Genomic DNA, 40386 nt, shown 5'->3' on the forward strand with positions numbered 1-40386 from the left:
CGCCCACCACGACCACCACCCCGCCGCCGACGACAACGACGCAACCGCCGACGACGACGCAGCCGCCCACCACCACGCAGCCGCCGCCGACCACGACGAAGCCGCCGACGACGCAGCCCAGCACGCAGACACCCACGGCTGCGCCGACCCAGGAGCCCAGTACGCCGACGGTCCAGCCCACCAAGACGGCATCAGCCGTATCGGCGTCAGCGCCCGCAGCATCGGCGCCCGCAGCGTCGGCGCCGGTAACTTCTGTCCCCGCGGCGTCGACCAGCTGATGACCGCAGCAGCCGGCACGTCGCTGGTGCTCGGCGGAATCGGCAGCGGCAAGACCACCGCGCTGGAAGCGGTGCGAAAGACGTTGCGGGCCAACGGCACGACGATGCTCGCTCGGGTACCGAAGTCCGGTGAAGCACCGGACGCGGCCATCGTCATCGACGACGCCCAGCTGCTCTCCCCGGCAGAACTGGATGTCCTGACCGAGCTGGCCGGCGATCCGGGCCGCACCGTGGTGGTCAGCGCCGAGCCGCTCGCGCATGAGCGCGCGCTCAACGCCCTCACCACCACTCTGAGCCGGCAGCATCCGCCGATTCAGCTGGCGCCGATGACGCCCCGCGACATCAACGAGGCGCTGGCCCGCGCCGGCGTCTCCGGCGCCCAGGTGCCCGGGCTGATCGCCGGCACCGGCGGCATCCCGCTGCTGGTGTATTCGGCGCTGTCGGCCCTGGCCGCGGGCGGCGATCCGGTGCGAGCCGCGTCCGTCGCGTTGAGCGAGCGGTTGCGAAGGCTGGACGAGCACCTGCTGGACACGTTGTTGTTGTGTTCGCTCAGCCCCGAACTGGGGCCTGACGACATCGCCGCTGCGCTGCAACTGCCCGGCGACGCGGCAGCGGTGCTGATGGACCGGGCCCGTGCCACTGGCCTGCTGTCCGCGGCGCTGCACCCGCGGTTCACCGACACGCTGCACCGGTGCCTCACCCGCCTGGTCGGCGCTGCGCGGCATCGCGAGACCGAGTCCCGGCTGCTGCGCTCGCAGATCGAATCATCCACGCTGTCCACCGAATTGGCACTCAAGTTGGCGGAGCACGGCACGGTCGACGACCTGCTGGCGGCCGACCTGATCCACCGCGCCGCGACCGCCGAGCCCCGGCAGGCAGCTCGCCTGTACCGCGCCGCGGCCCGCGCCGGCACCGCCCCGGCGGACGTCCACCTCGCCGATGCGCTGGCCGTCACCGGCGACTGCACCACCGCAGGCACCTTGGCCGACGAGCTGCTCACCGCGACAGATGCGGGCGTCCGCGCCCAGGCAGTGCGCATCGCGGCCAGCGTCGCCATGCACGACGGTGCCGCCGCGCATGCCGCGGACCTGTTCCGGTGGCTCGGCCCTGATGCCGACCCGTTCGTCGCTGCCGCGGGTGCCGTGGTCGGTGTCGCCACGGCCGACGCGGAGCTGGCCCGGGTTTGTCTGCAGGCCGAAAACTCCATGCCACCAACATCTTCCGCGCGTGCGGCGCGGGGCATGGCGGAGGGCCTGCTGCTGACGCTCGACCAGCCGTTCGCCGTGGCGATGGCGCGCCTCACGCAGGCCGTCGGATCCACCAACGGTGTCCACGCCGTCGCGCCCGACAGCCCCGCCGCGCTGCTGAGCCTCGTCGCGCTGCACGGCGGCGACGCCGTCCGCGCGCGCAGCGTCATCGGCCGGGCGGTCCGGACCGGCACCGACCAGGGCTTCTCCGGTCTTCGCCACCGACTGCTGCTCGGCTGGATCCGGATGCTCGACGGCCAACTCGATTCCGCGGTCCCGGCATTGGGCACAGCCGAGATTGCCGACCTGCACCGCCGCGACGCCTTGTGGTTCAGCGCGCTGCAGACTGCCGTCGCACGGCGCAGCGGCGACACCGGCGCTTTGCAGAAACACTGGTACGCGGCCATGGAGGTGCTGGCCGAATACTCGCTGGACATGTTCGCGCTACTGCCGCTGGGCGAGTTGTGGGTGGCCGCGGCCCGGCTGCAGCAGGTCGATCAGCTGCGCCAGCCCCTGGCCGAGGCGTTCGGGCTGCTGCGGGCCGCCGGCAATCCGGCGCTGTGGTCGGTTCCGCTGCACTGGGCGGGCGTGCACGCCGGCATCCTGGCCAACGCGCCCGAGGCCGTCGCCCCGCACGGGCAGGCGCTGGCCGCGGCCAGCCGGGCAGAGGGTGCGCATGGCGCGTACGCCACCGCGTTGGCCGGCGCCGGTCGCGCCTGGCTGCGGGTGCTGGCCGACGGCGTCGACGCCGCGGAGGTGACGACGGCCGCCCGCGGGCTGGCGCGCTTCGGGTTGACGTGGGATGCCACGCGCCTGGCCAGTCAGGCGGCGTTGCATTCGGCGGACGGCCGGATCTCGGGAGCCATGCTGCAGCTGGCGCGCGACCTCAAGCAGGACGCAGCCCTAGAGGCCGCAGCCGACCCCGTCGAGCCTGCGGCCCCGGCTATTCCGCGTCCGAGCCCAGATGTGCGCAACACCACACCACCTCCTGCCTCGGGCGACGCTCGGGCCACATCCGCCGCAACACCGGCCTGGACCCGGCTGTCCGACCGTGAACGCGAAGTCGCCGAGCTGGTGCTGCAGGGCATGCCCTACCGCGACATCGGGGCTCGTCTACTGATCTCAGCGAAGACCGTCGAACACCATGTCGCCCGCATTCGCCGCAGGTTGGGGGCCGAATCACGGTCGGAGATGTTGTCGATGCTGCGCGCGCTGCTCGTCGAAAAGGCCTGACGCCGGGCCTTATATATAGGGCCGCGAAGCACGCGCCCGGCGAACGCCGGATCACGGCAAAAAGCCGGCCCGAACCCGCAGCTCAAGTTAGGACAGCCTTGCTAGCGTCCGTTCTACCCAGGATGCGACTATGAGCAGGCATCTAGCTTAAGTTACCGATCAGTAACCTCAACAAGTTACCGGTTGGTAGCTACATATTTGGGAGAGGCGCGGTGGAGAATCTCGAACACACGCTCGACGTGGCCAGACTGGTCATCGGGCTGTTGGCAACGGTCATCGTCCTGGGGTTCGCCGCCAAGCGCGTCCTGTGGCTGACCAAGCTGATCAGCTCCGGGCAGAAGCTCGGCGACGAACGTGGCCGCAAGGACGATCTCGTCCGCCGGTTCCTCAACCAGAACAAGGAAGTCTTCGCCCAGTCGAAGCTCCTGAAATGGTCGATCCCCGGCATCGCGCACTTCTTCACCATGTGGGGCTTCTTCGTCCTGGCATCGGTCTACCTGGAAGCCTATGGCGTCCTGTTCGATCCGAAGTTCGCCATCCCATTCGTCGGACACTGGGCCGTCCTGGGCTTCCTGCAGGACTTCTTCGCCTTGGCCGTGCTGGCCGGCATCATCGTCTTCGCCATCATCCGGTTGACCAAGAACCCCGACAACATCGGTCGTGAGTCGCGGTTCTACGGATCGCACAACGGTGGCGCGTGGGAGATCCTCATCATGATCTTCCTGGTCATCCTGACCTACGCGATCTTCCGCGGTGCCGCCGTCAACGTCCTCGGCGAGCACTTCCCGTACCAGAACGGCGCCTTCTTCTCCGACGGCATGGCCGCCCTGCTCGCCCCGCTGGGCCACACCGCCAACGTCTGGATCGAGACCATCGCACTGATGGGCCACATCGGCGTCATGCTGGTGTTCCTGCTGATCGTGCTGCACTCCAAGCACCTGCACATCGGTCTGGCCCCGATCAACGTCACCTTCAAGCGCCTGCCCGACGGCCTCGGCCCGCTGCTGCCCATGGAATACCAGGGCGAGAACATCGACTTCGACGATCCCGCCGAGGACGCGGTGTTCGGCCGCGGCAAGATCGAGGACTTCACCTGGAAGGGCAACCTCGACTTCTCCACCTGTACCGAGTGCGGTCGTTGCCAGTCGCAGTGCCCGGCGTGGAACACCGGAAAGCCGCTGTCTCCCAAGCTCGTCATCATGAACCTGCGCGACCACCTGTTCGCCAAGGCGCCGTACATCATCGAGGGCAAGCAGATTCCCGAAGAGGGCTCTGTCGACTTCGCCGCGCTGGGCGACAGCCTGCACGGCCACGGCGTCCCCGAGGACGGCTTCGCCCGCATCGAAGGTTCGGGCCCCGAGCAGGCGCTGCGCCCGCTGGTCGGCACTGCTGAGCAGGGCGGCGTCATCGACCCCGACGTGCTGTGGTCCTGCACCAACTGTGGCGCCTGCGTCGAGCAGTGCCCGGTGGACATCGAGCACATCGACCACATCGTCGACATGCGCCGCTACCAGGTCATGGTCGAGTCCGAGTTCCCCGGCGAGCTGGGTGTGCTGTTCAAGAACCTGGAGCTCAAGGGCAACCCCTGGGGCCAGAACGCCAAGGAACGCACCACCTGGATCGACGAGCTGGACTTCGACATCCCGGTCTACGGCCAGGACGTGGAGAGCTTCGACGGCTTCGAGTACCTCTTCTGGGTCGGCTGCGCCGGCGCCTACGAGGACCGCGCCAAGAAGACCACCAAGGCCGTCGCCGAACTGCTCGCCACCGCGGGCGTGAAGTTCCTGGTGCTGGGCACCGGCGAGACGTGTACCGGTGACTCGGCCCGCCGCGCCGGTAACGAGTTCCTGTTCCAGCAGCTCGCCGCGCAGAACGTCGAGACCATCAACGAGCTGTTCGAGGGCGTCGACCCGGCCAAGCGCAAGATCGTCGTCACCTGCCCGCACTGCTTCAACACCATCGGTCGCGAGTACCCGCAGCTGGGCGCCAACTACACCGTCGTGCACCACACGCAGCTGCTGAACCGCCTGGTGCGGGACAAGAAGCTGATCCCGGTGTCGTCGACCAGCCAAGAGGTCACCTACCACGACCCCTGCTTCCTCGGTCGCCACAACAAGGAGTACGAGGCCCCGCGTGAGCTGGTCGGTGCTGCCGGCGCGAAGCTCACCGAAATGCCTCGCCACGCCGACCGCGGCCTCTGCTGTGGTGCCGGTGGTGCCCGCATGTGGATGGAAGAGCACATCGGCAAGCGCATCAACACCGAGCGCGCCGAAGAGGCCGTCGACACCGGCGCCTCGGCGATCGCGACCGGCTGCCCGTTCTGCCGCGTGATGATGAGCGACGGCGTCGACGACGTCGCCGCGACCCGCAGCATCGAAAAGACCGAGGTGCTCGACGTCGCTCAGCTGCTGCTGAACTCGCTGGACACCAGCAAGGTGACGCTGCCCGAGAAGGGCACGGCGGCAAAGGCTTCCGCTGCACTGGCCGAGAAGAAGGCCAAGGAAGCCCCGAAGCCGGCTCCGGCTCCGGAGCCGGTCGCTGAAGCCGCACCCGCACCCGCGGCCGAGGCACCTGCCGCCCCGGCCGCCGGTGGCGCGGCCGCCAAGCCGGTGACCGGTCTCGGCATGGCCGCCAAGCGTCCGGGCGCGAAGAAGGCTGCGGCTCCGGCTGCGTCGGCTGCTCCGGCTGCTGAAGCTCCGGCCGCGGCCGCCGCTCCGGCTGCCGGTCTGGGTCTGGCTGCCGGCGCCAAGCGTCCGGGTGCCAAGAAGGCTGCCGCTCCGGCTGCAGCTGCTGCCCCGGCTGCTGAGGCCGCTCCCGCTGCCGAGGCTCCCGCCGCACCGGCCGCTCCTGCGGCTCCGGTGAAGGGTCTGGGTCTGGCTGCCGGCGCCAAGCGTCCGGGTGCCAAGAAGGCCGCTGCTCCAGCAGCCGCTCCGGCTGCCCCGGCTGCTCCCGCGGCTGCTGAGCCGGCATCGACCGCCACCGAGCCTGCCTCGACTGCGGTCGAACCGGCCCCGGCGGCCGAGGCCAAGCCGGAACCGCCGGTCGTCGGACTGGGCATGAAGCCGGGCGCACGGCGCCCCGGTAAGCGGTAACGCGAAGTACACCGCAATGGCCAGCTACGACCCGCCTCCAGGAGCGTCGTAGCTGGCCATTGGCATATGTGGCCCAGATCGCAGATGGGCAAAAGAATTCGACACCGATGAGAGCATGGAAACCGTGACCACCCACCAGGTACCCGCTGACCGCACATGGCATAGCGGCCACCCTCGTAACCAGCGGACGTTTGCGCAGTCGACCAAGCTGCAGGACGTCCTCTACGAGATCCGTGGCCCGGTACACGAGCAGGCCTCCCGGCTCGAGGCCGAGGGCCACCGGATCCTCAAGCTCAACATCGGTAACCCGGCGCCGTTCGGCTTCGAGGCGCCCGACGTGATCATGCGCGACATGATCGCCGCCCTCCCGTACGCCCAGGGCTACTCCGACTCCAAGGGCATCGTGTCCGCGCGCCGCGCGGTGGTCACGCGCTACGAACTGGTCGAGGGCTTCCCCCGCTTCGACGTCGACGACGTCTTCCTCGGCAACGGCGTCTCCGAGCTCATCACCATGACGCTGCAGGCGCTGCTCGACAACGGCGACCAGGTGCTGATCCCGGCCCCGGACTACCCGCTGTGGACCGCGTCGACAGCGCTGGCCGGCGGCACCCCGGTGCACTACCTGTGCGACGAGACGCAGGGCTGGAACCCCGACATCGCCGACCTGGAATCGAAGATCACCGACCGCACCAAGGCGATCGTCGTGATCAACCCGAACAACCCCACCGGCGCGGTGTACAGCCGCGAGACGCTGGAGTCGATCGCGAACCTGGCCCGCAAGCACCAGCTGCTGCTGCTGGCCGACGAGATCTACGACAAGATCCTCTACGACGAGGCCAAGCACATCCCGATGGCGTCGGTGGCGCCGGACATGCTGTGTCTGACGTTCAACGGCCTGTCCAAGGCGTACCGCGTGGCGGGCTACCGCTCCGGCTGGCTGGCCATCACCGGCCCCAAGGAACACGCGTCCAGCTTCCTCGAGGGCATCAGCCTGCTGTCGAACATGCGGCTGTGCCCGAATGTGCCTGCGCAGCATGCCATTCAGGTGGCCCTGGGCGGACACCAGAGCATCGAGGACCTGATCCTGCCCGGCGGCCGACTGCTCGAGCAGCGCGACGTCGCCTGGACCAAGCTGAACGAGATTCCCGGCGTCTCCTGCGTCAAGCCCGAAGGCGCGCTGTACGCGTTCCCCCGGCTGGACCCCGAGGTACACGAGATCCGGGACGACGAGCAGCTGGTCCTCGACCTACTGCTGCAGGAGAAGATCCTGCTCACCCAGGGCACCGGATTCAATTGGCCCACACCGGATCACCTGCGCATCGTGACGCTGCCGTGGGCCCGGGACCTGTCCAACGCCATCGAGCGGCTGGGCAACTTCCTGGCGAGCTACCGCCAATAATCTCGCGCGATTTCGGCGTGATTCGTAGCGGTTAGCGTTACGGATCACGCCGAAATCACTGTTGCAAGCCGGCGATGAAGGTCCGGAGCAGCGCGGCGAGGGTGTTTTCGAGTTCGGTGCCGGGTTCGGGCTGCTTATCGGAATCGATTGCGGCCCAACCCCATACCGAGCCGACGAAGGCATGGATCGCGGCCGTGAGCAGCACCAGGCGCTGCCGGTCCAACGACAGCCGGGGCTCGAGGGCCTCGCGTAGCCGGTCTTCGATGTCGCGCGCCTGACCGCGCACCGCCTCGGCCGCCTCGGGCGTCAGCCGGTTCATCAGCACCGGGGTGGCACTGATCAGGTCACACAGCACCGGGCGCCGGGCCAGCGTGTGCGCCAAAGCCTTTGCCAGAGTGCGTCGTTCGTCTTGTAGCTGGATGTGCAGGTCCTCCAGCCAACCCAGGTGCTCGCGGTACATCACCAAGAGCAGCAAGGCTTCCCGCGAACCCGCGTAACGCAGTACGCCCGACTTCGCCAAGCCGGCCGCGGCCGCGATCTCACCGAGAGTCAGCTCGCTGGCCCGCGTGTCGTCCAGCAGGTCGCGGGTCACCTGGGTCAGATGGCGCACGCGATCCTCGCGCTGCTGCGGGCTGCGGGCCCGCGCAAAAGGCAGCGCCACTGCGGAATCCGGCGAATCCATTGCTTAATAGAACACTGTTCCGTTAACTTGGTCAACATGACACACCGCTACGAAGTCCTGGTCACCCGGCATACACAGGCCACGCCGAGCACGCTGTTCGACGTGGTGGCGGACGGATCCCGCTGGTCCGAGTGGGCTCGACCGCTGATCAACTACTCCATCTGGGAGACCCGCGGACCTGCCGATGACGGCGGCGTCGGAGCCATCCGCGCCGTCGGGACGCCGCGTTTTCCCGCCCGGGAGCAGACGACCATCCACGAGCCGGGACATCGGCACGGGTACACCATCATCTCGAAAACCCCGGTGCGGAACTACCAGGCGCAGGTCACTTTCACCCCAGAGCAGGACGGCACCCGCATCGACTGGCACGGCACGTTCGAAAGCCGTTGGCGGGTCGTCGGTCTGGGCTACCGCGCCGTCGTGAAGTACGTGCTGACGACGCTGGCCACCAAGTTGACGATCGAAGCCGAGCGACGGGAAGCTCTCAGGCCGACCCCCTAGGCTGGCTCGGGTGGCGCACTCCCATTCCCACTCGCACAGTTCCGGCCCTGCGCCGTTGAGTCCCCTGGCGGCGAAGATCGTCGTCGGGCTGCTGGCGGTGATCGGACTGGCCACCGTGATCGGCGCTGTGCTCCTGTGGCCGCACGGCAAGGCCGTCGACATCCCGCTGCCGTTCCAGAACGCCCACGGCGGCGCCGTCAGCACCGAGGCCGGGCACGTCGCGTCGACGGGGATGAACAACTGCGGCAGCCCGTCGGTCGGCGCGGTCCTGACCTCGGGCCCGGTCACCGCACCTCCCGGCGCAGGCAGCTGCGTGCAGTCGTTGATCGGCATCGACTCCGGGCCGAACTCCGGCGCCAATACGCTGCTCGAGTTCAGCAACGGCCCCGGTCAGCCGCATCTCGCCGCCGGTGACCACATCCGGGTGACCCGTCAGGTCGACGACTCCGGCACCACCACCTACGCCTTCTTCGACTTCGAGCGCACCTGGCCGCTGACCGCCTTGGCTGCCGTCTTCGCCGTGGTCGTCGTCGCGGTGGCCCGCTGGCGCGGGTTGCGGGCCCTGGTCGGTATCGCCGTCGCGTTCGTCGTGCTGACGGTGTTCCTGCTACCGGCGCTGCGCGACGGCGGCCCGGCCATCCCGGTCGCCCTGGTCGCGTCGTCGGTGATCCTGTACGCGGTGATCTATCTGGCGCACGGAGTCAGCCTGCGCACCAGTGCGGCGCTGCTCGGCACGTTGAGCGCTCTGCTACTGTCCGCGGTGTTGTCCTGGGGAGCAATCGAATTGGCGCACCTCACCGGGTTGTCCGAGGATCAGAACAACGAGATCGCGGCCTACATGGGGTCGGTGTCGATCACCGGACTGCTGCTCGCCGGGTTCATCATCGGCTCGCTGGGTGTGCTCAACGACGTCACCGTCACACAGGCGTCGACGGCCTTCGAACTGGCCGAGCACGGCGCGTCGCGGCGGGCCATCTTCACCGGCGCCATGCGCGTGGGCCGCGACCACATCGCCAGCACCGTCTACACGCTGGTGCTGGCGTACGCCGGCAGCGCGCTCCCGCTGCTGCTGTTGTTCAGTGTGGCCAACCGGTCGCTCGGCGACGTGCTGACCAGCGAGAGCGTGGCCATCGAGATCGCGCGATCAGCGGTCGGCGGCATCGCGCTGGCGTTGTCGGTTCCGCTGACCACCGCGATCGCCGCGGTGCTGGCTACACCGCGTCCGATTCAATGAGCTCCGTTGCGGCCAGCGCCGACGCCAGGTCGTCGTGCCGGAATGCCGACGTGACGTGGTCGTGGACCACGCGGAATGCTGTGGCGGCCTGACGGTCGGCGCCGGCACCGGTGATGGTCTGCTCGGCCACCACGACACCGTCGTGCACGAACAGCCGGCCGACCGTCGACTTCTCGTCGAGGTCAGTTGCCCAGGCCCGCAACGCATTCCGGCCCTGGGTCGCCCCACTGGGGTCACCGATCTCGATGTCGCCGCTGGACAGCTTGTCCAGGGTGTCCAAGTCCCGGTCATTGAGGGCGTCGATCCAGGCGAGGACCGTTGCGATCTCGGAAGTCGTCATGGCTGAAACGCTACTCCCGCAATCAGAAAGCGGAGTGATCAACCCAGCGCTGCCACACGGCCGCGTCACCGATCACTTCCAGGCCGGCTTCCTCGACCGTCTGCCTGCGGTTGACCGCCAGCAGCAGCCCGGACGCCGGACCACGCACTGCCGCATCACCTTTGGCGTGCTGGTGCGACCAGCCCAAACCGTCTTCGTCGTTGACCACCAGCCACTCGCCGGTCGGGCCCAGCTCGGACTCCGCGGCATGCAGATGCAGCGACCGGCCCCGCTCCAGCGGCGGATCGGCAGCGGGGGCCATCAACGCCACCCGCTCCAGCGTCTCGGTCACCCCGTCGGCCGCGAGCTCCGGATCGAGTACGAACGGAAGACCCAGCGCCAGAACAGCATCGGCGCGGTGCACGGTCTGCTCGTGCAGCCGCCGCCGGATCCACCACCCCGCGGGCTTCTGCCCGATGAACGTCCACACCTTGGCGTCCGACCCGACGTGCTCGACGGCGTCGATCAGGGCCTGCGCCCCGGCGTTCAGCCAGTCGATGGCGCCGTCGAGATCCTCGGGCGGCTTCCCGTCGCGCACGTCGCGGGGATCGAGTGGCTCCTTCATGTGATCGGCGACGATCTGGGCACACCAGCGGTTGCCGCGTCCGACGTGCTTGAACAACTGCTTGAGCGTCCACCCCGGACAGCTGGGTACCTCAGTGGTGAGATCGGCAGTGCGAATGATCTCGCCGAAGGCGGCAGTTTCCTCGATCAGGGCTGTGCGGAAGGCCATTTCACGACGGTACCGCTGCGCGCGCCTGCCCGAGTGCGATCGGCAATGCCGCCCAACCGCGGAGCACCCGGGTGTCGCGCCGGGTACCGGGACCCGCGAGTTGCGCTTCGGGGAACCGCTCGAAGAACGTCCGCAGGCCCACTTCGCCCTCGGACCGGGCCAGCGCCGCACCGAGGCAGAAGTGCCGTCCGCCGGAGAACGAATGGTGCTTGCCCGCGTTGTCGCGGGTGACGTCGAAGCGGTGCGGATCGGGAAAGACCGCCGGGTCGCGGTTGGCGCCGGCGAGATAGATGACGACGGGCTCGCCGGCCTGCACCTGGTACCCGGCGATGTCGACATCGACCTTGGCGATCCGGGCCGACAGCTGGACCGGCGAGTCCAGCCGCAGGATCTCCTCGACCGCAGTGGGCCACAGGTCGGGCTGCGCCAGCAGCAGCGCCAACTGAGCCGGGTGCTGCAGCAGCAGCCGAATGCCGTTGCCCAGCAAGTTCACCGTGGTCTCGAACCCGGCTGCCAGCACGAGCCCAGCGGTGGCCCGCAGCTCCTCGTCGTTGAGCCGAGCGCCGCCATCGCTCGCGGCGATGAGCTGGCTCATGAGGTTGTCGCCGGGGTTGGCCCGCAGCGCGCGGAGGTGGTCGCCGAGCCAGGTGTTGAACCCGTCCAAACCGTCTTCCACGCTGAGGTACTGCTGCCAGGTCAGCCCGATGTCCAGGCTGGGTGCGGCCAGCTCGCCGAATTCGAGGATGCGCGGCCGGTCGTGCTCGGGCACCCCGAGGATGTCCGCGATCACCGTGACCGGCAGCTGCGAGCAGTAGCTCTGCACGACGTCGACGGTGGCACCCGCGGTCAGCTCGTCGATCAGCACGGTCGCGGCCTGCTGCACACGTTCCCGCAGCGCCGCGACGGCGCGCGTGGTGAACACCGCCGAGACGGTCTTGCGGTAGCGCGTGTGCTGTTCCCCGTCGACCGACAGCAGCGACGGCGGCAGCAGCGGATGCAACCGGCCCTTGACGGTGGTCTTGCCCTCCAGCCAGCCGAGCGCGCCCGGCAGGGTGCCGCCGATCTGCGTGACGGTGAAGTCGTCCGAACGCAGAATCTGGTGCACCAGAGCATGATCCGCGGTGATCCAGGCGGCGCGGCCACGGTACATCCGGCCGCGGCTGCGCAGCTCGTCGGCGAACGCGCCTGGGTCGGCCCGCACCGCGGGGTCAGCGATGAGCCGTCCCTGCAGGTCTCCGTGCCGCGCGCCGTAGCCCGCGAGCTGACGGATGACGGCGTGTAGCGCGAACCAGTTGAGCCGTTGCCTCAGCGTCATGACGCCGAGCTTAGGCACGCCCACCGGGGTCGGGCTACATACTGCAGTCGGATATCAGGCCGACAGATTGCGGCCCAGCGCGTATACCCGCCAGCCAGCGGCCTGCCATTTCGCGACGTCCAGGCAATTGCGGCCGTCGACAATCACTTTCGCGCGGACCGTGCCGGCCAGCTGCTCGGGGTCCAGGTCCAGGAACTCCTGCCACTCGGTCAGGACCAGCACGGCGTCGGCGCGGTCGCAAGCCTCGAGGACGGAGGTGGAGTAGTTCAGCGTCGGGAAGACCCGGCGCGAGTTGTCCATCGCCTTGGGGTCGTAGACGTTGACGGCGGCGCCGTTGAGCTGCAGCATCCCGGCCACGTTGAGAGCGGGCGAGTCGCGCACGTCGTCGGACTCGGGCTTGAACGCCGCGCCCAGCACCGCGATGTTGGCGCCGAGCAGCGTGCCGCGGCACGCCTTGGTGGTCAACTCGACCATGCGGGTGCGCCGGCGCATGTTGATGCTGTCGACTTCGCGCAGGAAGGTCAGCGCGGGGTCGGCACCGAGTTCACCGGCCCGGGCCATGAAGGCGCGGATGTCCTTGGGCAGGCAGCCACCGCCAAAACCCAAGCCGGCGTTGAGGAATCGCCGCCCGATGCGGGGGTCGTGGCCCAGCGCGTCGGCCAGCACGGTGACGTCGGCGTTGGTCGCTTCGCACACCTCGGCGATGGCGTTGATGAACGAAATCTTGGTGGCCAGAAATGCATTCGCCGAGACTTTGACCAGCTCCGCGGTCTGCAGGTCGGTGAGCAGGAACGGCACGCCCCGTTCCAGGATGCGCGCATACAGTTCACGGACCGCCGCTTCGGCGCGTTGTGAATCCGCTTGCACGCCAAGCACGATGCGGTCCGGGTGCAGGGTGTCCTTGACGGCGAAGCCTTCGCGCAGGAACTCCGGATTCCACGCCACCTCGACGTCGACGCCCACCGGCGCCAGCTGGCGGGCGCGGGCCACGAGTTCGGCGGCGGTGCCGACCGGAACCGTGGACTTGCCGACGATCACCGCGGACCGGCGCAGCCGCGGCACCAGGGTGTCGATGACGGAGTGCACGTGCCGCAGGTCGGCGCCGTACTCCCCCTTCTTCTGCGGGGTGCCCACGCCGAGGAAATGCACATCGCCGAACTCGGCGGCTTCGTCGTAGTCGGTGGTGAACTGCAGGCGCCCGGCTTCGATGTTGTCGCGCAGCATCTTTCGCAGCCCGGGTTCGTAGAACGGGATGTCACCGGCGGCCAGCTTCGCGATCTTGCCGGGGTCGATGTCGATACCCAGGACCTCATGACCCAGCTCCGCCATGCCTGCGGCGTGCGTCGCGCCCAGATAGCCAGTACCGAACACGGTGCATCTCATACTGCCTTGATAGGCAGCCCCGATGAGCGCGTCGCTACGCGACACTGAGCGTCAGGCCAACGGCAGGTGACGAACTGCTGCTACGTCAGTTCGGGGCGCAGAAAATCAGGAAGCAGGTCTGCTTGGGCTGCTTCTGCTTCTTGCCGCCGTTGCCGTTGCCATTGCCATTGCCATTGCCGTTGTTACCGGGGTAATCGCCGGGGTAGCCGTTCGAGCCACCGGGGTACTGCCCGGGGTACTGGTTTCCGGGATAGCCATTGCCTGGGTAATTGCCCGGGTAGCCGTCGTCGTCATGGCCACGGCCGCCGCGACTCGGGTAGTCCGGGTAGTTGTTGCCCGGATCGCTCGGCACCCACTGGGGCTGGCGCTGGCGCGGGGCCCACGGGTTCCAGGCGGGTGGCTGCGGACCGGGGATCGCGATGACCGGAGGCGGCAACACCACGGGAGCCGGGGCGGGAACCACCGCGGGCGGCTCGACGGGAGCGGCCGGGACGTCAGGCATCGACACCGGCACGGGGGCCGGAGCCGGAGCTTCGGGCGCCGGCACATGGACCTGAGGCGCGGATTCCTTGACCACCTGCGGCGCTTCGACGTGGCGCGGCGCCGGGGCGACAGCTTCGGGTGCCGGTTCGGGGACTGCAGCGGGTGCGGGCGGCGGGACGGCCGCCGGCGGCGGCACGGGTGCGACGACCGGAGCGCTGGGCACGATGGCGGCCTGGGCAGGTGCCGGCCGTTGATCGACCGTCGGGCGGATGCTCACCGCAAGCGAGATGGCAAGGGCCACAACGCCGACCACGAAGATCGAGGTGAGCGCGCTACCGACCAGCAGGAACGGTTTGCGGCCCTGGTCAGCGACCACCGGGGCGTCGCCCAGCTCGTCGAAACCGAACTCGTCGGCGGTCAGTAGCGGAGTCGCGAGCGGAGCTGCGGCAACGGCGCCACCCGGCGCGGCCGAGTAGGCCAGGCCCGCGGTGGCAGCGTCGAACATCGGCGCGTTGGCCGAGGCGAGGGCGGCCCCGCGAGCCAGCGCCAGGTCGGCGTCGCCGGGGGCATTCACGGGGATGTCGAGCAGTTCGGCCAGGTGGGCCTGCACGGCGGTGACATCGACGCCTGCGCCGACGACGAACATGCCCTGCGGCGACGAGTCCGCACTCGCGACGGCGGCGGCCATATCGCCCAGTACGGCCATGGCGTCGGTGCTGTGCAGGCTGCGGCTCAGCACCTTGGAGATCGAACCGTCGGGATCGACGACGGACATGGTGGCGGTGTCGCGGTCGACGAACAGCAGACCGGTGCTCGAGTAGCCGACCGCCTGCCCCGCGGCCTGCGCCAGAGAGCCGGCCGCATGCAGCTCGGAAACCATCATGACGTCCTTGACGCCGGCGGCGTCCAACGCGTCGCGCAACCGCGCGGCGGCGTCGTGGTCACTCCAGGCGACACCCACCGACTTGAGGTGGTGACCACCCTCCGCGGCGCTCTCCCGGGTGCCCAGGATGGCGCTGACAACCTGCTCGACGGGCGTTGCTGAACCGTCCGCCATCTGTGTTTCGAAAATATCGTGGTCGACGATTTCACCGTCGGCCTTATCGCCCTCAACCAGCGCCATACGCACCGTGGTTGGCGTCATAGACACACCCAAAACGATGTCCACTGACCCTCCAATAGTGTTCGCTACGCTATCTAGGCCGACACCGAGAAACCCCTGACGCGCAGGCCACAACTAGAAACTTCATCGTGGCGGGCGGCGGAGGCGTTACCGATTACCCCAGCTCAATGGGCCCGATGCAGTTCTGGCCGCGGCGCTGGCTGACAGAGTCCCGCCAATGCCGGTGGTTCAACCCTACCCGCGTTTGGCGTAGATGACCTAAGCAGTTTTAGGCGTCTTCGGCGTCCGGGCGGGGTTGCTTCAGCAGATCGGTGAGCGAGCTGGAACCGGATGGCCGGCGGGTGCCCAGGTGGCCGTGCACGCCCTCGGCGTAGGCGGTTTCGGCGTGCTGCGTGAAGTCGACGCCGGCGGTTTCGTCTTCTGCGCTGACCCGGAAACCCATCACCTTGTCGATGATCTTGCCGAGCACGAAGGTCGCCGTGAAGGCGTATGCCGCGACGACGGCCATGGCCAGCAGCTGCTTACCGAGCTGCGCGAAGCCGCCGCCGTAGAAGAGGCCGCGGGCGCCGCCGGTCATGACGTCGGTGGCCAGCAGACCGATCAGCACGACGCCGACGACACCGCCGACGAAGTGCACGCCGACGACGTCGAGCGAGTCGTCATAGTTGAGCTTGAACTTCAGGCCGACCGCGAATGAGCAGACCACGCCGGCCAGCAGCCCGACGATGAGCGCGCCGAGGGTGTTGACCGTGCCGCACGACGGGGTGATCGCGACCAGGCCGGCGACCACGCCGGACGCGGCGCCGAACGTCGTCGGCTTGCCGTCGCGCACCTGCTCGACGGTGAGCCACCCGAGCATGCCGAGACAGCCCGCGACCAGGGTGTTGAGGAAGATCGCGGCGGCGGTGCCGTTGGCGGCCAGCGCCGAGCCGGCGTTGAAACCGAACCAGCCGAACCACAGCAGACCGACGCCGAGCAGAACGAACGGCAGGTTGTGCGGACGCATGGAGTCCTGCTTGAAGCCGATGCGCGGGCCCAGCACGATGGCGAGCGCCAGGGCCGAGGCACCCGACGCGATCTCGACGACCAGGCCGCCCGCGTAGTCCAAAGCGCCCATCTTGGCGAGCCAGCCGTCCGGACCCCAGACCCAGTGCGCGATGACGCTGTAGACGACGATCGCCCAGACCGGGACGAAGACCATCCACGCCGAGAACTTGGCGCGGTCGGCGATGGCGCCGCTGATCAGGGCGGCGGTGATGATCGCGAACGTCAGCTGGAAGGTGGCGAACAACAGCTCCGGGACGGCGCCGTGGTTCGTGCTCGGGCCGATGCCGAGCATGCCGAAGTGTTCGAGGCTGCCGAGGAAACCGTCACCCTCCGAGAAGGCCAGCGTGTATCCCAGCAGCAGCCACGCGACCGTGACCAGCGGAATCGAGATGAAGCTCATCATGATCATGTTGAGCACGCCGGTCGTACGGACCATGCCGCCGTAGAAGATGGCCAGGCCCGGGGTCATCAGCAGGACCAGGGCGGTGCTGGCGAGCAGCCAGGCGGTGGCGGCGGGATCGATGCCTTGCACGTGGGTCTCCTTCGACAATCTTGACGAGAATGTCTGCGTGGCGTTTCCGGCACGCGGCGACTGCGTTTCCGACGTGTTACACCAGCCTCACATCGGGCTTTCGAGTGGCGCCTCGGTGGTGGTTGTAGTAGTTCGGGCTTCGTTTCGCGTGAAACATCGTGCGGTTAGACAGTGGCCGTTCGGGGTATTCGGCTGGGATGTTGAATCGCGCAACTGCCGCTGCTGCCCTGCTCACCGCGCCGGTCTTTGTGCTGGCGGGCTGCACTTCCAACCAGATGTCGAAGCCGTCGACGTCTGCGCCGCCCACCACCTGGACTCAGGCGAATCCGTCAGCGCTGAACGTCGTGCTGAAGACGTCCGACGGCAGACCCGTCGCCAACGCCGCCATCGACTTTTCTGATGGCTACGCCACGGTGACCGCGGAGACCACCGGCGGCGGCATCCTGGCCCCCGGCAGCCACGGCATGCACATCCATTCCGTGGGCAAGTGCGAAGGAGACTTCGCGTCCGCCGGCGGTCATCTGCAGGTCGCCGGACATACCGGCCATCCGTCGAGCGGCGATCTGACGCCGCTGAACATCCGCGGCGACGGCACCGGGAAGGTCGTTGCGACGACCGACGCGTTCACCGAGTCAGCCCTGAAAGGGCCGCAGGGCAGTGCGCTGATCATCCATCAGGGTCCGGACAACTTCGCCAACATCCCGCCGCGGTACACGCACGACGGTGTTTCAGGTCCAGACGCCGAGACACTGGCCACCGGCGACGCCGGCGGGCGTGTGGCGTGTGCGGTGCTGGCTCCGGCTGGTTCTTCTTCGGCCTCGACTTCTACGTCGACGGCGACCGCGACTGTTACCGAGACCACGGGCGTTCCGGTGGCGCCGCCTGCTACTCAAACGACGACCACTACTTCACCGACGACAACTACTACTTCGTCTTCGGCGAGCACCACCACTACTTCGACCACAGCGCCGACTACGTCGACCACCACGGTGCCCACCAGCCCGGTCGGGCCGACGAGCCCGGCCCCGAGCGGCTAGTTTCCGTTGACTCTCACGTGAGGGCGCAAAAGTGCGAGTAATGAACGCCCTGGTTACCGGATCAACTGCAGAAGCTCGTCCGTGGCCGTTGACCCTGAATCTATGGCTGGAAAGGCCGAGTGGTTGACGCCGCCAGAGCAGACCCAGCCCCAGCAGGCGTTGACTGCGAATCTACGCAGTTCCCTACTTGCAAAAGTTGTGCGTCAGTTCGCGGTCAACGCAGGTCAGGGCTTGGAGAAGTTGAGGTACGACCGCGAGGGTGTCGGGCCGCGCTGGCCCTGGTACTTGGAGCCGACCTTGTCGCTGCCGTAGGGGTGTTCGGCCGGACTAGTCAGGCGGAGCAGGCACAGCTGGCCGATCTTCATGCCGGGCCAGAGGGTGATCGGCAGGTTGGCGACGTTCGACAGCTCCAGCGTGATGTGGCCCGAGAAGCCCGGGTCGATGAAGCCCGCGGTCGAGTGCGTCAGCAGCCCGAGCCGACCCAGCGACGACTTGCCTTCCAGCCGGCCCGCCAGATCGTCTGGGAGCGTGCAGGTTTCGAGTGTCGAGCCCAGCACGAACTCGCCCGGGTGCAGGACGAAGGGTTCACCTTCGTCGGGCTCGACCAGAGTGGTCAGCTCGTCCTGCTGCTGTGCGGGGTCGATGTGCGTGTAGCGGGTGTTGTTGAAAACCCGGAACAGGCTGTCCAGCCGGACGTCGACGCTGGAGGGCTGGACCATGGCGTCGTCGAACGGATCGATGCCGAGACGCCCAGCAGCGATTTCGGCCCGGAGATCGCGGTCGGAGAGGAGCACCCGACGAGACTAACGGCCAGCTTGATATCCTGCGTCAGCACCACCGTGCCGATGTAGTTCAATGGCAGAACATCAGCTTCCCAAGCTGAATACGCGGGTTCGATTCCCGTCATCGGCTCCACGAAAGCCTGCGGCACGATCTCGCCGCGACAGATACGTTGGCCCCATGGACGTCCGCGCGATCGGCAAGGGCCTGGGCACTCTGGACCGTGAGGTCTTCGAGGCGGTCGCCGAATCCCCCAGCCCATTCCTGGACACCGTGATGCCCCGGCTGACCAGGGCCGCAGACCATTCCAAGCTGTGGTTCGCCATCGCGGCCGGGCTGGGCGCGCTCGGCACCACGTCGGTGAAGCGCGGGGCCGCGCGCGGCGTCGTCAGCCTCGCAGTGACCAGCCTGGTGACCAACCAGCTGGCGAAACGGATCTGGCGGCGTCCCCGGCCGGACCATAGCCGCATCCCGGTGGTGCGCCGGGCCAGAAGAATGCCGACGTCACACTCGTTGCCGTCCGGCCACTCCGCGAGCGCCGCGGCCTTCGCGGTCGCCGTCGGGCTGGAATCCCCGTTGGCCGGCCTGCCGCTGGCACTACTCGCCGGCCTGGTCGGACTGTCGCGGGTCGCCACCGGTGCGCACTATCCAGGCGACGTGTTCGCCGGATTCGGCATCGGCGCCGCGATCGCGGTTGTCGGCGCCCGCATCGTCCCCACCATCCCTGCGGCCACACTGCCGACTTCTGATCCGCTGCGATTCCACACCGAGCCGCGACCGGACGGCACAGGCGTCGCACTCGTCATCAACCCGGCCTCCGGTGACGGGACGGGCAAACGGATCATCGACGAAGCCCGAAAAGCCTTGCCGGGCATGGAGATCGTCGAACTCGACAAAGACGACGACATCGAAGCGGTGCTGCGCGAAACAGCCAAACGCGTCGAGGTGCTCGCCATCGGTGGCGGCGACGGAACGGTGGCGTGCGCGGCGGGCATCGCCGTCGAGCAGGGTGTCCCGCTCGCGGTGTTCCCCGGTGGGACGTTCAACCACTTCGCCAAGGACATCGGCTGCGATTCGGTGGCCCGGACCGTCGAAGCGATCACCGAAGGCACCGCGGCCTACGTCGACCTGGTGTGCCTCAACGACGAACGCATGGTGATCAACACCGCCAGCATCGGCGCCTACCCGAAGTACGTGCGGACCCGCGAGAAGCTCGAGCGCCGGATGGGCAAGCCGCTGGCCGGGCTGTGCGCGCTCTATCTGACGCTGCGCCGGGAAGCTCCGGTGCGAATCAGCTACGACGACAAGACACTTGAGACCGAACTCTTCTTCCTCGGCAATTCGAAGTACTTCCCATCCGGATTCGCCCCGTCGCAGCGACCACGTCTCGACGACGGGCTGATCGACGTACGGATCCTCGAGACCGGGCGGCGGTTCGGCCGGCTGCGTATTGCGACGTCCGTGGCGTTGGGCCGACTGGAACGCAGCCCGCTCTATCACGAGCTGCAGGTGCCAGAGTTCCGCTTCGTCTCTGTCGACGGACCGACGACCGTTGCCCACGACGGTGAGGTCGGCGAGGCGTTGAGCGAGGCCACCTTCAGCGTGCGCTACCGGGCGCTGCCGGTGTTTCGTCCCCTGACCTAGGGCCGCATCTCGTAGGCACCGTCGTAGGCGGCCACCTGCGCCCAGACCCGATCGAAGCGCGCCGTATCGGCGACGGGCTTACGGATCGCGGCCAAAGCCCACTCCTGTTGCGCCGCAGTCGAGCTCGGCTTTCCATGCAGCGCAACCGCATACGACGAGAAGTCGCGGATCTGGAAGTCGAAGATCTGATCCAACAGGTCACGGTCGAGCCCGGTCAGTTCGGCCTGCTCGAGGATCAGCTGCCCGTAGACCACCAGGGTGAACAAGTGGCCGACAACGAGCACGAAGTCGAGGTCGCATTGTTGGTCGGCATCGGGCGCCGCTGTGGCCAGTAGGTCCTTGAACGCCAACACTTGTTCGTAGAAACGCTCCACATTCGGAACCGAGAGGTTCCGCTCGTATACCGGCGCCCAGTCCGCGAACTGCACCTTCGACGCGCCACGCGCCGGCCCCTGCGCCCAGAAGAACACGTCGTCGGCCGTGTCGTCGCGGGTGCCGATCTGCGGGTAGCTGCCCGGGTTGAACATGTAGTTGGGCATGAACTTCAGGATCTGTGCGACGTTCACATGCACGGTGCCCTCCAGTCGGGGCAGGGCACCGATCAACCGGTTCACCTCGTTGAAATAGGTGTTCTTCTCAAACCCCTTGGCGGCCAGCACATCCCATAGCAGAGTGATGACGCGCTCGCCCTCGGAGGTGACCTTGGACTTGGTGACGGGATTGAACAGCAGGTAGCGGCGGTCGTCGAGGCCGGCACTGCGGAAGTAGTCGATGGCGCGATCGCTGAACAACTTCATCGCGATCAACCGGGAGTAGACGTCGACGAATGACGCACGCACGTGCGGGAAGTCGGTGACCGGGTTGCCGTAGAGGATCCGATTGTTCGCGTGCGTGATCGCCTCGTAGAAGGCGTGCTCACACATCCCGATCGAGCCGCTGCACAGATTGAACTTGCCAACGTTGACGGTGTTCAGCGCCGCCGAGAAGGCCTCCGGCCCCGTGCACAGGATGTCCTCCTCATGCACCGGATAGTCGTTGAGCCGGAAGGTGCTGACGTACATCTGGCCGTGCACCACGTTGTCGATCAGCTCGTAGTTCTCATGGCCGCTGTCCGCGACGAACCAGACATAGCCATCCGGTCCGTCGACGTCGGTGCGGCGCGAGAACACCGACACCATGCCGGCCACGTTGCCGTTGCCGATGTAGTACTTCTCCCCCGAAGCCCGGAACACCACGCCCTCGTCGGTCGTCGGCGTCAGCAGCAGGTCGGTGTTGTAGATGTCGGCGCCGTGCTCGCGCTCGGACAGCGCGAACGCCATGACGCCGCCCGCCTCGAGCTGCGCGGCGGCCCGCTCCTTGGCCTTGATGTTGTCGCTCTGCCAAATCGGGCCGAGGCCGAGGATGGTGACCTGTTCGGCGTACCAATACGCCAGCCCGTAGAAGCCGAGGATCTCGCTCAGCACGGCATTGCGCGAGGTGTCCCAGCGCTTGTTCGGATCACCGTCGGCGAACTCCGACGGCGTCAGGAACGTCGCGAAAACCTTCTCCCGCTTGATGAATTCGAGAAAGTCGGTGACCCAGGTCGCGGCCAGGTCGTCCTGCAGCAACCGCACCTTGCCGCGATCTTCGAACCATTCGATCAGCGCGCGCAACTGGCGCCGCGACTCCGGATCGAGGTGTTGAGGGTCGAAATCGTTCGGGTTGAGCAGCAGTCCGCGGGCGTTCGGCATGGGCGCACCTTCTTCGGTCCGGATTTGGCACCGAATCTAGCCCTCGGACGACCGCGGGACGGCAGATTCCGATTGGCGACTCTGAGATCGCCCCAATGAGCGAGGGGTGCGTCCTTATTGGAGCGCTACACCGAGCTCCTGGGCGAACACCCTGATCATGTGTTGCACTCCGATTTCGTTGCGGCCGATGATCATGTGGTCGTGCTGGCCGTGTCTGACACCTTCCCCGCATTGGGGCAACATGGCGAAGTCCTCGTCGACGACCGCGGCGTGGACGTTGTCGTACACCTGGTCATAGACCGCACGCATCTCGTCATCGGTGGCCGGCACGCGCCCCATCCAGCTGTGGCGCACCGAGCATCGGGTTGGCTCCCCAGCGGGCAGGATGTCGACGATCTCCACTCCAATCGGGCTGTTCGCCAAGATCAGATTGGGATAGATCCAGTAGATGACGCCCATGTTCTGGTGCGGGTCCCAGGAGCCGGACGGGTCGTCAGCGAGATTGGCGACCCAGTTGAAGGGAAAGCCGATTCGGTGGTGCTTGCCGTACTCGTCGTACACCCCGGTGTTGGGCAGGGTGTTCTGCCCAATCACGCTCTCGCCGTGGACGAATGGGAAGTGGTACCCCTCGGCGAACGCTTCGAGGGCTCCCTTCCACGACACTTGCGACTGGAACTCCTTCTCGGTGTGATACCCGTACGCGGCGTAATTCATCAGCTCGAGTTCCGGACCGATGGACCCGAGGTGGCTGTCGACGTCGATGGCGGCACCGGCGGTCAGGACGGCCCAAATGAAGCCGTGCCGCTCCTCGTTCGGCAACTCAACGAGTCCGTAGTCGGCCTTGTCCATCGAATCGAAACCTGCCTTGCCCGGAACGGTGAACAGTTCGCCGGTGTTCTTGTAGCTCCACGCGTGGTACGGGCAAGTGAATCGCGCAGCGTTGCCAGCTCCACACGCGGGTTTCGCGCCGCGATGGCGGCAGTAGTTGAGGAACACGTGACTGACACCGTCGCGATCTCGGGTCACCAGTAGCGAATCACCCAGCACCGAACGCACGACGTAGTCGTTGGCGTTGGGAATCTGGGCCGACGGCACGATCGCAAGCGGCACGCGCCGCAACACCTGCGACTCCTCGATCTCAGTGATCTTCGGATCTCGGTAGTAGTGCAACGGCACCCGCAGTTCGCGGTCGGCCATATCCGTCGTCTTGTCGACTGCATGGCGCAAGGCACGCCTCGTCAGTGCCTCGTTCTGACTACTGACCGGTCCTTCGGCGATCGCCGTCATGGCTGACCTCATTTCACACTCGGGAGTAATCGGACCATACAGTAGCGACACTATGTATGGTCAAGAGTAGATGGGGTCCGCAGGGGAGCAGCGGGATGGAAGTATGCGGTGATGCGCAGACACGGCTGGTCTGGTGACATCCCCGTCGACGACGACGAGGCGGTGCGCCGCATCGTCAGCGCGGCCCGGTCATCGATCGACGAGCGGGGTTCGGTGAGCGTGTCCGATGTGGCCACCGAACTCGGGATCACCCGGCAGACCGTGTACCGCTACTTCCCCACCCTCGACGCGCTGATGACCGGCACCGCATTGTCGGCAGTCGAAGGCTTTCTGGACCGCTTGGCCGAAGACCTGCAATCGATCACCGACCCCACCGAGGCCGTGATCGAAGGCATCGCATACACATTGGAACAACTCCCCAACGACCGCTATCTGAGCTTGGTCATGCACCCCGGCAGGGCGAGCGCCTTCGCCGCCGGCGTCACCTCCGAAACGTCGATTTCGTTCGGTCGGTCGATCCTCGAGCGCTTCCAAGTCGACTGGCCCGCAGCCGGTTTCAGCGGCAGGCAACTCGACGAGCTCGTCGAGTTCATGCTGCGGACACTGCAGTCGTTCATCTTGGATCCCGGTGGCCCCGAGCGGCACGGCGAGGAACTGCGCGCCTTCCTCCGTCGCTGGGTCGCGCCGGCAGTCCAGATGCATCACGACTCAGTCGCCAACACAGCTCCATAGCGCGCTCGAAACTCTGTCGACCGATTCCGCTCCGCCATGAAACCATGCCCCTATGGCCAAGCAGTTCCCGGAGATCACCGACAGATTCAGCACCTTCATTGCCGCGCAAAGCATGTACTTCGTGGCGACGGCGGCGAGCGACGGCCGAGTGAACCTCTCCCCGAAGGGCCTGGACTCGCTCCGGGTCCTCGGCCCGAATCGGGTGGCGTGGCTGAACCTGACCGGCAGCGGCAACGAGACCTCGGCGCATCTGCTCGACAACCCGCGGATGACGCTGATGTTCTGCTCGTTCGACCGCGAGCCCCTGATTCTGCGGCTGTACGGCACGGCTCGCGAAGTCCAGCCCGAAGACCCTGACTGGGACGAGCTCTACCGCGAGTTCCCGCCCCACATCAGCGCCCGCCAGATCTACGACATGACCGTGGACCTGGTCCAAACCTCGTGCGGCTTCGGCGTGCCGCTCATGTCGGTCGAGTCCGAGCGCGTCCTGCTCGACACCTGGGCCGAGAAGAAAGGCCCGGAGGGCGTCGCCGAGTACTGGCAGCAGAAGAACCTGTCGAGCATCGACGGCATGCCGACGAAGCTGGCTCTGGATTGACCAGTGGCACTTACGGTTTCGGCTACGCGACCATGACGTCGACCGACAGGCGCTCCCCAAGGGCGTACACGGTCGGCCAGTCTTGACTCTGCGCGGCCGTTTCCAGCGCGTCGATCAGCGGGCTCTCCACGCCCAGTTCGGCGAGCCACGTCGAGACCGTCGCCGCGATCTGTTCGCCGGGCACCTCTTCGGCGCGCCGGCCATGCAGACGGTCGACCACCACGAAGGTCGGCGCTGCGGAGCGCCGGCGGCGGAAGTCGATGATGCTCATACCAATTGAACGAAGCGGCCGTCAAAAAGGTTCACCGCGGCCGAAGCACCTAACGTGGTTCTATGGATCGTTCGATGCGCGACCGCATGCTCGCTGGTGACCTCTACATTGCCGACGACCCCGAACTGATCCGCGACTCGCAACGCGCACAGCAGCTCACTCACCGGATCAACGCCCTCGATCCCACCGACCTCGAGGAACGAAACCGCCTGCTTCGCGAACTCCTCGGCACATTCGGCGAGGGCAGCGAGATCCGTCCGCCGCTGCAGTGCGACTACGGATACCAAACCACCATCGGCGCGCGCACTTTCGCGAACTTCGGCCTCATTCTGCTCGACGTCGCCAAGATCAGCATCGGTGACGACGTCCAGATCGGCCCCAATGTGCAGCTGTTGACGGCCACCCACCCCTTGGAGCCGAGCGTCCGCAGGGACAAGTGGGAAGCAGCCGAACCGATCACGATCGGCGACAACGTGTGGCTGGGCGGCGGCGTCATCGTGTGCCCGGGCGTCACCATCGGCGCCGACACCGTCGTGGGAGCCGGTTCGGTGGTCACCCGCGACCTGCCACCTCGCGTCCTCGCGGTCGGCTCGCCGGCGCGGGTGATCCGCGAGTTGTAGGTCGGAACTACACCCGAACGGTCAATTCCATACCCTTGTCGAGGGGAATCGGGACACTGACGTAACCACTCGCCGGCGCGTTGACGTAGTCGCGGTAGACGTGGTCAGGGTCGAGCCTGACGTTGTCTCCGAGAATCAGCGCGCCGGGCGCCAACACCGGCTCCAGGATCTTCAACACCGGCAAGTCCAGATCGGGCCAGCCGTCGAGAAGCACGAATTGCACTGGGCCCGTGACGGTCTCGAGGGTCGTGCGCGCGTCCCCTTCCAGAATCGTGATCAAGTCCGCAACGCCCGCCTCGGCGAACGTCGCGCGGGCTGCGGATATCTTCTGCGAACTCATCTCCGTGGTGATGATCCGTCCGACACCGTTGTCCCGGACTGCAGCGGCCAGGTGCAGGGTGGAGATGCCATAGGACATCCCGTATTCCACGATGGTCGAGGGCTTCAGTGCGCGGACCAGGCTGTAAAGCAGCCGGCCCGAGTCAGGGGCCACAGAAAGGTAGAAGTCCTGGCAAATGTCGGCACGTTCGACGATGGCATAGTCGGTCGGCGAAAGCCCTTGCCGCCGTTGATCATCCAATTTCGCATCGGCGAACAGGCGATCGATGATCGAGGCGTATTCCGGTCGGTTCAAGGTTGAGGTCATGCGATTTACAATAGACGCAACGTTGTGTCTAGTCTAGGGCTACGATGGTGTTCAATCGAGCCATGGCAGACGCGCAACCACATCACGGAAACCGGCACGGTCGCAGTGAAGCCGCGCGGGAAGCCGTACTGCGCGCTGCTGATGATCTGCTCGTCGAAAAGGGCTTTTCCGGGGTCACCATCGAAGGCATCGCCAAAGCGGCAGGCGTCGCCAAGCAGACCGTCTATCGCTGGTGGGGCTCCAAGACAGAAGTCCTCATGGACGCATTCCTCGAAGATGCCGCCGCAGCTTTGGAGCCACCCGATACCGGCCGCCTGGACTCCGATCTGCGCGCACATCTGCGCGATACCGCGCACTTCCTCACCACCGATGACGCGGGCGTCGTCTACCGCGCACTCATCGGACAAGCCCAACACGATTCGGAATTGGCACAGACCTTTCGATCCCGCTACCTCGATGATCAGCGCACCCGCGACCAGAAACCGTTCCTTCGCGCGATCGAACGCAATGAGCTGCCCCCCGAGACCGACGTGGCCGCGTTGGCCGAGTGGCTCGTCGGCCCGATTCATCATCGCGTGATCGTGACGGGCGAACCGATAGACGACACGTTCCTCGACGCCGTTGTCGACGTGGTCCTGACAGTGTCGGCATCGAGTCGCAAGAAGGTGTCATCCAACCCAGAGCCGGCCAGCTAGGGCTCCGCAAGCCGAAGGCCGCCATGCAAGGCAATTTACCGTGGTGTAAATATGTCTCTTGTGACTGAAGATGCCGATGTGGCACAGGCTCGGGCATTGCGCGCGGAGCTACGCAGGCATGCGTGGGACCTGGCGTCCAGGCTGTCCCGGGTTGAGTCGCTACCGGATGCGTCGGCGTGGTCTGAGCGGGCGCGATCGATGCGGCGACGCGCCCGCGACCTCCGCCGCGACCTCGACGAGGCCAGGTTCCTGATCGATCGGTTGCATGCCCGGTTCCCCAGCATCGACGCAGCGGGCGCCTCGACGGATACGCCGTCCCCAAGTTATTGAGAACCCTCATTGACAATTGCTCCTAGATGATTAACAGTGCTAAGCGTCTCTAATGAAAGGCGCACTATGAGCACGCCAGACCAGCTCAACGAGCTCGGCTACTACGCCGTCACCCGGCACCCCGCCGATGCCCGGGTGGTGCTGCCCGAGGCCCGGGCCGCCGAGGCGCTCGGTCTGGGCTCCTGCCACATCGGCGAGCGCTTCACCGTGAAGGACGCCGGCGTCCTCAGTGGCGCCGTGGCGGGCGCCAGCACGACGCTGGGCATCGCGCCGTCGACCAATCACCACACCCGTCACCCCACCGTGACCGCGACCATCGGGTCGACGATGCACGCACTGACCGAAGGCCGGTTCGCCATGGCGTTCGGCCGCGGGATGGGACCGTACTGGCAGGCGATCGGGCTGCCGGTGGTCACCGAGGCCCGCCTGCGCGACTTCTTCGGCATCCTGCGCCGGCTCTGGGCCGGCGAGATGATCCTCAATCACGATGGCCCGGCCGGGAAATGGCCCATGCTGCGCCACGTGAACGGCCTGGACGACGGACCGCCGATCGGCCTGGTGGCAGTCGGCCCGAAGACCATGGAGCTCGCCGGCGAGATCGCCGATTTTGTTGTCCTGCATACCTTTTTCTCCGATGAAGCGACGGAGAAGTCGGTTGCCGCGGTCCGCCGGGGCGCCGAGAAGGCGGGCCGGGACCCCGACAGCGTCCGCATCTGGGCATGTCTGGCGACGGTGCCCGACGCGTTGTCCGAGGACGACCAGATCCGGCGTGGTGTCGGGCGGCTCGCGACCTATCTGCAGGCCTACCCGGATGTGCTGGTCTCGGCCAACGGCTGGGATCGCGCGACGTGGGACCGCATCCGCCAGTCCGACCTGTTCACCGATGCGGCCACCGCCGGACCCATCGATGCCAGTGCGTCGTTCGAGACGCTACAGCGGATCGCCGAGTTGATCCCCACCGAATGGCTGGACGCCGTCGCCAAGGGGTCGCCGCAGGACTGCGCGAAAACCATTGCCCGCCAGTTTGATCTGGGCGTGCACTCGGTGATCATGCACGGAGCCAGCCCGCACGAGCTCGCACCCGTGGTCGAGGCCTACCGCGCCAACCGACCGACGCTGCACCGTGCGGTCGCGGCGAACCCCGGTCGATTTGCCTGAGCACGCGGCCCGGGATTCCCCGCAGGCGGCCCTGGCCCGGGAGCAGTGGCAGGCCGTCGTCACCCAGTCGGGCGCCGGCACCAAGCTCAACAAACGCGGCCTGGAAACCAGGGCGCGCCTGCTCGACGTCGCCATCCGTTGTCTGGCCGACAGCGGTGGCGAGCCGGTGTCGGCGAACCGCATCGCCAAGGATGCGGGCGTCACCTGGGGCACGGTGCAGCACCAGTTCGCCGACCTCGACGGGCTCTGGGTTGCGGTCATCACCGAAATCCATTCCCGCAGTTGGTCTTCTGGTCCGGAAACGCCGCGCAGCGGCACCTTGCGGGAGCGGGTGGAAGGGGCCATCGAATCCGTCTGGCGCTACTTGGATACCGCGGAGGGACGAGCCCTGACCGCACTGCGCACGTCACTGCCGGCGCGGCGTTCCGATATCGCCGCCGAATACCCGCGCACCGCAGCGGCTTTCGCGGCCCGTGAGCTCGACTGGATTCAGGGTTTCGACTATCTGATGGACGGGCTCGACGTCGACCCGGACCAGTTGCATCGCGTGCGATGCCTGCTGCCCGCCGCGATCCGCGGTCTCAGCAACGAACGGCAGATCGGTTTCACCTCGGATCTCGACGTCGCCCGCGCGGCGCTGACCGATGCCGTCGTCGCGTTGCTGACCCCGCCGCGACGGTAGCGGCAAACCATACGGAGATATTTTCCTAGGTCCGCCGGACTGTTCGCTGATAGCATCTGACCTGCATGTTTTTGCACCGTGTGGCTAATCGGAGGCTGCCATGGCTAGCGAAAAGTTGAACCGGACCGTGACGTTGTCATTGGTGGCGCTGGCGGCGACCACGGGTGTCACGTTGGCCACCGCCTCGTCGGCTGCGGCTGCGCCGGCAACCTGCGAAACGGGTTGCGACGTCGGTGGCATCAATACCGCCCCGCCCCCGTTCCTGAAGCTGAACGCACCGTTCATCAAATTCTGGAACATGCAGAAGGTGAACTTCCCGTTCATGAAGTTCGACAACCTGCAGAAGTTCGACAACTTGCAGAAGGTCAACGTCTTCCAGAAGTTCAACGTGTTCCAGAAGATCACTGGCGCACCATCGCTTTCGATCACCAACCCGTTCCACAAGTGACCGAAGCCGGCGCACGACTGGTCGATTGCGCCGCAGACCTCGGCAAGGTGCTCGCTGCCGCGCGCTACTCACCGAGCGGGCTCGGCAGCGGCCGCATCGCGCCGAATCCCCTTGAGGCGGTTGTGCTGGCGCACCGCCTGGGCTCCGATCCACTGGCCACCCTGGTCAACCTGTTCCTGGCCGGCCTGGCGGTGCCCACCGCCGACGCAGCGGGGGCGCTACACCCACTGAACATCGACGACCTGGTCGACGCCTGCCTGCTCACCCGCAGCGACGACCATGTGCAGGCGACGATGTGCATCGGGTGGGCCGACGACATGCTCGTCGCCCACGATTGGCAGGACGGGCGCCCGACCGGCCGGGAACACGTCGTCGCCGTCGCGCAGGCGTCCATGACGTTGGCCGACCTCACGGTGCGCCTCCCCGACGTCGATGCGCTCGACGTCGGCACCGGCGGTGGTGTGCAGGCGTTCCAAGCCGCCGGCCACGCTGCCCACGTGACAGGTACCGACGTGAACACCCGAGCATTGCGGCTGGCCGAGTTCGGCGCGGGACTCAACGGCCTGTCGAATGTCACTTGGCGCGAAGGCAGCCTGCTGGAACCCGTCGGCGATCAGACTTTTGACCTGATCACGGTGAATCCGCCATTCATCATCTCGCCCGACAACACCTACCTGTGGCGCGACGCCGGTCAGGCAGCCCGCAAGCCCGGCAGCCTGGGCCAGCAGCTGGTTCACGACATCGCGCCGCGGCTGCGCACCGGGGGCTGGGCCACCATGCTGGCGAGTTGGCCGCATCCGGCGGACGGCGATTGGGTGGCGCCGGTCCGCTCGTGGTTCGCGGAGTCAGGTTGCGACGCTTGGGTTCTGCGGTTCGCGACGCATGATCCCATCGAGCATGCCGAGACCTGGCTGGTGCAGAGCGTGCACGCAACCGCCGATTTCGCGGCCGCCCTCGATCGCTGGCTGGCGTTCTATCGCGACCAGGGCATCGAGGCGCTGACGACCGGCGCAATCATCATGCAGCGCAATGACACTCGGACCGAGCACCTGTGGACCGACGAAATGCCGGGCTCCCCCACGGGGTCGGCCAGTGATCAGATTCAACGGGTGTTCGCGCACCGGCGACGGCTGGCCCAGCTGACCGACGAGGACCTGCTCGACGCGGTGCTGACCCCGCTGCCCGGTAACCGGTTGGACCAGACGTTGTCCCGTGGGGACGGCGGCTACGAACCGGCGCCGACGCAGCTGTGGACCCTACCGGGGCTCAGCGTGTGCGCCACGGTATCTCCGGTAGCGCTCCCTGTGGTGCTCGAGCTCGACGGGCGACGGCCGCTGCGCGACCTCATTGTCGCCGCAGCGGACGCGACCGGCTTCGCCCCCGATCAGATCAGGACCGACGCCCTCAGTACCGCCACCCGGCTGATCGAACTGGGCCTGGTCGACTGGAACTGACTGTCACTCAACGCGATCGGTAGTCGCCGGCCCGAACAGGTACAGCTGATCAAGTACCGGCGCCGGGTCACCCGACCAGGCCATGGCCGCCATCTGACTGCGGCTGCGCCGCCCCGTGCGCCAGCGGATCGATTCGAATCGCGTGGTCTTCAGATCGATCGCCGGGTCCCCATCCGGACCACAGCGGTACTCGCCGTCCTCGACGATGACCCGCACCGGCACCGGCGTCTCCAGCATGCGCAGCAGTTGATCGGAAACACTCTGCACGGCAGCGGAATCCCGCACACCCGGCCGGCCGAGCGCGTCCCGGATGTCGTGTTCGCGGACGACGATGTCGCCGAGGGGCGGGGCGATGCCCTCCCGGGCCAGCCGCGGCATTTCCGTTGCCGCTTCGCCCCAGGCGCGCAGGATGTCGTCCACGCCGCGCCCGTCGAACCGGGCCACTTGGGCTGCCGTCTGCGCGTCGGTGGGCGGTGCGGCCGGGCGGCCCGCAGCCCAGTCCTGTGCGACTCCGGCCATATGTGCGAGTACATCCCGCACCGACCAGCCAGGGCAGGCGGCGACCGCCGCATCTGCCGAAGCACCTGGCGCACTGACCAATTCGATGATGCGGTCCAGGGTCTGCTGGTACAGCACCGCGAGTTCGGATTCATCGCTCACAGGAGTCGCACCCTTCTACGCGCGGCGGACGGGGATCATTGGGCTTGCTGGGGTCGGGGTCGCCGAACCAGCGGGAGGGTTGGTGCTCGCCGTAGGTGTCGTGCCAGTCCCACCATTCGTAGGGCGCGTCCTGCGGGTACCCGGGTGGGGAGTCTTCCCAGGTCTCCTGCCGGCCCAGCGCCGTCATGTCGAGGTAGCTCCACGAGCTGCCCAGTGCTTCGTCGCCGCGGCTGTTGATGAAGTAGGTGCGGAAGACGGCGTCGCCATCCCGGATGAAGGCGTTGGTGCCGTGCCACTCGTGCACGCCGAAGTCGACGTCGAAGTCGTCGGTGATGGTGTACCAGGGCATCTTCCAGCCCATCTTGGCCGTCATCCGCGCGATGTCGGGCTGCGGCGCACGTGACGCGAACGCCAGCGTGGTGTCGCGAGCGTTGAGATGCGCGACGTGTCCCACGTTGTCGGCAATCATCGAACAGCCACGGCACGCGTGCTCGGGCCAACCCTTGACGCCCTCTTCGAAGAACGCGCGGTAGATGACGAGTTGCCTTCGCCCACCGAATAATTCGGTCAGGCTCAGTTCACCGTCGGGTCCCATGAACGTGTAGTCCTTGGTGACCGGCGTCCAGGGCATGCGGCGCCGCATCGCGGCCAGTTGGTCCCGCTGCCGGGTCGATTCTTTCTCCGCAACGAGCATTTTCTCGAGCGCGGCGTCCCACTCGGCCGCTGTCACGATTTCGGGTTTCTGCATGGTGTTCCTCCTCTACAGAATCATTAAACAACTTTGTTGAATATCTCTATTCCAGCAGAGCATGATCCATCGCTATAGTCAACAAGATGGTTGAAGATCAACTGCTGGATCGGGCCTATGCCGCCTTGGCCGATCCGACGCGCCGATGGCTGCTGGAGACGCTGCGGCAAGGCGATGCGCGCATCACCGATCTGGCCGCACCGTTGCCGATGACGTTCGCCGGCGTCTCCCGCCATATCGGCGTGCTGGAATCGGCGGGCCTGGTGCAACGCGATGTTCGCGGCCGGGAACGCTGGGTGTCCCTGCGCCCCGATGGGCTGACCGTGGCGCAGCAGTGGATCAACGAACAATCCAACTTCTGGTCGGTGCGGGCAGACGCCCTCGCTGACCGCTTGCGCCGCAAAGGGAATGGCCAATGACAGAGCCCGTCACCGTACGCGTCCAGCGCATCATGCCGGCAGTGCCGGACGTGGTGTTCGGCGAATGGCTGGACGTCGAGTCACTGGCGGACTGGATGTGTCCGCGCCCCGACCGCTGTGTCGCCATCACCGTCGAACCGCACGTCGGGGGCAAGCTGCAGTTCGACGTCGAACACTCCGGCAGCCTCGTCCTGATCATCGGGCGCTTCCTGGAGATCGACCGTCCGCGTCTGCTGCGTTTCACGTGGAGCAATTCGAACTGGCCTGATCCGACGATGGCCAGCGTCGTCAACGTCACCTTCGAACCCCACGGCGAGGGCGAGACGCTGATGGCGATCGAGCACTCCCTGCTGCCGGCTCACGAACAGGAGAACTTCCACAATGGCTGGGAGCTCACCGCCCAACAGTTGGAGACGGTGCTGCGAGGGCGGTGACCGTCGTCCGCCGAATCTAGGCTGCCCCAAGGTCAATATCAGCTACCGTGCTACGGCGAACGCGTCGCTTGTCGTCCACGAATTGGCTGGCCGAAGGCTTCGTTAGGCAGTCCACTCAGGCGCGAACATCTCCAACTGTCCGCGCTGAGGTTCGCTGACCACCAGGTCCAGATTGTTGGCGCGTGGGTATATCTCCGCCGCCTCCCACTGGGCCGCAAGCACACTCGATGCAACCCCGAGTTGCACACCTCGCTCGAGCAGCTCAGCATGCAGACGCACAGCGTCGAACAAGAACACAGACTCGATACAGAACGGCCGGAGGGAATTGCGCGACGACGCTGCCGCAGCTTTTGGGCCCGTGAAGACCAGGTAATAGTCAATGGGCACAGTCGTGTTCACATCGAGTAGTCCCTCGCGCTTTCCATACGCCTTTACGTTAACGGTGCGACCGGACAGCTCGCCCGTCGTGAAGTGGCCGTCGTAGCCCGAGGCGTTCGCGGCCTGCTCCAGCTCGACATCAAAAACCCGGGACGCGATCCACTCGCCGATATGTCCAGGAAGTGCAGGCCTGCCCAACAGCCGTCCCAGTCGAGCATCGAGCGCATTCCGTTCACGAAGCAGCGCCGCAAGCTCGGCGAGGTCAATATCGTCACGCTGATCCATTCGATGACGATTGCACAGGCGTCAAGTCCCCGAGGTGTCCCACTGCTACCGTCGCCCCGTGGATCTGACGGACTCGTACACCCGCGTGCTGCCGCCGCACATCCGCGACCGGTACGAGTTCATCGAGACCCGCAACGCCGCCGCGATCCTGGCCGCCACCAACCCGCAGCGGTTCGACGAGCTCCTCAGCGCCCTGCACGAATTTCAGCTGCGCACCGACGACCTCGTCCAACCAGGGGGCCAGGAGACCGAGCTGGCAGCGCGGCTCAACACCGCCTTCCGCGACAAGGGCTGGCGCGAGGCACGCGTCGACACCCGTATCCGCCTCGAGCTGCGCAAGATGCCGCACAAGCCCGCCGGCGAAGCGCACCCCACCCTGGCGGACACCGAGGTGTTCAACGAGGGCTACAAGGTCGACAACTTCGTCGACCGGCTGGCACTCGATGTGGAGTGGAATGCCAAGGACGGCAACCTCGATCGCGATCTCAGCGCCTACCGCGCGCTGTACGACGCGGCGCTGATCGACGTCGCCGTCATCATCACCCGCACCCAGACCGACCTGCGCACCCTGGGCTACCGGCTGGGCATCGAAGCCGGCATGGACGACGAGCGCGCCCGCCGGATTCTGGCCACCACGACCACCACCAACACCGAGAAACTGCGGCCGCGGATGCAACGCGGCGACAGTGGCGGCTGCCCGCTGCTGGCGGTCGCGATCTGCGCCCGTACCTGGGTTCAGCACGCTCCGAACCCTGAGGCTGCCGAAACAACACCCGACATCGGGCTCTGGGAGACCTGACCTGTCAGCCCCGGTCGATAGTCTCTCGGCTGTAGGGGATCAGCAACGGGAGGTCGGAGGTCGCGGTGGTTGAGCCGCACGGTATGGGTAAGGCCGGGGGAGGCTTTGGCAAGACGGTTGGCGACATCAGCAAGTTCGCGCGAAGAACCTCAGCGCAGTTGTTCGAGCAGGCCGGCGAATTCATGGACGCTGCTGTGGACAGCGTTGAGAAGCTGACAGCGAAGGAATCGGACCCATACGCCGAGGCCATCGCCGAGTACAACGCCGCGTTCGTCGCGATGAACGACAAAGGTCAGTCCGTCCTACGCCAGCGTGAGCGCTCGACGGACCTGGTCGAGCTCGTCGAGCTGCTCGTGAACAGCATCGCCAATACTCCGAAATCATTTGAGGCTGACTTCGACGAGATCGACGTCCACAAGGAACAGTTCCTGGACGCGGAGGAATTCGCCCGGAAGGACCTCGAAGCAGCACGAGTTTCAGCCGCCAGCGCCGGAGTTGGGGTGACGGCGGGCGCTGCGGTCGCGAGCGTGGCCCCGACCGCAGCGATTTGGGTCGCTACCACCTTCGGCACTGCATCGACCGGTACCGCGATCTCTACCCTCTCCGGGGCCGTCGCGACCAAGGCGGCTCTCGCATGGCTCGGCGGCGGCACGGTAGCAGCCGGCGGAGGAGGAACTGCTGCAGGCAGCGCCCTGCTCGCACTCGCAGGCCCTATCGGCTGGACGGTGGCGGGAGCCTCTCTCCTGGCCTCGATCGCGGTCTTCGCCAAGCAGAAGTCCGACAATCGAGAGGCGCAGCAGGCCGCATTGACCGCGGTGAAGCAGAACACCGCGCTCATAAAGGGCCTGGAGGCCAGCATCGACGATCTCCTCGAGCGCACCGTCTCCATTCGTGAACTGCTCATGAAGAGCTACGGCGAAGCGGTGGAGTTCTTCGGTGCCGATTTCCGCGCGCTGTCAGCGCCGCAGCAGTCCCGGCTCGCCGCGCTGGTCAACACCACCAAGGCGTGTGCGGCCCTGCTAAGCACGCGCATCACGCCAGATGCCGCTGATGAGTGACACCGCGAAACTCGCGAAGAGCAACCAGGAGCAGGCCGTCGCTTCGTGGGTGAACTACTTGAATCAACTTCGACTGGACACCTTGCTGGGCGCATTGAGACGGCAGGATCAGAATCTCCGCGACGCGCTCGCCAGCGTCGCTGAGGCAACTCGCACCATCGACCTCGAAGTGGTCGCCGCTGACCGCGGCGGAGTCAAGGGCATGCACGGCTTCATCGCAGAAGTCGCCGAGGTGGGCGTCGGCAACGCTCGGAGTCAGGTCCTCGGAGGGGGACGCGTCTACCAGTGGGTTGATGACAACGGACCTGTGGACCTAATGCGCAGCGGCGTGGCGATTCAGCAGAAGTTCGTCGCGGCCGGTGGTCGATTCGGCCTGGGCGCCATCGAGGAACACCTCCGGAAGTATCCCGACTTCGTGGCAAATGGCGGGAAGTACCAAATCCCGAGCGACCACTTCGAAATGATCCACACGCTGTGGGCCATGCCACCCGATCAGGCGAATAGGCTGACGAACGCCGACGGAGGCCCGTCACTCAGAGACTGGAAGCGCGTGCAGGCCTTCTTCGAAGAGCGATCCATCGGGATCGAGTCGCTGGAGCCGTCGCAACTGAAATACAGCGAGGTGCAGAGGGGCACCATCGGCGCAACGATGAAGGCGCAGGAGGATTCCATCCGCGCAACCGACCAGCGCCTGCGAGATGACGCTTACCAGGAGAGCCGGCCGACGTCGGCAGAGGCCGCGAACGCCACGCTCGTCGCCGCAGCCGTCGAGGGCGGCACCGCCTTGGTGCAGGCCGTGGTTGAGAAGCGCCGCGCGGGTAAGGAACTCAAGGACTTCACTGGTGAGGACTGGACCTCCATTGCGGGCGAGACCGGCTGCGGTGCGATCAAGGGCAGTGTCCGAGGGCTCAGTGTCTACACGCTCACGAACTTCACCGCGACGTCCGCGGCGGTCGCCAGCTCGATGGTCACCGCTGCGTTCGGCGTAGCGGAGCAGGCGAACAAGCTCCGCCGCGGCGAGATCGATGAGTTGGAGTTCATTGAGAACGCCGAGCTCGTCTCTCTGGAAGCCGCCGTCAGCGCGCTGTCTTCTTTCGTCGGACAAGCGCTGATTCCGGTACCCGTACTCGGCGCCGTGATCGGCAACACCGTCGGCAACATCATGTACAACGCGGTGTCGTCCTCCCTCTCCGAGCGCGAGGCAGCGCTGATCGAGCGCTACCTCGATGAGCAACGCACGCTGGACGATCAACTGGCGGCCGAATACCAGGACCTCATCGGACAGCTCGACGCGAGCATGTCCGACTACCTCGGGGTGCTCGAACGGGCGTTCTCACCCGATTTGGAGAGCGCCCTCGCCGGATCGGTGCAGCTCGCGCTGTATCTCGGCGTGGCCTCGCACGAGGTCCTGGATTCCGAGGAGAAGGTCATCGCTTACTTCCTGAACTAGCGATTGGCAGACGACACGGGCGAACGACAGCGATGCTGCCCCAACCCGCGCCGAAATCAGCCGTCCCGAAAATGTCGGTGTCATCGCCTACGATTTCGTGAAGATCTTCTCCGTTCGAAAAGATCTAATTCGAAGGTAGGAGTGTCAACGTGGCGAAACGCAGCGACCAGGAACAGGCCGCTCCCCTGCGCGATATCGCCGCGCCGCCGCCGCTGCCCTCCGTCGACGGCGGCTGGAAGACCGTATTGGCCGATCCCCCTTGGCGTTTCACCAACCGGACCGGCAAGGTCGCGCCGGAACACCGGCGCCTGGACCGCTACTCCACCCTCGACCTCGACGCCATCTGCGACATCCCGGTGTCCACCGTCGCGGCACGCGACTCGCATCTGTACCTGTGGGTGCCCAACGCGCTGCTGCCCGAGGGGCTCCGCGTGATGGAGGCCTGGGGCTACCGCTACGTCTCCAACGTCATCTGGGCCAAGCGGCGCAAGGACGGCGGGCCCGACGGCCGCGGTGTCGGCTTCTACTTCCGCAACGTCACCGAGATCATCCTGTTCGGTGTGCGCGGCAGCATGCGCACGCTGCCGCACGCCCGCAGCCAGGTCAACATGATCGAGACCCGCAAGCGCGAGCACTCCCGCAAGCCCGACGAGCAGTACGGCTTCATCGAGGCCTGCTCCCCCGGCCCGTACCTGGAACTGTTCGCCCGGCACCCGCAGCCGGGCTGGACCGCCTGGGGCGACGAGTCCGCCGACGACGTCACGCCGCGCGGCCAGGTGCACAAGGGCTACGCCGGCGGCGCCATCGACGTGCCACCCGTGACCAAGCACGTTCGGCTGGACCCGACGACGTCCGAACGCATCGGCAAGGAACTGCGCATCCGCTACGAGAACGGCGAGAGCATCCGCCAGCTCGCCGAGGAGACCGGCTACGGCATCACCCGCGTGCGCGGACTGCTGGAGCGGGCCGGCACCACGTTCCGCGGTCGCGGGCCGCAATAGAGAATGGGCCCCGCCGAAGCGGGGCCCATTGACAGTTGTCGGCGGTCTACCAGACCCGCACGTAGTCGACGAGCATCTCGGCCGGGTAGCTGCCGCCCTTGGGGTCGCCGCCACCGGAACCGGACACAGCCAGGTTAAGCACCGGGAACACCGAGTAGCCGGGCAGGTTGAACGGCCAGTCGTCCAGCGAGTTCGCAGGCACGAAGAAGTACGGCTGCATGCCCTCGGCGTAGTCCTGCCAGAACGACATACCGGCGTCGTTCCAGGTGACGCGCCAGGTGTGCCAGCCGCCGTCGATGGGGTGCGGGTGGGTATCGAACGACGTGCCGTCCGACCGCGCGTGCACGGTCGTGCCCGACGGCCATTCGCCGTTGCCGTACCACTCGGCCAGGTCGATCTCGCCACCGACGACGGGGTGATCGTTGGACAGCCACCAGGCCGGCCAGCAACCGTTGGTCAGGCAGTTGAACTTGATCCGGGCTTCCCAGGTGGTGTTGATGCCACCCCAGAAGGTGCCGAAGACCTTGCCGCTCGTGTACCTACCGTTGGCGTCGCGCGTGGCGCGGATGACCAGGTTGCCCTTGCCGTCCAGGAAGACGTGCTCCCGGTCGTCGCGGTACTGGCCCATGTTCTCCGGGCGGTCCCAGAACACCGGGTTCTTGATGGTCTCGCGCTGCGGGGAGATGTTCCACTTGCCGGGGTCGGGCCGCGAACCAGCGGGGCCGTCGAACTCGTCGTGGAAGATGTAGGAAGGCGTTTGCGCGGCCGGCGGCGGGGCCAGCGGCGGCGTGGGCGAACTGCCCGGTTGGGGATCCGCCAGAGCGGCGGGGGACGGCATCGCGGCGGCGGCCAACAGGCCCAGCCCCGACGCGCGCATCAAGTTACGACGATCCATTTCCGGCACAGTGGAATATACAAGCCGCTCAGGCAGACTTGACGCAACTTGCGACACGCTTGAAATCACCTGTCAGAGTGGAATTCTCATCGTCTTCGGGCATGCCTCAGCACGCCGTCAGCAAAACATGGTTCATGCGAAATATCGGCGCCAGCCAGCGAGTCCATGGCGAACTCTCCGAATCAGCAATGTCGAGCCGCCGGATTTACGGCCAAAAGCGTATTCGACGCCGCCGAAAAAAACTGAAACCGTCCGGTAACAACCGGTTCCGGTTCAGCGTCCGGACTGCTGACCCTCCCAGACCTGGCCCGCTTGGGCAGCCGCAGCCGCCTCGGCGGCAGCGGACGACGACGCGGCGGCCGCAGCCGCCGATGCCGACGCAGACGCGTACGCCTGCGAGCCCGCCGGGCTGCCCAGCGAGTTGCCGGGGTTGCCCGGGGTGGCGAACGCGGCCTCACAGTTCAGCGACAGCAAAACCTGATTGCTGCTCGAACCGCCACTGTTGGCCGGCGCCGAGACCGTGCGGGCGACCTGATTGGTCACCACACAGCTCGGCCACTGGAGCTGATCGCCCACCGTCGTCGACACCAACGGCTTGAAACCCGCGCTGGCCAGCGCAGATCGTGCGTCGCTGAATTTCTGGCCGACCACATTGGGTGCAGAGCCGGCGGAGGCCACGCCACTGCACATCAACGCAACAGCACCCAGCGACGTTGCCGCAGCAACACCCCATGCAGTTTTCATAGGCGCCTATCCTGCCTTAATTGCCGGCGCGGCGCTCATTGTCGGCGCAGTTGAAGTCGCCGGTGCCCACGTCTGCGTCGCGCCGATGTTCACATCCGGCACTTCAGGCTTGTTGAAAACGGTGTTGGTCGGAGCGTGGTCAGAACCTGCGACCGCGCCGCCGTCGGTGACTCCGGCGGCAACCGCGCCGATCACACCGACAGCTACCATCGCCGCGGCGCCGACCAGGCCCACCAAACGAGTTCTTGCCAAATTCATAGAACAAGGTTCCCGCATTCGTGATATGCGGGCAAGTTAAATTCCTGTTCACACCACATTCTGACGCTCACGTCAATAGCGATTGACGCAGTTCAAATCATCAATATGGGTACTGCTGTGGGTACTGCTGCGGGTATTGCTGCGGGTATTGCCCGTACGGATATTGCTGCTGCGGCGGGTAGTACGGGTTGGCCGGCGGCTGAGATTCCACTGGCTGATCGGGCCCCTTTGGCACCTGGATCGGGATCGGCACGGGGACGAACGGCAGCCGGATATAGCTCGTCGTCATGGTCGGCGTCGCCGAGGTCGTCGTCTCCGTCGTAGACGGTGGCGGCGGAGGCGGCGGCTCGGTCGTGGTGGGCGTGGTGGTGGTCGACGGCGGCGCAGTCGTCGTCGGGGCGTGCGTCGTGGTGGTGTGCGTCGGCGCGGGCGCATGGGTCACCGGCGGCTTGTACTTCTGGCTCGGCGGCGGAGGCGGCGCGGG

41 protein-coding genes, 1 tRNA gene and 1 pseudogene are annotated in these 40386 nt (G+C 66.6%); 24 read left to right on the top strand and 19 right to left on the bottom strand.

Annotated elements, in window-relative coordinates; genetic code table 11:
* The first annotated feature begins 277 nt into the window (after positions 1 to 277).
* The 3 genes from iniR (at position 278) to TL10_RS25640 (ending at position 7249) form a co-directional block, all read left to right on the top strand.
* Complete coding sequence (iniR, locus tag TL10_RS25630) at positions 278 to 2758, top strand: isoniazid response ATPase/transcriptional regulator IniR (RefSeq protein ID WP_082068090.1); 2481 nt, start codon at positions 278 to 280, stop codon at positions 2756 to 2758.
* A gap of 212 nt (positions 2759 to 2970) precedes the next feature.
* On the top strand, positions 2971 to 5850 hold the full coding sequence (locus TL10_RS25635) for a heterodisulfide reductase-related iron-sulfur binding cluster (RefSeq protein ID WP_043987879.1): 2880 nt from the start codon (positions 2971 to 2973) through the stop codon (positions 5848 to 5850).
* Between the two features lie 115 nt (positions 5851 to 5965).
* Positions 5966 to 7249 carry a pyridoxal phosphate-dependent aminotransferase gene (locus tag TL10_RS25640; protein ID WP_043390171.1) on the top strand — a complete coding sequence of 428 codons (1284 nt, stop codon included), beginning with the start codon at positions 5966 to 5968 and terminating at the stop codon, positions 7247 to 7249.
* 55 nt (positions 7250 to 7304) lie between these two features.
* Here TL10_RS25640 and TL10_RS25645 read toward each other — a convergent pair whose 3' ends face one another.
* Positions 7305 to 7931: a TetR/AcrR family transcriptional regulator gene (locus tag TL10_RS25645; RefSeq protein ID WP_043987880.1), complete on the bottom strand. Its 627-nt coding sequence runs from the start codon at positions 7929 to 7931 to the stop codon at positions 7305 to 7307.
* Positions 7932 to 7967: 36 nt separating this feature from the next.
* Here TL10_RS25645 and TL10_RS25650 point away from each other — a divergent pair, with 36 nt between their 5' ends.
* Positions 7968 to 8432, top strand: a complete 465-nt coding sequence (locus tag TL10_RS25650) for an SRPBCC family protein (protein WP_043987881.1) — start codon at positions 7968 to 7970, stop codon at positions 8430 to 8432.
* A gap of 10 nt (positions 8433 to 8442) precedes the next feature.
* Complete coding sequence (locus TL10_RS25655; RefSeq protein WP_043390165.1) at positions 8443 to 9666, top strand: YibE/F family protein; 1224 nt, start codon at positions 8443 to 8445, stop codon at positions 9664 to 9666.
* On the opposite strand, the gene TL10_RS25660 is transcribed toward TL10_RS25655, so the two are convergent.
* The 6 genes from TL10_RS25660 to TL10_RS25685 all read right to left on the bottom strand — a co-directional run bounded on the left by TL10_RS25660 (position 9644) and on the right by TL10_RS25685 (position 16661).
* Entirely contained in the window at positions 9644 to 10006 is a 363-nt protein-coding gene (locus tag TL10_RS25660; protein ID WP_043390162.1) for a nuclear transport factor 2 family protein, read from the bottom strand. The genes TL10_RS25655 and TL10_RS25660 overlap by 23 nt on opposite strands.
* A gap of 22 nt (positions 10007 to 10028) precedes the next feature.
* The gene (locus tag TL10_RS25665) at positions 10029 to 10778 is read right to left on the bottom strand and encodes a maleylpyruvate isomerase family mycothiol-dependent enzyme (protein WP_043390160.1); all 750 of its coding nucleotides are present in this window, start codon (positions 10776 to 10778) and stop codon (positions 10029 to 10031) included.
* A 1-nt stretch (position 10779) separates the two neighbouring features.
* Positions 10780 to 12087, bottom strand: a complete 1308-nt coding sequence (locus TL10_RS25670; RefSeq protein ID WP_192830307.1) for a cytochrome P450 — start codon at positions 12085 to 12087, stop codon at positions 10780 to 10782.
* A gap of 60 nt (positions 12088 to 12147) precedes the next feature.
* Positions 12148 to 13476 (bottom strand): UDP-glucose dehydrogenase family protein, encoded by a 1329-nt coding sequence (locus tag TL10_RS25675; RefSeq protein ID WP_043390862.1) that lies wholly within the window; start codon positions 13474 to 13476, stop codon positions 12148 to 12150.
* Between the two features lie 85 nt (positions 13477 to 13561).
* Positions 13562 to 15127, bottom strand: coding sequence for a DUF7159 family protein (locus tag TL10_RS25680; RefSeq protein ID WP_052506546.1), 1566 nt, complete (start codon positions 15125 to 15127; stop codon positions 13562 to 13564).
* Between the two features lie 223 nt (positions 15128 to 15350).
* Positions 15351 to 16661, bottom strand: a complete 1311-nt coding sequence (locus TL10_RS25685) for an ammonium transporter (protein WP_043987883.1) — start codon at positions 16659 to 16661, stop codon at positions 15351 to 15353.
* Positions 16662 to 16858: 197 nt separating this feature from the next.
* Here TL10_RS25685 and TL10_RS25690 point away from each other — a divergent pair, with 197 nt between their 5' ends.
* A complete protein-coding gene (locus TL10_RS25690) occupies positions 16859 to 17698 on the top strand; it encodes a superoxide dismutase family protein (RefSeq protein WP_043987884.1) in 840 nt (279 codons plus the stop codon).
* A gap of 224 nt (positions 17699 to 17922) precedes the next feature.
* On the opposite strand, the gene dcd is transcribed toward TL10_RS25690, so the two are convergent.
* The gene (dcd, locus tag TL10_RS25695) at positions 17923 to 18492 is read right to left on the bottom strand and encodes a dCTP deaminase (protein WP_043987885.1); all 570 of its coding nucleotides are present in this window, start codon (positions 18490 to 18492) and stop codon (positions 17923 to 17925) included.
* 47 nt (positions 18493 to 18539) lie between these two features.
* On the opposite strand from dcd, the gene TL10_RS25700 reads away from it, so the two are divergent.
* Positions 18540 to 18613 (top strand) — tRNA-Gly (locus TL10_RS25700).
* A gap of 45 nt (positions 18614 to 18658) precedes the next feature.
* A complete protein-coding gene (locus TL10_RS25705) occupies positions 18659 to 20122 on the top strand; it encodes a bifunctional phosphatase PAP2/diacylglycerol kinase family protein (RefSeq protein ID WP_043987886.1) in 1464 nt (487 codons plus the stop codon).
* Here the strand turns inward: TL10_RS25705 and TL10_RS25710 are convergent.
* Both TL10_RS25710 and TL10_RS25715 read right to left on the bottom strand, forming a co-directional pair.
* A complete protein-coding gene (locus tag TL10_RS25710; RefSeq protein ID WP_043987887.1) occupies positions 20119 to 21852 on the bottom strand; it encodes an acyl-CoA dehydrogenase family protein in 1734 nt (577 codons plus the stop codon). The two genes, TL10_RS25705 and TL10_RS25710, sit on opposite strands and share 4 nt — an antisense overlap.
* A 114-nt stretch (positions 21853 to 21966) precedes the next feature.
* On the bottom strand, positions 21967 to 23139 hold the full coding sequence (locus TL10_RS25715; protein ID WP_043987889.1) for an aromatic ring-hydroxylating oxygenase subunit alpha: 1173 nt from the start codon (positions 23137 to 23139) through the stop codon (positions 21967 to 21969).
* A 111-nt stretch (positions 23140 to 23250) separates the two neighbouring features.
* Here TL10_RS25715 and TL10_RS25720 point away from each other — a divergent pair, with 111 nt between their 5' ends.
* Complete coding sequence (locus tag TL10_RS25720) at positions 23251 to 23871, top strand: TetR/AcrR family transcriptional regulator (RefSeq protein WP_043987890.1); 621 nt, start codon at positions 23251 to 23253, stop codon at positions 23869 to 23871.
* 52 nt (positions 23872 to 23923) lie between these two features.
* Positions 23924 to 24469 (top strand): pyridoxamine 5'-phosphate oxidase family protein, encoded by a 546-nt coding sequence (locus TL10_RS25725; protein WP_043987891.1) that lies wholly within the window; start codon positions 23924 to 23926, stop codon positions 24467 to 24469.
* Between the two features lie 22 nt (positions 24470 to 24491).
* Here TL10_RS25725 and TL10_RS25730 read toward each other — a convergent pair whose 3' ends face one another.
* Complete coding sequence (locus TL10_RS25730; protein ID WP_043390120.1) at positions 24492 to 24740, bottom strand: Rv2628 protein family; 249 nt, start codon at positions 24738 to 24740, stop codon at positions 24492 to 24494.
* 62 nt (positions 24741 to 24802) lie between these two features.
* Between TL10_RS25730 and TL10_RS25735 the strand changes: the two genes are divergently transcribed.
* Entirely contained in the window at positions 24803 to 25360 is a 558-nt protein-coding gene (locus TL10_RS25735) for a sugar O-acetyltransferase (RefSeq protein WP_043390118.1), read from the top strand.
* A 7-nt stretch (positions 25361 to 25367) separates the two neighbouring features.
* Here the strand turns inward: TL10_RS25735 and TL10_RS25740 are convergent, their stop codons facing one another.
* Positions 25368 to 26006 carry an O-methyltransferase gene (locus tag TL10_RS25740; protein ID WP_043987892.1) on the bottom strand — a complete coding sequence of 213 codons (639 nt, stop codon included), beginning with the start codon at positions 26004 to 26006 and terminating at the stop codon, positions 25368 to 25370.
* Positions 26007 to 26068: 62 nt separating this feature from the next.
* Here TL10_RS25740 and TL10_RS25745 point away from each other — a divergent pair, with 62 nt between their 5' ends.
* The 6 genes from TL10_RS25745 (at position 26069) to TL10_RS29840 (ending at position 30773) form a co-directional block, all read left to right on the top strand.
* Entirely contained in the window at positions 26069 to 26701 is a 633-nt protein-coding gene (locus tag TL10_RS25745; protein WP_052506547.1) for a TetR/AcrR family transcriptional regulator, read from the top strand.
* 51 nt (positions 26702 to 26752) lie between these two features.
* Positions 26753 to 27031: a hypothetical protein gene (locus TL10_RS31045; RefSeq protein WP_131630815.1), complete on the top strand. Its 279-nt coding sequence runs from the start codon at positions 26753 to 26755 to the stop codon at positions 27029 to 27031.
* 66 nt (positions 27032 to 27097) lie between these two features.
* Positions 27098 to 28189: a TIGR03857 family LLM class F420-dependent oxidoreductase gene (locus TL10_RS25750; protein WP_043390115.1), complete on the top strand. Its 1092-nt coding sequence runs from the start codon at positions 27098 to 27100 to the stop codon at positions 28187 to 28189.
* Positions 28182 to 28871: a TetR/AcrR family transcriptional regulator gene (locus tag TL10_RS25755; protein ID WP_043390841.1), complete on the top strand. Its 690-nt coding sequence runs from the start codon at positions 28182 to 28184 to the stop codon at positions 28869 to 28871. The genes TL10_RS25750 and TL10_RS25755 overlap by 8 nt, the downstream gene beginning before the upstream one ends.
* A 100-nt stretch (positions 28872 to 28971) precedes the next feature.
* Complete coding sequence (locus TL10_RS25760) at positions 28972 to 29319, top strand: hypothetical protein (protein WP_043390114.1); 348 nt, start codon at positions 28972 to 28974, stop codon at positions 29317 to 29319.
* Positions 29316 to 30773, top strand: coding sequence for a methyltransferase (locus TL10_RS29840; RefSeq protein ID WP_052506548.1), 1458 nt, complete (start codon positions 29316 to 29318; stop codon positions 30771 to 30773). The genes TL10_RS25760 and TL10_RS29840 overlap by 4 nt, the downstream gene beginning before the upstream one ends.
* Positions 30774 to 30776: 3 nt before the next feature.
* On the opposite strand, the gene TL10_RS25770 is transcribed toward TL10_RS29840, so the two are convergent.
* Both TL10_RS25770 and TL10_RS25775 read right to left on the bottom strand, forming a co-directional pair.
* Positions 30777 to 31433, bottom strand: coding sequence for a maleylpyruvate isomerase N-terminal domain-containing protein (locus tag TL10_RS25770; RefSeq protein ID WP_043987894.1), 657 nt, complete (start codon positions 31431 to 31433; stop codon positions 30777 to 30779).
* On the bottom strand, positions 31423 to 32181 hold the full coding sequence (locus TL10_RS25775) for a DUF899 domain-containing protein (RefSeq protein WP_043987895.1): 759 nt from the start codon (positions 32179 to 32181) through the stop codon (positions 31423 to 31425). Before TL10_RS25775 ends, TL10_RS25770 begins: the two co-directional genes overlap by 11 nt.
* An 86-nt stretch (positions 32182 to 32267) precedes the next feature.
* Here TL10_RS25775 and TL10_RS25780 point away from each other — a divergent pair, with 86 nt between their 5' ends.
* Both TL10_RS25780 and TL10_RS25785 read left to right on the top strand, forming a co-directional pair.
* On the top strand, positions 32268 to 32600 hold the full coding sequence (locus tag TL10_RS25780) for an ArsR/SmtB family transcription factor (protein ID WP_043987896.1): 333 nt from the start codon (positions 32268 to 32270) through the stop codon (positions 32598 to 32600).
* Complete coding sequence (locus TL10_RS25785; RefSeq protein ID WP_043987897.1) at positions 32597 to 33034, top strand: SRPBCC family protein; 438 nt, start codon at positions 32597 to 32599, stop codon at positions 33032 to 33034. Before TL10_RS25780 ends, TL10_RS25785 begins: the two co-directional genes overlap by 4 nt.
* A 102-nt stretch (positions 33035 to 33136) precedes the next feature.
* Here the strand turns inward: TL10_RS25785 and TL10_RS25790 are convergent, their stop codons facing one another.
* Positions 33137 to 33697: a hypothetical protein gene (locus tag TL10_RS25790; protein WP_043987898.1), complete on the bottom strand. Its 561-nt coding sequence runs from the start codon at positions 33695 to 33697 to the stop codon at positions 33137 to 33139.
* Positions 33698 to 33755: 58 nt separating this feature from the next.
* Here TL10_RS25790 and TL10_RS25795 point away from each other — a divergent pair, with 58 nt between their 5' ends.
* The 4 genes from TL10_RS25795 to TL10_RS25810 all read left to right on the top strand — a co-directional run bounded on the left by TL10_RS25795 (position 33756) and on the right by TL10_RS25810 (position 38005).
* Positions 33756 to 34496, top strand: coding sequence for a BglII/BstYI family type II restriction endonuclease (locus TL10_RS25795; RefSeq protein ID WP_043987899.1), 741 nt, complete (start codon positions 33756 to 33758; stop codon positions 34494 to 34496).
* A gap of 65 nt (positions 34497 to 34561) precedes the next feature.
* Complete coding sequence (locus TL10_RS25800) at positions 34562 to 35554, top strand: hypothetical protein (RefSeq protein ID WP_234711542.1); 993 nt, start codon at positions 34562 to 34564, stop codon at positions 35552 to 35554.
* Positions 35547 to 37004 (top strand): hypothetical protein, encoded by a 1458-nt coding sequence (locus TL10_RS25805; RefSeq protein ID WP_043987909.1) that lies wholly within the window; start codon positions 35547 to 35549, stop codon positions 37002 to 37004. The genes TL10_RS25800 and TL10_RS25805 overlap by 8 nt, the downstream gene beginning before the upstream one ends.
* A 149-nt stretch (positions 37005 to 37153) precedes the next feature.
* Positions 37154 to 38005 (top strand): MT-A70 family methyltransferase, encoded by an 852-nt coding sequence (locus tag TL10_RS25810; RefSeq protein ID WP_043987902.1) that lies wholly within the window; start codon positions 37154 to 37156, stop codon positions 38003 to 38005.
* Between the two features lie 46 nt (positions 38006 to 38051).
* Here TL10_RS25810 and TL10_RS25815 read toward each other — a convergent pair whose 3' ends face one another.
* From TL10_RS25815 to TL10_RS31495, 4 genes are all read right to left on the bottom strand, one after another.
* Entirely contained in the window at positions 38052 to 38900 is an 849-nt protein-coding gene (locus tag TL10_RS25815; RefSeq protein ID WP_081936485.1) for a glycoside hydrolase family 16 protein, read from the bottom strand.
* Between the two features lie 273 nt (positions 38901 to 39173).
* Complete coding sequence (locus TL10_RS25820) at positions 39174 to 39644, bottom strand: PASTA domain-containing protein (protein WP_043987903.1); 471 nt, start codon at positions 39642 to 39644, stop codon at positions 39174 to 39176.
* Between the two features lie 6 nt (positions 39645 to 39650).
* Positions 39651 to 39878, bottom strand: a complete 228-nt coding sequence (locus TL10_RS25825) for a hypothetical protein (RefSeq protein WP_043390057.1) — start codon at positions 39876 to 39878, stop codon at positions 39651 to 39653.
* A gap of 124 nt (positions 39879 to 40002) precedes the next feature.
* Positions 40003 to 40191: a hypothetical protein gene (locus TL10_RS31495; RefSeq protein ID WP_043987904.1), complete on the bottom strand. Its 189-nt coding sequence runs from the start codon at positions 40189 to 40191 to the stop codon at positions 40003 to 40005.
* Between TL10_RS31495 and TL10_RS31500 the strand changes: the two are divergent.
* Positions 40190 to 40386, top strand: a pseudogene (locus tag TL10_RS31500) (hypothetical protein); the annotation flags it as partial. The gene TL10_RS31495 and the pseudogene TL10_RS31500 overlap by 2 nt on opposite strands.

Source organism: Mycolicibacterium llatzerense (assembly GCF_000878195.1).
GTDB classification, from domain to species: Bacteria; Actinomycetota; Actinomycetes; order Mycobacteriales; family Mycobacteriaceae; genus Mycobacterium; species Mycobacterium llatzerense.

What these genes read in the sequence shown, in the direction of transcription:
- TL10_RS25790 (WP_043987898.1), bottom strand. Translation starts at nt 33,697, where the DNA reads ATGGATCAGCGTGACGATATTGACCTCGCCGAGCTTGCGGCGCTGCTT.
- TL10_RS25710 (WP_043987887.1), bottom strand. Translation starts at nt 21,852, where the DNA reads ATGCCGAACGCCCGCGGACTGCTGCTCAACCCGAACGATTTCGACCCT.
- TL10_RS25705 (WP_043987886.1), top strand. Translation starts at nt 18,659, where the DNA reads ATGGACGTCCGCGCGATCGGCAAGGGCCTGGGCACTCTGGACCGTGAG.
- TL10_RS25640 (WP_043390171.1), top strand. Translation starts at nt 5,966, where the DNA reads ATGGAAACCGTGACCACCCACCAGGTACCCGCTGACCGCACATGGCAT.
- TL10_RS25645 (WP_043987880.1), bottom strand. Translation starts at nt 7,931, where the DNA reads ATGGATTCGCCGGATTCCGCAGTGGCGCTGCCTTTTGCGCGGGCCCGC.
- TL10_RS25730 (WP_043390120.1), bottom strand. Translation starts at nt 24,740, where the DNA reads ATGAGCATCATCGACTTCCGCCGCCGGCGCTCCGCAGCGCCGACCTTC.
- TL10_RS25715 (WP_043987889.1), bottom strand. Translation starts at nt 23,139, where the DNA reads ATGACGGCGATCGCCGAAGGACCGGTCAGTAGTCAGAACGAGGCACTG.
- TL10_RS25665 (WP_043390160.1), bottom strand. Translation starts at nt 10,778, where the DNA reads ATGGCCTTCCGCACAGCCCTGATCGAGGAAACTGCCGCCTTCGGCGAG.
- TL10_RS31045 (WP_131630815.1), top strand. Translation starts at nt 26,753, where the DNA reads ATGTCTCTTGTGACTGAAGATGCCGATGTGGCACAGGCTCGGGCATTG.
- TL10_RS25820 (WP_043987903.1), bottom strand. Translation starts at nt 39,644, where the DNA reads ATGAAAACTGCATGGGGTGTTGCTGCGGCAACGTCGCTGGGTGCTGTT.
- TL10_RS25675 (WP_043390862.1), bottom strand. Translation starts at nt 13,476, where the DNA reads ATGAGATGCACCGTGTTCGGTACTGGCTATCTGGGCGCGACGCACGCC.
- TL10_RS25740 (WP_043987892.1), bottom strand. Translation starts at nt 26,006, where the DNA reads ATGACCTCAACCTTGAACCGACCGGAATACGCCTCGATCATCGATCGC.
- TL10_RS31495 (WP_043987904.1), bottom strand. Translation starts at nt 40,191, where the DNA reads ATGACGACGAGCTATATCCGGCTGCCGTTCGTCCCCGTGCCGATCCCG.
- TL10_RS25785 (WP_043987897.1), top strand. Translation starts at nt 32,597, where the DNA reads ATGACAGAGCCCGTCACCGTACGCGTCCAGCGCATCATGCCGGCAGTG.
- TL10_RS25780 (WP_043987896.1), top strand. Translation starts at nt 32,268, where the DNA reads ATGGTTGAAGATCAACTGCTGGATCGGGCCTATGCCGCCTTGGCCGAT.
- TL10_RS25660 (WP_043390162.1), bottom strand. Translation starts at nt 10,006, where the DNA reads ATGACGACTTCCGAGATCGCAACGGTCCTCGCCTGGATCGACGCCCTC.
- TL10_RS25750 (WP_043390115.1), top strand. Translation starts at nt 27,098, where the DNA reads ATGAGCACGCCAGACCAGCTCAACGAGCTCGGCTACTACGCCGTCACC.
- TL10_RS25735 (WP_043390118.1), top strand. Translation starts at nt 24,803, where the DNA reads ATGGATCGTTCGATGCGCGACCGCATGCTCGCTGGTGACCTCTACATT.
- TL10_RS25650 (WP_043987881.1), top strand. Translation starts at nt 7,968, where the DNA reads ATGACACACCGCTACGAAGTCCTGGTCACCCGGCATACACAGGCCACG.
- iniR (WP_082068090.1), top strand. Translation starts at nt 278, where the DNA reads ATGACCGCAGCAGCCGGCACGTCGCTGGTGCTCGGCGGAATCGGCAGC.
- TL10_RS25690 (WP_043987884.1), top strand. Translation starts at nt 16,859, where the DNA reads ATGTTGAATCGCGCAACTGCCGCTGCTGCCCTGCTCACCGCGCCGGTC.
- TL10_RS25760 (WP_043390114.1), top strand. Translation starts at nt 28,972, where the DNA reads ATGGCTAGCGAAAAGTTGAACCGGACCGTGACGTTGTCATTGGTGGCG.
- TL10_RS25775 (WP_043987895.1), bottom strand. Translation starts at nt 32,181, where the DNA reads ATGCAGAAACCCGAAATCGTGACAGCGGCCGAGTGGGACGCCGCGCTC.
- TL10_RS25815 (WP_081936485.1), bottom strand. Translation starts at nt 38,900, where the DNA reads ATGGATCGTCGTAACTTGATGCGCGCGTCGGGGCTGGGCCTGTTGGCC.
- TL10_RS25725 (WP_043987891.1), top strand. Translation starts at nt 23,924, where the DNA reads ATGGCCAAGCAGTTCCCGGAGATCACCGACAGATTCAGCACCTTCATT.
- TL10_RS25720 (WP_043987890.1), top strand. Translation starts at nt 23,251, where the DNA reads ATGCGCAGACACGGCTGGTCTGGTGACATCCCCGTCGACGACGACGAG.
- TL10_RS25745 (WP_052506547.1), top strand. Translation starts at nt 26,069, where the DNA reads ATGGCAGACGCGCAACCACATCACGGAAACCGGCACGGTCGCAGTGAA.
- TL10_RS25805 (WP_043987909.1), top strand. Translation starts at nt 35,547, where the DNA reads ATGAGTGACACCGCGAAACTCGCGAAGAGCAACCAGGAGCAGGCCGTC.